The 57671-nt window shown below is 67.1% G+C and carries 35 protein-coding genes (2 of these 35 running past the window's edge); 14 read left to right on the top strand and 21 right to left on the bottom strand.

The genetic code is table 11. The features are described 5' to 3' along the window. From EYF70_RS08725 to EYF70_RS08710, 4 genes are all read left to right on the top strand, one after another. On the top strand, nucleotides 1–1245 hold the 3' portion of the coding sequence (locus EYF70_RS08725) for a hybrid sensor histidine kinase/response regulator family protein (RefSeq protein WP_131145049.1). The gene continues 1944 nt to the left of window position 1, outside the view; 1245 of the gene's 3189 nt are visible here — the last part of the coding sequence; the start codon falls outside the window, past its left edge; the stop codon is at nucleotides 1243–1245. Continuing rightward, entirely contained in the window at nucleotides 1242–2144 is a 903-nt protein-coding gene (locus tag EYF70_RS08720; protein ID WP_131145048.1) for a diguanylate cyclase, read from the top strand. Before EYF70_RS08725 ends, EYF70_RS08720 begins: the two co-directional genes overlap by 4 nt. A 110-nt stretch (nucleotides 2145–2254) precedes the next feature. After that, the gene (locus EYF70_RS08715) at nucleotides 2255–4642 is read left to right on the top strand and encodes a DNA polymerase II (protein ID WP_131148978.1); all 2388 of its coding nucleotides are present in this window, start codon (nucleotides 2255–2257) and stop codon (nucleotides 4640–4642) included. 181 nt (nucleotides 4643–4823) lie between these two features. Further along, nucleotides 4824–5582, top strand: coding sequence for a DUF7847 domain-containing protein (locus EYF70_RS08710; protein ID WP_131145047.1), 759 nt, complete (start codon nucleotides 4824–4826; stop codon nucleotides 5580–5582). A gap of 103 nt (nucleotides 5583–5685) precedes the next feature. On the opposite strand, the gene EYF70_RS08705 is transcribed toward EYF70_RS08710, so the two are convergent. Next, entirely contained in the window at nucleotides 5686–7122 is a 1437-nt protein-coding gene (locus EYF70_RS08705; RefSeq protein ID WP_131145046.1) for a M28 family peptidase, read from the bottom strand. A 199-nt stretch (nucleotides 7123–7321) separates the two neighbouring features. Between EYF70_RS08705 and EYF70_RS08700 the strand changes: the two genes are divergently transcribed. The 4 genes from EYF70_RS08700 to EYF70_RS08685 all read left to right on the top strand — a co-directional run bounded on the left by EYF70_RS08700 (nucleotide 7322) and on the right by EYF70_RS08685 (nucleotide 12197). Continuing rightward, nucleotides 7322–8683, top strand: a complete 1362-nt coding sequence (locus EYF70_RS08700; RefSeq protein WP_131145045.1) for a GGDEF domain-containing protein — start codon at nucleotides 7322–7324, stop codon at nucleotides 8681–8683. Nucleotides 8684–8830: 147 nt separating this feature from the next. Continuing rightward, nucleotides 8831–9631, top strand: coding sequence for an HDOD domain-containing protein (locus EYF70_RS08695; protein WP_131145044.1), 801 nt, complete (start codon nucleotides 8831–8833; stop codon nucleotides 9629–9631). A gap of 269 nt (nucleotides 9632–9900) precedes the next feature. Continuing rightward, nucleotides 9901–10527 carry a LysE family translocator gene (locus tag EYF70_RS08690; protein ID WP_131145043.1) on the top strand — a complete coding sequence of 209 codons (627 nt, stop codon included), beginning with the start codon at nucleotides 9901–9903 and terminating at the stop codon, nucleotides 10525–10527. Between the two features lie 194 nt (nucleotides 10528–10721). After that, the gene (locus EYF70_RS08685) at nucleotides 10722–12197 is read left to right on the top strand and encodes a pyridoxal phosphate-dependent decarboxylase family protein (protein ID WP_229420763.1); all 1476 of its coding nucleotides are present in this window, start codon (nucleotides 10722–10724) and stop codon (nucleotides 12195–12197) included. 91 nt (nucleotides 12198–12288) lie between these two features. On the opposite strand, the gene EYF70_RS31555 is transcribed toward EYF70_RS08685, so the two are convergent. Beyond that, complete coding sequence (locus EYF70_RS31555) at nucleotides 12289–14379, bottom strand: ATP-grasp domain-containing protein (RefSeq protein ID WP_229420762.1); 2091 nt, start codon at nucleotides 14377–14379, stop codon at nucleotides 12289–12291. Between the two features lie 121 nt (nucleotides 14380–14500). Here EYF70_RS31555 and EYF70_RS08675 point away from each other — a divergent pair, with 121 nt between their 5' ends. After that, nucleotides 14501–16249 carry a pectinesterase family protein gene (locus EYF70_RS08675; RefSeq protein WP_218943764.1) on the top strand — a complete coding sequence of 583 codons (1749 nt, stop codon included), beginning with the start codon at nucleotides 14501–14503 and terminating at the stop codon, nucleotides 16247–16249. 222 nt (nucleotides 16250–16471) lie between these two features. Here the strand turns inward: EYF70_RS08675 and EYF70_RS08670 are convergent, their stop codons facing one another. The 7 genes from EYF70_RS08670 to EYF70_RS08640 all read right to left on the bottom strand — a co-directional run bounded on the left by EYF70_RS08670 (nucleotide 16472) and on the right by EYF70_RS08640 (nucleotide 28783). After that, nucleotides 16472–19543, bottom strand: a complete 3072-nt coding sequence (locus EYF70_RS08670) for a TonB-dependent receptor (protein ID WP_131145042.1) — start codon at nucleotides 19541–19543, stop codon at nucleotides 16472–16474. Between the two features lie 643 nt (nucleotides 19544–20186). Next, on the bottom strand, nucleotides 20187–20573 hold the full coding sequence (locus tag EYF70_RS08665) for a cupin domain-containing protein (protein ID WP_131145041.1): 387 nt from the start codon (nucleotides 20571–20573) through the stop codon (nucleotides 20187–20189). Nucleotides 20574–20672: 99 nt separating this feature from the next. Then, nucleotides 20673–21767: a branched-chain amino acid aminotransferase gene (locus EYF70_RS08660; RefSeq protein ID WP_131145040.1), complete on the bottom strand. Its 1095-nt coding sequence runs from the start codon at nucleotides 21765–21767 to the stop codon at nucleotides 20673–20675. A 221-nt stretch (nucleotides 21768–21988) separates the two neighbouring features. Further along, nucleotides 21989–23272: a DUF2264 domain-containing protein gene (locus tag EYF70_RS08655; protein ID WP_131145039.1), complete on the bottom strand. Its 1284-nt coding sequence runs from the start codon at nucleotides 23270–23272 to the stop codon at nucleotides 21989–21991. Next, nucleotides 23272–24480: a glycoside hydrolase family 88/105 protein gene (locus tag EYF70_RS08650; protein ID WP_229420761.1), complete on the bottom strand. Its 1209-nt coding sequence runs from the start codon at nucleotides 24478–24480 to the stop codon at nucleotides 23272–23274. The genes EYF70_RS08655 and EYF70_RS08650 overlap by 1 nt, the downstream gene beginning before the upstream one ends. Beyond that, the gene (locus EYF70_RS08645; protein ID WP_131145038.1) at nucleotides 24477–25829 is read right to left on the bottom strand and encodes a BNR repeat-containing protein; all 1353 of its coding nucleotides are present in this window, start codon (nucleotides 25827–25829) and stop codon (nucleotides 24477–24479) included. The genes EYF70_RS08650 and EYF70_RS08645 overlap by 4 nt, the downstream gene beginning before the upstream one ends. Further along, the gene (locus EYF70_RS08640; RefSeq protein WP_131145037.1) at nucleotides 25829–28783 is read right to left on the bottom strand and encodes a TonB-dependent receptor; all 2955 of its coding nucleotides are present in this window, start codon (nucleotides 28781–28783) and stop codon (nucleotides 25829–25831) included. The genes EYF70_RS08645 and EYF70_RS08640 overlap by 1 nt, the downstream gene beginning before the upstream one ends. A gap of 249 nt (nucleotides 28784–29032) precedes the next feature. On the opposite strand from EYF70_RS08640, the gene EYF70_RS08635 reads away from it, so the two are divergent. The 5 genes from EYF70_RS08635 to EYF70_RS31920 all read left to right on the top strand — a co-directional run bounded on the left by EYF70_RS08635 (nucleotide 29033) and on the right by EYF70_RS31920 (nucleotide 36530). Next, on the top strand, nucleotides 29033–30103 hold the full coding sequence (locus EYF70_RS08635; protein WP_131145036.1) for a LacI family DNA-binding transcriptional regulator: 1071 nt from the start codon (nucleotides 29033–29035) through the stop codon (nucleotides 30101–30103). Nucleotides 30104–30106: 3 nt separating this feature from the next. Next, nucleotides 30107–31645, top strand: coding sequence for an MFS transporter (locus EYF70_RS08630; protein ID WP_131145035.1), 1539 nt, complete (start codon nucleotides 30107–30109; stop codon nucleotides 31643–31645). Beyond that, nucleotides 31642–33999 carry a beta-galactosidase gene (locus EYF70_RS08625; protein ID WP_131145034.1) on the top strand — a complete coding sequence of 786 codons (2358 nt, stop codon included), beginning with the start codon at nucleotides 31642–31644 and terminating at the stop codon, nucleotides 33997–33999. The genes EYF70_RS08630 and EYF70_RS08625 overlap by 4 nt, the downstream gene beginning before the upstream one ends. A 117-nt stretch (nucleotides 34000–34116) precedes the next feature. Continuing rightward, nucleotides 34117–35274, top strand: coding sequence for a zinc metalloprotease (locus EYF70_RS08620; RefSeq protein WP_131145033.1), 1158 nt, complete (start codon nucleotides 34117–34119; stop codon nucleotides 35272–35274). Between the two features lie 176 nt (nucleotides 35275–35450). Further along, nucleotides 35451–36530, top strand: coding sequence for a DUF4214 domain-containing protein (locus tag EYF70_RS31920; RefSeq protein ID WP_131145032.1), 1080 nt, complete (start codon nucleotides 35451–35453; stop codon nucleotides 36528–36530). Between the two features lie 117 nt (nucleotides 36531–36647). On the opposite strand, the gene EYF70_RS08610 is transcribed toward EYF70_RS31920, so the two are convergent. From EYF70_RS08610 to EYF70_RS08555, 12 genes are all read right to left on the bottom strand, one after another. After that, nucleotides 36648–37418 (bottom strand): ThuA domain-containing protein, encoded by a 771-nt coding sequence (locus EYF70_RS08610; RefSeq protein ID WP_131145031.1) that lies wholly within the window; start codon nucleotides 37416–37418, stop codon nucleotides 36648–36650. A gap of 294 nt (nucleotides 37419–37712) precedes the next feature. Further along, nucleotides 37713–39890 (bottom strand): beta-glucosidase, encoded by a 2178-nt coding sequence (locus EYF70_RS08605; RefSeq protein ID WP_131145030.1) that lies wholly within the window; start codon nucleotides 39888–39890, stop codon nucleotides 37713–37715. 8 nt (nucleotides 39891–39898) lie between these two features. Beyond that, nucleotides 39899–42778 (bottom strand): glycoside hydrolase family 31 protein, encoded by a 2880-nt coding sequence (locus EYF70_RS08600; protein WP_131145029.1) that lies wholly within the window; start codon nucleotides 42776–42778, stop codon nucleotides 39899–39901. Then, complete coding sequence (locus EYF70_RS08595) at nucleotides 42775–44424, bottom strand: GH35 family beta-galactosidase (RefSeq protein WP_131145028.1); 1650 nt, start codon at nucleotides 44422–44424, stop codon at nucleotides 42775–42777. Before EYF70_RS08595 ends, EYF70_RS08600 begins: the two co-directional genes overlap by 4 nt. 10 nt (nucleotides 44425–44434) lie before the next feature. Further along, nucleotides 44435–47464, bottom strand: coding sequence for a TonB-dependent receptor (locus tag EYF70_RS08590; RefSeq protein ID WP_165497597.1), 3030 nt, complete (start codon nucleotides 47462–47464; stop codon nucleotides 44435–44437). Nucleotides 47465–47534: 70 nt separating this feature from the next. Next, entirely contained in the window at nucleotides 47535–49883 is a 2349-nt protein-coding gene (locus tag EYF70_RS08585; protein ID WP_229420891.1) for a glycoside hydrolase family 95 protein, read from the bottom strand. Between the two features lie 5 nt (nucleotides 49884–49888). Further along, on the bottom strand, nucleotides 49889–53257 hold the full coding sequence (locus EYF70_RS08580; RefSeq protein ID WP_131145025.1) for a GDSL-type esterase/lipase family protein: 3369 nt from the start codon (nucleotides 53255–53257) through the stop codon (nucleotides 49889–49891). 108 nt (nucleotides 53258–53365) lie between these two features. After that, the gene (locus EYF70_RS08575; RefSeq protein WP_229420760.1) at nucleotides 53366–54412 is read right to left on the bottom strand and encodes an aldose epimerase family protein; all 1047 of its coding nucleotides are present in this window, start codon (nucleotides 54410–54412) and stop codon (nucleotides 53366–53368) included. A 5-nt stretch (nucleotides 54413–54417) separates the two neighbouring features. Continuing rightward, nucleotides 54418–55614: a XylR family transcriptional regulator gene (locus EYF70_RS08570; protein ID WP_131145023.1), complete on the bottom strand. Its 1197-nt coding sequence runs from the start codon at nucleotides 55612–55614 to the stop codon at nucleotides 54418–54420. Between the two features lie 212 nt (nucleotides 55615–55826). After that, nucleotides 55827–56417, bottom strand: a complete 591-nt coding sequence (locus tag EYF70_RS08565) for a PEP-CTERM sorting domain-containing protein (RefSeq protein WP_131145022.1) — start codon at nucleotides 56415–56417, stop codon at nucleotides 55827–55829. A 135-nt stretch (nucleotides 56418–56552) separates the two neighbouring features. Next, nucleotides 56553–57323 (bottom strand): histidinol-phosphatase, encoded by a 771-nt coding sequence (gene hisN, locus EYF70_RS08560; RefSeq protein ID WP_131145021.1) that lies wholly within the window; start codon nucleotides 57321–57323, stop codon nucleotides 56553–56555. Continuing rightward, nucleotides 57320–57671 carry the 3' portion of a LysR family transcriptional regulator gene (locus EYF70_RS08555; protein ID WP_131145020.1) on the bottom strand. It continues 533 nt past the right edge of the window, so the window shows 352 of its 885 coding nt (coding positions 534–885); the start codon falls outside the window, past its right edge — the gene reads right to left on this strand; the stop codon is at nucleotides 57320–57322. The genes hisN and EYF70_RS08555 overlap by 4 nt, the downstream gene beginning before the upstream one ends.

The following is a 57671-nucleotide window of genomic DNA, read 5'->3' as shown; positions in this document are numbered from 1 at the left end:
AGCCGCCCCGGCGTGGGCAGCACCTTCATGTTCACCATCCATGCCGGCGTCGCCGACGCTGGCGCCGCGCTGTTGCGCCCCGATGCGGCGGCCCGCGGCGGCCCCGCGGCCGTACCGTCGCAGGCCGGCCTGGCGCGCCTGGCGGGCGCCCGTGTGCTGCTGGTGGACGACAACGCCAACAACCGCGAAGTAGCGCTGGACTTCATGGCGGCCGCGCCGCTGCGCGTGGACGCGGCCACCAGCGGCCTGGACGCGCTGCGCATGGTGCAGGCGCACGACTACGACCTGGTACTGATGGATATCCAGATGCACGGCATGGATGGCCTGACGGCCGCGCGGCGCATCCGCACCCTGCCCGGCCGCGTCGGCCTGCCCATCGTGGCGATGACGGCGCACGCGCTGGCGGGCGACCTGGAAAAGAGCCTGGCGGCGGGCATGAACGGCCACTTGGTCAAGCCGATCGACCCGGAACTGCTGTTTGCCGCGCTGCTGCGCTGGATCGACCCGGCCCGCCTGGCCGGCCGCGCCGCCCCGCCGCTGCCGGCGGTGGTACCGGCGCCGTGGGAAGCGTCGCAAGCGGGAACCCGCGAAGCCATGCAGCAGCCGACGCAGGAAGCCGCGCAGCTGCCGGTGCTGCCGGGCGTCGACTGGCATGCCGCGCTGGCCGGCGTCGATGGCCAGCGTGCCCGGCTGCAGAAGCGGCTCGATGGCTTCGTGCGCGAGTATGGGGCCGCGCCGGCGGCGCTGCGCGCCGCGCTGGCGGCCGGCGATCGCGACACGGTGGCGACGCTGGCGCACAACCTGAAGTCGAGCGCAGCCTACATCGGCGCCACCGACCTGTCGCGGGTGGCCGGCAGCGTCGAGCATGGGCTGCGCGCCGGACCCGACGCCGGTATCCATGCGAATGATTCCGGCGGCCTCGCCGTGCTGGTGGCCGAACTGGCCGGCGTGCTGCAGGCGCTGCTGGTTGGCCTGGCACCGCTGGCCGCCGCGCCGGCAGTGGCGCGCGCCGGCGGCACCGACGTGCGGGCCCTGCTGCGCGAGCTGGCCGCCTGCCTGCACGCCGACGATGCCCGCGCCGAAGACCTTCTGCGCGAACTGCAGGCGCTGCCCGCCGTGGCCGGCCATGGCGCCCTGCTGGCCGGGATCGGGCGGGCCGTCGCCGATATCGAGTATCATGCGGCAATCCAACCGCTGGGCCGCCTGGCGCATGCGCTGGATACGACCCTCGAAGACCCTGCATGAACGCCTTGCAAAAAGTGCTGGTGGCCGATGACGACGCGATCAACCGCGGCGTGCTCGCCGAGCTGCTGAAACCCGAGTACACCGTGCTGCTTGCCAAGGATGGCACGCAGGCGCTGGAACGTGCCACGCGCCACCTGCCCGACCTGATCCTGCTGGATGTGCTGATGCCGGACATGGATGGCTTCGAAGTGCTGCGCCGGCTGCGCGACGATCCGCGCACGGCGGACATCGCGGTGATCTTCGTTTCCGGCCTGGGCCGGCCCGAGGACGAAGCGCAGGGCCTGAAACTGGGTGCCTCCGACTACATCGCCAAGCCGTTCAACGCCACCGTGGTGATGGCGCGCGTGGCCCTGCACCTGCAGATGGTGCGCCAGCGCCGCATGCTGGAGCGCCTGGCGCACGTGGACGGGCTGACGGAACTGGCCAACCGGCGCCGCTTCGACGAGACATTCGAAGCGGAACATGCGCTGGCGCGCCGGCGCGGCACGCCGCTGTCGCTGGCGCTGCTCGACATCGACGCGTTCAAGCAGTACAACGACCACTACGGCCACCCGGCCGGCGACCGCGCGCTGCGCGCCGTGGCGCGCACGGCCGCCGCCAGCGTGCGCGGCCCCGGCGACCTGGCGGCGCGCTACGGCGGCGAGGAACTCGTGCTGCTGATGCCGGGCGCGGATGCCGCCACGGCCGGCGCGGTGGTGGACCAGCTGCGCGATGCGCTGGGCCGGCTGGCGATCGACCACGTGGCGTCGCCGGTGGGGCCGCTGCTGACAGCCAGTGTCGGCGGCGCCACGCTGCTGCCCGGCGAGGACGCGGCGGCGCTGTTCGCGGCCGCCGATGCGCACCTGTACCATGCCAAGCAGGCCGGCCGCGACCGCGTAGTCTGGCGCGCCGCGCCGTGACCGGCGCGCAGGCGGGCCACGAACCACCGGGCGAAACACAGATGGACGAACCGCAGGCGGATGACGGGCATACCGATGCATCGTCGCCAGATCCGACGTACGCCAATGACATGCAGGCAAACGGCACGCCGGCCGCCGGGCCGCGCTGCGGCTTCCTGCTGACCCGCCACTGGCGCGATACCGACGCCGGCACCGAAGTCGAATTCTGGATCGCCACCGAAGACGGTCCGCGCTGCGTGCGGCTGCCGCCGCAGCCGTCGGTCGCGTTCATCCCGGCCGAGTGGCTGGAGGCGGCGCAGGCGGTGCTCCGCGCGGAGCGCGGCTGCGAACTGCGGCCGCTGGCCTTGCGCGACTTCCGCCACCGCCCCGTCGCCGGCCTGTATTGCCGCCATTACCGGCAACTCCTGAAGCTGGAAAAGCGCCTGCGCGAGCACGGCATCGACGTCTACGAAGCCGACGTGCGGCCTCCCGAACGCTACCTGATGGAACGCTTCATCACGGCATCCGTGTGCTGGGAGGGCAAGGAAGACCAACAAGCTCGAGGCATCGTCGTCGACGCGCGGCTCAAGCCGCACTACGGCTACCGCCCGGCGCTGCGCCTGGCGTCGCTCGATATCGAGACCACCGCGCACGGGGACCTGTACTCGATCGCGGTGGAAGGCTGCGGCGCGCGCGACGTGTACATGCTGGGACCGCCGAACGGCGACCCGGCCGGCATCGACTTCGACCTCACGTATTGCGCCGACCGCCCGGAACTGCTGGCGCGGCTGAACGGCTGGATGGCGCGCCACGATCCGGATGCGGTGATCGGCTGGAACGTCATCCAGTTCGACCTGCGCGTGCTGCAGAAGCATGCGGAACGCTTCGGCGTGCCGCTGCTGCTGGGCCGCGGCGGCACGCCGATGGAATGGCGCGAGCACACCAATGGCCAGCACTTCTTCGCGGCCGCGCCGGGCCGACTGCTGATCGACGGCATCGAGGCGCTGCGCTCGGCCACCTGGAGCTTCGCCTCGTTCAGCCTGGAGAACGTGGCGCAGACCCTGCTGGGCGAAGGCAAGGCGATCGACAATCCGTACGACCGCATGGACGAGATCAACCGCCTGTTCGCCGAGGACAAGCCGGCGCTGGCCCGCTACAACCTGAAGGACTGCGAACTGGTCACGCGCATCTTCGCGCACACGGGCATCCTCGACTTCCTGCTGGAGCGCGCCAGCGTGACGGGCCTGCCGGCCGACCGCAGTGGCGGCTCGGTGGCCGCCTTCGAGCATTCCTACATGCCGCTGATGCACCGCGCCGGCTTCGTGGCGCCGCGGCTGGGCGACGTGGCCAATGCGGACAGCCCGGGCGGCTTCGTGATGGATTCGCGCTCCGGGCTGTACGATTCGGTGCTGGTGCTCGACTACAAGAGCCTGTACCCGTCCATCATCCGCACCTTCCTGATCGATCCGGTCGGCCTGATCGAAGGCCTGCGCGAGCCGGAAAGCGATACCGTGCCCGGGTTCCGGGGCGCGCGCTTCTCGCGCAAGGCGCACTGCCTGCCGGAGATCGTCACGCGGGTCTGGCAGGGCCGCGAGGCGGCCAAGCGCGATGGCAACAAGCCGCTGTCGCAGGCCCTGAAGATCATCATGAATGCCTTCTACGGCGTGCTGGGCTCGTCCGGCTGCCGGTTCTTCGACCCGCGGCTGGCATCGTCGATCACCATGCGCGGCCACGAGATCATGCACCGCACGCGCGAACTGATCGAGGAACGGGGCTACCAGGTGATCTACGGCGATACCGATTCCACCTTCGTGTGGCTGGGCCGCGGCCACGGCACGCGGGAAGCGGACGACATCGGCCGCGCGCTGGTCGCCCACGTCAACGCGTGGTGGCAGGCGCACCTGCGGGACGAGTTCAAGCTGGCAAGCGCGCTGGAACTGCAATACGAAACGCACTACCGCCGCTTCCTGATGCCGACCGTACGCGATTCCGACGAAGGCAGCAAGAAGCGCTACGCCGGCCTGGTGCTGCGCCCCGACGGCAGCGACGACATCGTCTTCAAGGGCCTGGAAACGGTGCGCACCGACTGGACGCCGCTGGCCCAGCAATTCCAGCAGACGCTGTACGGCCTGGTCTTCCGCAACGAACCCTACCGGGACTATGTGCGCGACTATGCCGAACGGATGCTGCGCGGCGAACTCGATGAACTGCTGGTCTACCGCAAGCGGCTGCGCCGCGCGCTGGGCGACTACGACCGCAATGTGCCGCCGCACGTGCGCGCCGCCCGCATCGCCGACGAAGTCAACGCCGCGCAGGGCCGCCCGCTGCAATACCAGAACCGCGGCTGGATCCGCTACCTGATGACCACCGCCGGCCCCGAACCGCTGGAACGGCGCCGCTCGCCGATCGACTATGCGCACTACCTGGACCGGCAGCTGAAGCCCATCGCCGATGCGATCCTGCCGTTTTTGGGGGATAGTTTTACAGGGTTGACGAGCCGGCAGCGGGTGCTGTTCTAGCCAACCCCATGCAAAATCCGGGGTCAGACCCGGCGGGTCTGACCCCAGCCCTTCGCCCTTGGGTTAAATACTGGCGCTAGTGGCATGCCGCTTGCGTGACTATCATGCACCGTCTTGCGGTTGACGCGCGCCCGGCAGGAGGATATGTTCTCGATGTCAAATGTTATCGAAAGATCACGACATGTTCACCATATCCTCGACTCCGCTGGGCTGGATCGACGTCGGGCGTGCCACGCAACGCCTGTTCTTCAAGAGTTTCCTGCGGGTCCTGCCGTATGCGCTGGCGCCGGTGGCGCTCCTGCTTGGTCTGCTCGGCCTGGGGGTCTGGGTCGCCGGCGAGCATGGCGACCGGGAGTGGATCCTTTACCTGTGCGCCCTGCTACTGCTGCTGTGCCCGGCGCTGATGTCGCCGCTGCTCCACCAGGTCCATGCCTGCGCCCACGCGCGCCCTGCGACCGCGCGCGAGTCGCTGGCGCGCGGCCTGCGTTGCCTGCTGCCGTGCCTGGCGGCATCCGCGCTGTTCATGCTGGCGGTGGGCAGCGGCGCGGTTTTGCTGCTGCTGCCCGGCCTTTACCTGTTTGTCGCGCTGTCGTTCTGGTGGCCTGCGCTGGTCATCGACGGTGTGCGACCGGTCGAAGCGCTCAAGGCCAGCCGGCGCCTGGTGCGGGGACACTGGTGGCGCGTGGCGATCGGCTACTGCCTTGTCCTTGGAGTGGCGGTATTGGTCGATCGCTTCGACATCAGCACGGTATCGCTGCCCGATAACCTGGCCGGGGCGATCGTCGCATTGCTGCTTTCGGCCGCCGTCACGGCCCTGGTGCCGATGTTCGTATCAGCGAACATGGTCGTGCTTTACAACGATCTTGTACTGCGCGACCTGGTACTGCGCGACCTGGCACTGAGCCGCAGCCAGGCTCCGTCGGATCGCCTGCCCGCTTGACGCCGGCCCCTGCCACCGCACGTTAAAACCGATGTCAGACACTATTTTCCTGCGAAAATAATGTCTGACACCAGGCGCCAAGCTCCTGCGACCTGATCACCCCCTACTGCCCCATCAGCTTCCTTCCCGCCTCCAGGTACGGCGCGGCTTTCGGCGCATTGGTCCACGCCGGCCGCTTCGCATCGTTGGCGATGTCCTGCAGCCCCAGCGCGACCATGCGCGTGACGCGCGCCATGTTGTCGTAGTCCAGCTTTGACCAGTCGTCGTCCTTGCCGTGGTAGTCGGGGAAGCCGAAGGCCACGGCCAGCGTGTGCGCGGGTACGCCCACGTCGGCCAGCGCCTGGTTGTCGCTGCGGGCGAAGTAGCGGTCGCTGTTGGCCTCGTGCTTCCACAGGCGCACGCCGGAGCGCTCGCCGGCCTTCTTCAGGTACTCGGTCACGGTGGAATAATCGAAGCCGGTCAGCGTGGCGGTGCCCACCTGGGCGCCTTCGCTGTCGTCGGTGCGGCCGATCTGTTCCAGGTTCAGGTGCGCCACCGTGTCCTTCAGCGGGAAGACCGGATGGCGGCCGTAGTAGCGCGAGCCGAGCAGGCCGAGTTCCTCGCCGAACAGCGCCATGAACACGATGCTGCGGCGCGGGCGGGTCTTCTCGGCGGCCAGCGCGGCGGCGATGTCGATCACCGCTACCGTGCCGCTGCCGTCGTCGTTGGCGCCGTTATGGATCACGCCGTCGCGGATGCCCAGGTGGTCGTAGTGCGCCGTCAGCATCGCATAGGTATTCTTCAGCGCCGGATCGGTGCCGCGCAACACGCCGATGACGTTGCGCAGCTTCACCGCGCGCAACTGGGGCACGGCGATCGTGGCGGCCACGGTGGCGCCGGCCTCCTGCAGCGCCGTGGCGGCCGCCGCGTCGTGCAGCACGACGACCGGAGCAGCGCCGGCGGGCGCCACCTGCTCCGGATCGATCAGCCAGCCGTCGCCCCGGTTGCGCTGGTAGCCCTTGGTATCGGCCAGCACCACCAGGGCCGGGCGCGACTTCAGGCCGGCGCGCAGCACCCCGGCGGCGTCGGGCACCGCCGCGGCGGGCACCACGAGCACCTTGCCGTCGACTTCCGATCCCGCCGCCAGCGCTTCCTGCCATGTCATGCGCACCACGCCCGTGGCCGCCAGCGCCACCGGCTGCACGAAATTGGCGGTGGCCGCCGAGTGCGGCACGGCGAAAGTCTTGCCGCCCGCCTGCACGGTGAACGTGAAGTCCCGCGCATCGCGCTGCGCCTGCTGCCAGTGGGCCGTCTGGAAATAGCCGTCGTCGCCCACCGCTTCCAGGCCGGCGCGGCGGAATTGCGCGGCGATGTACTCGGCCGCCAGGTCCAGTCCGCGCGACGGCGTGCCCCGCCCTTCCAGCAGGTCCGAGGAGAGGAACGACAGGTGGCCGCGCAGCGAATCGGCCGAGATGCGGTCGGCCACGGTGCCGGAAGGCGCCTGCGCGCTGGCGCCGGCGGCGGCGAGCGCGAGGGAAAGTGCGGTGAGGAGATGACGCATGCAATCGCTTTCTTAACAGGAAGAACATTCAATATTGCATGGGAGTTGCCGGTCAGTCAATGCTGCGCGGCCGAGCGCGGGATTACGGCAGAATGTGCCATCCCGCCGTGCGCCACGCACAACACTTATAGCAATATAAGTTGATGATAGGCAATATCAAGAGTATCGTCGCGGGGTTCGTCCCGAAATCGATTTCAAAGTGACTTCTTCCCCAGCCAACCGCCGCATGCACCGCCTGATGCACCGCGTCATCGCCGCCCTGGCGATGATCACGGCCGGCTTGCTGGTGTGGCACCACTACGGCATGGAACGGGTGATCGACCTGACCACGCGGCCCGACGTGCGGCGCGACGTCATGGACGACCGGTGGATGGGCGGCACCAGCCGCGTATCGCTCGAACGCCACGGCAATGCGCTGACGATGCGCTGCCAGCTGGCGCGCACGATCGACTGGCCGGCCTGCAAGTACCAGTTCGCCATTTCCGATACGGAGTCCGGCATCGACCTGTCGGAGTTCGACAGCGTGTCCTTCGATGTGACCTACCGTGGCCCCGGGCGCCGCTCGCTGCGCCTGATGGTGCTGAACTTCGAAGCGGGCATCTCGAAGCTGGACAACCCGATGTCGCAGAAGGTCAACGAAGTCGAATTCGAGGTGGGCGCGCCCGGCGTCATCCGCGTGCCGCTGAACGTGCTCCATACCGCGACGTGGTGGATCGACTACATGAAGGTGCCGCTCGACGACACCGACATGCGCATCGATAACGTGACGCGGATCGAACTGCTGACCGGTGCCACCAGCACCGCCGGCGAGCACGTGATCGAACTGCGCTCGCTGCGCCTGCATGGCAAGTGGCTCACCGCGGACGAGCTGTACATGGGCCTGATGGCGGCGTGGATCCTGTGCGCGGTCAGCTGGCCCGCCCTGGCCGCGCTGCAGCTGCGCCGCGAACTGGGCGACAGCGGCCGGCGCCTCGCCCTGCTGGGCGAAATCAACGCCGCCCTGCAGCTGGAGGCGCGCGAACTGGTCGAGCAGGCCAACACCGATCCGCTGACGGGGGCGCTGAACCGGCAGGGGCTGCGGGCGGCGCTGATGAGCACCTCATCGCTGCTGGCGCCGCCGATGGCGGTGGTGTTCGCCGACATCGACCACTTCAAGCGCGTCAACGACCGGCACGGCCACGATACCGGCGATGCCGTGCTGCGCGACTTCGCCGCGACGATCCATTCGGAAATCCGCGCCAACGACAAGCTGGTGCGCTGGGGCGGCGAGGAATTCCTGATCGTCTGCCCCGCCACCGGTGCCGAACAGGCGCGCCAGCTGGCCGAGAAGCTGCGCGCCGCGCTGCATGCGGCGGCCTGGCCGGCCGGCCTGCGGGTCACGGCGTCGTTCGGCATCGCCTCGCGCGCGCAGGACGAGGACATCGGCGCCGTGATCAAGCGCGCCGACGCCGCCCTGTATGCGGCGAAAGCCGGAGGCCGCGATTGCGTCGTGCTGGCCGGGCCGCCGGTGTTGCCGGGCGTGGAATCGCCCCGGCAGCCGCTGGGCGCGCAGTACGACTGACGGGTCCTGCCTGGCGGACACTTGCGTATCCGCAACAGTCGGCATTGATCATAAGCAATCTTTTAGCGATTCCGGCACTTTCCCGGCTTACACTGGCCCCAGCGGCATCCGGACAGCGGCGCCGCACCGATCAACCGAGAGACACCGATGCCCACGCTTACCCAGTTCTTTGCCGACGTTAAACTGCCCGTCATCCCCGAGGTGGCGCATGCCCTGATCGCCACGCTCGACGACGAGGATGCCTCGTCGAAGAGCGTGGCCGCGATCATCGCCCGCGACCCCGCCCTGACGGCCAAGCTGATGCGCCTGGCGAACAGCGCCCGCTTCGGCTTCTCGCGCGGCGTGAGCTCGCTGGACGACGCGGTGGCGCTGGCCGGCCTGTCGCACATCCGCACGCTGGCGCTGGCCGCCTGCTTCGCCGAATCGTTCCCGCAACTGCCGGGCCTCGACTCGGACGAATTCTGGAAGAGCAGCATGGCCTGCGCCGGCTATTCGAAATGGCTGGCCACGGGCCTGGGCTGCGACGGCGGCGAAGCCTGGCTGGCCGGCATGATGCTGCGGCTGGGCGAACTGCTGATCTACCAGGTCTCCCCCGCCCAGTTCGCGGAAATCGAGCAGCAGCCGCACCTGCCCGGCGGCCGCTGGGAACGCGAACAGCGCCTGCTGGGCTTTTCCGAAGGCCAGATCACGGCCGAGCTGGGCCGCCGCTGGAACTTCCCCGCCCGGATCGTGCATGCGCTGGAAAGCTCGTCCGACCCGATGGCCGCCCGCCCGTTCTGCCAGCTGGCCGGCGTGATCCACCTGGCCAGCCTGCTGGCAGACACGCCCAGCGACGACCCGGAAACCATCGGCACCCTGCCGGCCGACGTGGTCGACGCGCTGCAGCTGCGGCGCGAGTGGATGATGGCCAGGTTCCCGTCGCACGAGTCGTTTTCGGCTGCGCCTTGAGGTAGTCGGCGCGTCCATCGGTAGCCGGCGGCAGGCGAGCACCGGTGTCACACACTGATGCCAATACGTTAAGCGTTAGTCGACACATTGAAAACGCATGAATTCACCCCAACAGCGAAGGGCTGGGGTCAGACCCGCCGGGTCTGATCCCGGAATTTGCACTTGGGGTGGCTTATGTATGCGAAATAAGCGTCTCACACCGGTTCTCCCACGCCACCAGCAACCTCCGCCGGTACCGTATACTCGCGCTTTTCCCCCGCGAGTCCCCGATGCTGACACCCGACCAATTCTTCCCCTTCCTGCTGGCCGCGATGGTGCTGACGGTCTCGCCCGGCCCCGACAACCTGATGGTGCTCGGCATGGGGATGGCGAAGGGGCGCAGGCAGGGGATCGCGTTCGGGCTGGGCTGCGCGTTCGGGTGCCTCAGCCATACGGTGCTGGCGGTGGTGGGCGTCAGCGCGCTGATCGCGGCATCGCCGACGGCGTTCACGGTGCTGAAGGTGGCGGGCGGCCTGTACCTGATCAAGCTGGGCTGGGGTGCCTGGCGCCATGCCGGCGCCGTCAACCTCGCGGCGGCGGGAGTGCCGGCCGAGTCCCCTGCCCGGCTGTTCTGGAAAGGCTGCCTGGCCAATGCCATCAATCCCAAGGTGGTCCTGTTCTTCCTGTCGTTCCTGCCCCAGTTCGTGGTGGCGTCGCGCGGCGACGCGCCCTGGCAGCTGGCCGCGCTGGGGGTCACGTTCACGCTGCAGGCGGCCGTGCTGTTCGGCCTCCTGGGCTGGTTCGCCGGCGCCATCGGCGGATGGCTGAGCCGCAAGCCGCGGGCCGGCGTGGTGCTCGACCGCATGGCCGGCGCCGTGTTCATCGCGCTGGGGCTGAAGCTGATCGTGAGCCGCTAAGCGCTGGCAAGCGGGCGTCGGCAAACAAGCGTCGGCAAACAAGCATCAGCAAATCACCTGCAAGCAAGCGCCTGCAAGTAAGCGTATGCAAGTAAGCGTTTGCAAGTAAGCGTGAGCGGATAAGCCCGGCGTCCCCTGCGCCTGCCGGACGCGTCCGTGAAGTATAGTGCCGCCATCCGCAACAAGGAGCTGCCATGGCCGAGCACAAGACTTCCCTCGATCCCGACGACTGGTCGGCGCTGCGCGAGCAGGGCCACCGCATGCTCGACGATATGTTCGACTACCTGGAACACCTGCGCGAGCGGCCCGTGTGGCAGCCGGCGCCCGCCGAGGTGCGCGCGACATTCCAGGCGCCGCTGCCGCGCGCCGGCAGCGACCTCGCCGGCCTCCATCGCACCTTCATGGACGACGTGCTGCCCTACGCGGTCGGCAATGCGCACCCCGGCTTCTTCGGCTGGGTGCACGGCGGCGGCACGCCGGTCGGCATGCTGGCCGAGATGCTGGCGGCGGGGCTGAACGCGAACGTCGGCGGTCGCGACCAGGTTCCCGTCGAAGTCGAGCGCCAGGTGGCGCGCTGGATGGCGGAGCTGTTCCGCTTCCCGGCCGGTGCCAGCGGCATTTTCGTCACCGGCACATCGATGGCCAACATGATCGCCGTCCTGGTGGCGCGCCGCCGCATGCTGGGGCTAGAAGTCCGCGACGCCGGCCTTGCCAGCATGGGACAGGGCCTGGTCGCCTACACGTCGGCGGCGGCGCACGACTGCATCGCCCAGGCGATGGACCTGACCGGCATCGGCCGCGCCGCGCTGCGCCTGGTGCCGCTCGACGACGCCTACCGCATGGACACCGCGGCGCTGGAACAGGCCATCGCCGCCGACGTGCGGGCCGGCCTGCGGCCCTTCTTCGTGGCGGCCACCGCCGGCACCGTGGACACCGCCGCGATCGACCCGCTGGCGCGCGTGGCGGCGATCGCCCGCGCCAACGGCCTGTGGTTCCATGTCGACGGCGCCTTCGGCGCGATGGCGATGCTGTCGGCGGAACTGGCCCCACTGCTCGACGGCATCGAGCAGGCCGACTCGATCGCCTTCGATTTCCACAAGTGGGCGCAGGTGCCGTACGACGCGGGCTTCGTGCTGGTGCGCGACGGCGAGCTGCACCGCGACACCTTCTCCGCGGCGCCCCGCTACCTGAAACGCGAACCGCGCGGCATGGCCGGCGGGTCGCCGTGGCCGTGCGATTTCGGGCCGGACCTGTCCCGCTCCTTCCGCGCGCTGAAGACCTGGTTCACGCTGCAGGCCCATGGCGCCGACCGGATGGGCGCGGCGATCGCCGGCACCTGCGCGCTGGCCCGTTACCTGGCCGGCGAGGTGCGCCAGCGCCCCGCCTTCGAGCTGCTGGCGCCGGTGTCGCTGAACATCGTGTGCTTCCGCTATAAGGTGACCGGCATGGTGACCGGCATGGCGGACGGCCTGGATGCCGACGATTTCAATGCCGCGCTGGTGGCCGACTTGCAGGAAGCGGGCATCGCCGCGCCGTCGCTGACGACGCTGCGGGGCAAGGTGGCGATCCGCGTGGCGATCGTCAACCATCGCAGCGAGCGGCGCGATATCGATGCGATGCTGAAGGGGCTCGAGGAGCTGGCGGTGCAGCGGCTTGAGGCGGCGCGGTAGAACGTGGCGTGCCGGGATCGGCGGCCTGGTGTCGGACATTTTTTCCGGGCGCTTCATCCGGAAAATGTGTCGGACACCGGTGGTACATGCGTCAGCGGCGGGTACGGGCATTCTCCAGCATCCGCCGGAACGCGATAAAGATCTTGCGCATGGCGGGCTTCTTGTACGGGTACATGGCTTCGTCATCCATCGCGTGCACGATCATGGCGTTGTCGACTTCGAACACGAGCAGCTTGCCGTCCGGCGTCTCGGCGCAATCCATGCCCACGTAGGGCAGGCCGATGCGGCGGTCGATCTCGGCCAGCGCGGCGCGGTGGCGCGCCGCGAAGGTGGCATCGAAGTGTTCCATCGCTTCCGCCTCCAGCGCGCGCTTGGCCGCGCTTTCCCCCATGCCGGCGTTCAGATAGTGCACCATCCAGTGCTCGGAACTGGCGAAGTGCGCCAGGTACGGCACGCCCTCGACCAGCACCACGCGGTACTTGCCGAACAGGCCGTTCGCGCCGCGATAATCGACGAAGCGCGACAGGTAGAACGCTTCGGCCGGCACGCGTTCCAGGTAAGCCGCCAGGTCGGCCGGCGTATCGATCTTGTCGAGGTCATGGCCCGCGTGCGATCCCAGCGGGCGCACGATGAGGGGGAACACGCCGTCCGGAAGTATCTCGCGCAAGGTGTCCGGCGCGGCCGCGAGGGCGGCCAGCTGCGCGCGCGGCAGCCGCACGGTTTGCGGCATCTCCACGCCATCGATGCCGGCCAGCGCGTTGCAGACACCGTCGCGCGACAGCACGGCGATCCGCTCCGGGCCGTTGAGTACGGGGCGCGGCCAGCCCGCGATCCACTCGGACAGCCTGGCCAGCAGCGGCTGGTTGGTATCGTTCTCGCCCATGCACACCATCATCACGTCGTGCTCGGGCACCACCTCCGGCCAGGGCGCATCGGCGGTCACGTACAGCATTTCCAGCGTGACGTCGGCGTCTTCCAGCAGGAATTCGATCGGCGTGTTCGCCATCAGGTCACCCAGCCCCATGATCACCAGCAGGCGCAGCATCTCGCCCTGCCGCGCCGGCAGCGTGTAGTGCGGGCGGATGCGCACCGCCTCGGCCTGCACGTCCAGCGCCACGTCGCGGTCGCCCGTCAGTTGCAGCGTGATGGCGAAATCCAGGTACGCGTTGGCGTCCAGCTGGTCGGCTTCGGCGCGCGCCAGCAGGGCCTGCGCCACCGGTGCCATGTCGATCTTGTTGAAGGCGCGGCGCATCAGCGGCGCCGTGCCCACCAGCGGCGCGAACGGCAGCGCGGCGGCGGCCACCTGCGGATCGGGTTCATGCGCCACGTCCGGCACGAATCGCTTGAGCAGGGCCAGCTTGCCGGCCAGGCGCGGCGCATCCCAGCGCGGCACGTAGTCGTACGGCGTGGCGCCGTCGAACACCCGCACGCTGTAGGGACGGCCGGACAGCACGATGTGCGCGTACAGCGCGAACGCTTCGGCGAAGTCGTCGAGCGGGCTTTGCGCGCTGGCCGGCGTCAGCCACGCGGTGCTGTCCAGCGCGCGGTATGCGGCGGCGGCATCGGGGCCGGCGTGCCGCAGCGCGTCATCGGCCGGCACCACATGGCCTGCGTCGTCCACCTGCCACGACAGCGGCAGGAACGAGTACTCGCCCGCCACGCCCTCGGCCCACCAGTCGGGAATGAAGCGCCGGCCGGCCGCCAGCGCCTTGCCCGCCTCGCGCAGCAACAGCAGGCGCAGCGCATTGGCGCGGGTATCGGCGGCATCCTCCTCGACGCGCACCTCGACCAGCGACGGAGACGACGGGAACACCGCGCTGGCACGCGTCGTGGCCCAGCCGTTCGCGCTCGCATCGGCAAGCTTGCCGGCATCGAGCAGCGTTACGATGCCGAGGAAGTCGCCATCCGGCGTGACCACCAGGTCCGTCAGCGCCTCGCGCTCCAGCCCGTCGACGGCCCAGGCGCCCAGCCAGTTGGGATGCAGCCGCGCCAGCACGGCCGGCGGCAGGCTGCCCAGCGCCTGGGCCAGGTCGGCCTCGAAACCGGGCACGCTGGCGGCCGCAAGCCCCGCATGGGAAGTACGCAGTGCCGCGAGCAGGTGCTCCGGCGCGGGGCCGTGGCGCCGTTCCGTCGGTGGCTGGATGGCGTCGTTCCAGAAGTCGATTTCCGGGCTGATGATCATGGATGCGCTGGCTTGAAGTGTCGGGAGCCCAGTATACGACGGAAGAATGAAGATGAGCGGAAGCTTGAGCGCAACCGGCCGGGATCCCGCTCTACAATGGAAAAACACTCCAGGGAGACCCATGAAACCCGCCACCACCGCCCTTTCGCTTGCCATTGCCCTCGCCTGCGCCATGCCGGCGGCCGGCGCCCTTGCCGTCGAACTGCTGCCGCGCGCCGGCGCCACCGGCGTCAATCCGGACACGCCGCTGCGGCTCGTGTTCGACAGCCCGCCGGTGCCGGGCACGCGCGGCCAGGTCCGCATCTACGATGCCGCCGACGACCGGCTGGTGGACACGCTGGACCTGTCGATCCCGGCCGGCCCGGCGACGGGGCGCACCGCCCCGCGCGCGCCTTACCTGCCGCACCCGTACCCCTATGGCGGCCCGCGCCGCACCAACGCCGACACGAAGCCCGGCACGCCGACGCCCGGCGTCGATCCGGCCCCGGTGGCCGCGCCGGGCGAGTACCAGCTGACGATCATCGGCGGCTTCACCGAGGGCTTCCACTTCCATCCGGTGATCGTGCGCGGCACCACGGCGCTGGTCACGCCGCACCACAACCTGCTCGCCTACGGCAAAACATACTACGTGCAGGTCGATCCGGGCGTGCTGGCGGGCGACGGCTTCCAGGGCATCGCGGGCAAGGACTGGCGCTTCACGACGAAGCGCGAGGGCCCGGCCAGGGATGCGGCGCTGGTCACCGTGAGCGCCGCGGGCGACGGCGACTTCTCCACCGTGCAGGGTGCGCTCGATCACGTGCCGGACCAGCCGGCGCAGCCGGGAAAGCGCACGACGATCTTCGTGAAGAACGGCGACTACGAGGAAATCGTCTATTTCCGCAACAAGCGCAACCTGACGATCGTCGGCGAGGACCGCGGCAAGGTGCGCATCCACTACGCGAACAACGAGGTGTTCAACCCGCATCCGCTGAACGTGGCCACCAACGAGCGGCCCGGCACGTTCCCGTCGCGCCGCGCCGCCTTCATGGCGGACAACGTGCAGGACATCGCCCTCGTCAACCTGACGATCGAGACCACCGCGAAGGGCCAGGCCGAGGGCCTGCTGCTGAACGGCGAACGCAACATCGTCACGCATGTGACGGTGCGCGGCTCGGGCGATGCGCTGCAGACCAATGGCAGCGCCTACTACAGCCACTTCTCGCTGGTGGGCGACGGCGACACGATCCTCGGCCGCGGGCCCGCCTGGTTCCGCGATTGCGACATCGCCTCGAAGGGTGCCTTCATGTGGATCCGCAATACCGGGGCGAACCACGGCAACGTGTTCGTCGGCTGCCGCTTCACCGCACTCGGCGGACCGGGGGAGATCGCGCGCCTGCCGGACAACAAGGGCAGGAATTATCCGCATGCGGAAGCGGTGCTGATCGATGCCACGCTGGACGGCATCAGCCCGGCCGGCTGGGCGGACGTGGGCGCCGGCGCCACGCATGCGAAGTTCTGGGAATTCAACTCGCGCGGCCCCGATGGCAAGCCGGTCGACACCAGCGCGCGCCATCCCCGTTCGCGCCAGCTCGACGCCACGCGGGACGCCGCCGTGATCGCGCAGTACCGCGACCCGGCGTGGGTGCTGGGCGGCTGGCAGCCGGCGCTCGCGCCGGTCATCCTGGCGCAGCCAGTCGTCGGGCAGGACGGGACTCTGACCGTGCGGGCAGCCGGGGTTCCCGAGCCTTCTTACCGGTGGTACCGGGATGGCAAGGCGGTAGCGGGCGCCTCGGCCGCGACGCTATCGGTGCGCGCACCGGGCCGCTATTCCGTCGAGGTGTCGAACGGCAGCGGACGGGCCGTCAGCGCGCCCGTGGCGGTGGGCCTGTAGGCATGGCTGGCGGCGGGCCATGCCCGCCGCGTGCCCGGTAGCGCCACATGATCGCATTCGGTTAGTTGCATTTTCCAGAGGCAATGCGCAGGCAGTGCCTGTTGTGCCGCATGGGCGCGATCATGAAAGCGGGAGATCAATGGCAACGCGGCGCCCATCCCGCAAGGAATGGCCGCCGCGGCAGGCACGACGGTCCCCGGATGAGGAACCGTCACGCGTGCATCAGAACTTCATGCGCAGGCCCAGGGCGAAGGTGCGGCCCGGATCGTACTGCGACATCGTGGCGTTGGCGAACTGGAAGTAGCCGCTGCGCTTGGCCTTGTTGATGTTGACGACGTCGAACGTCAGCATCGGCAGGCCTTCGCGGTCGAAGATCTGGTCCAGCTCGAAGCTCGACGAGAAGTCCGCCTGCTTGTAGTCGCGGCCGAACAGGGCGGCCTGCGTGATGCCGCTCTGGTTCGCGTTGGCCACCTGGCTGCCCTGCGAGTACGTGTGCGACAGGCGCAGCATGTAGCCGTAGTTCTCGTAGTAGATGCTGAAGTTGTTGGTCTTCTTCGGCACGCCCAGCGCGATGAAGCCCTGCGAACCCTCGCCGCTGGCCTTCTGGTTGATCAGCGTGAGCGTTTCGTTGATGCCGAAACCGCGCCACGGCAGGATCTTGTCGAGCGGCTGCACCCAGCCGATTTCCAGGCCGCGGATGCGCAGGATGCCGTCGGCGTTGCTCGGCCGCGTCATCACCACGGTGGCGTTGTTCGGGCCGCCGCGCGAATCGATCGCCACCTGCTGCGCCGGGATCAGCGTGTTGTAGTTGATCCCGTACTGGGCCAGCGCGGAGAACGGCATCGAGATGTTCTCGTTCACGGTGAAGCCGTTCAGGCGCTTCTGGAACGCGGTCACCGACAGGTAGCCTTCGCGGCCCGTGAACCAGTCGATGCCCAGGTCGATGTTATCCGACAGGTACGGGTTCAGGCCCGGGTTGCCGATCGTGCCCACGTCCGCCGAGACGCCGGAGAAGTTGATGCCCGGGCGCAGGTCGTTCGGATTCACGCGCGTCATGCTGCGCGAGGCGGCGGCGCGCAGCACCACGTCCTTGGTCAGGTCCAGCGCCACGGTACCGGATGGCAGCGTGTTGCTGTACTCGGTATCCTGGTACACCCACTGGCTGATGTTCGGGTACTTGCTGCCGTTCAGCGTGAGGCTGGCGTTGCGCGGATCGGAGACCGAGTTCAGCGAGCCAACCTGCTGCTCGGTGCGCACGTAGCGCACGCCGGCATTCCAGCGCAGGTTGTAGCCGGCCGGCTTCAGTTCGCCGTTCGCTTCCACGTAGATCGCCTTCGACTTCTCGCGGATGAAGCCGGCGCTGGCGCCGGTCGACGAGGCGCCCGAATCCGGCGCGTTGTCGTTGAAGAAATCGAAATTGGAATCCTGGCGGAAGCGGTCCCAGTCCAGCGCCAGGCGGCCGTACGGGCCGGGCACCAGGTAGTTCTGCAGCGCGGCGTTCGGGATCAGCGAGCCACCGTAGGTCAGCGGCGCGCTCTGGCCCGCGGTAAAGCCCGTGCCATAGCCCGGATACAGCGCGGCGGCCGAAGCGCCCGGCGTGCTGGCGCCGTCGCATGGCGGCGCGCCGTTCGGGCCCTGCAGGAATACGCTCGGGTTGTTGCCGCACACGGCGGCCTGCCACGCGGCGGAGTTGTCCTGCGCGCGGATGCGGCGGTTGATGTCGTCCCAGGCGAAGCCGCCACGGATCGTCAGCTTCTTGTCGCCCCACGCCAGGTTGGTGTGGAAGCCCTTGGTTTTCGTTTCGCGCAGCTCGTTCTGGATGTTGACGCGGCCGCCGACCCACTGGTAGCTGGCCGGGTTGTTCAAGTCCAGGTTGGAGACGATCGACGGCACGCCGCCATTGTTCTCGTACGTGATCGTGTTGCCGCTGTTCGGCGCCGTGATCGGCATGATGGTCGGCGCTTCGTGCGTGAAGCGGCTGCGGTTCCAGTTGCCGGCGGCGTCGAACGTCAGCTTCGGCGTGATCTTCCATTCCACGCCAGGATTGATGCCCAGCAGGTCGACCTTGTCGCGGCGCGGGCCGAACTCGATGAAGTTCAGCGCGTTGGCGAAGGTGCCCTTGGTGACCACGCAGCCGGCCGCGCAATCGCTGCGGTCCACGGCCATGTCCAGCGGGATCGACGCATTGTTACGCACCGCCCACGTGTAGGCGTTGCGCTGCATGTCGTCGTCCTTCTTGCTGTACATGGTGTCCAGGTAGAAGTGCAGGTTTTCGGTCGGGCGGTATTCGCCGGCCAGCACGGCCGAGATCTTGTCGCGGGTGCCGTAGTACTCCATCGTGCGGCCCAGGCGCGGCACGATCGCGTTGTCGATCTGGTCGATCGTCAGGCCGGGATTGCGCGACAGCAGGAACGCCTGGTCGATGGCGGTGCCGGCCACCAGGCCGTTGCCGGCGTTGGCGGGCACGGTGGCGGGAATCGTCCAGTTGCCGCCGCCGGTGGCGTTGCGGGTCGGCGAATTGCTCTGCGCGGCGGTCAGGTTCGGGTTGGTCCAGCCCACGGTCTCGAAGCCGCTGGTGCGGTTTTGCTGGCGCGAGAACGAGATGCCGCCCAGCAGGCCGAACTTGCCGTCCCACGTATTGGAAGCGATCACGTTGCCGCGGAAGCCGGCCTTGTCGGCGATCTGCTGCTTGGTGCCCGTCAGGCCCATCGACAGCTGGCGGCCTTCCTTGTCGAACGGGCGCGCGCTGCGCAGGTTCACCACGCCGGCGGCGCCACCCTCGATCTGGCCGGCGGTCGGGCTCTTGCTGACGGTGAGCTTGGTGAACAGGTCGGTCGGCAGCAGGTCCAGGTCGACTTCGCGGTTCGTGTTGGCACCGTCGATGGGGCCGGACGACGCCACCGCGATCGGCGAGTTGTTCAGCAGGATCTTGGTGAACGAGGAACCCAGGCCACGGATCTGGATCGTCATGCCCTCGCCCGTCACGTCGCGCGCCACCTGCACGCCCGGTACGCGGCTCAGCGATTCGGCGATGTTCTTGTCCGGGAATTTACCCAGGTCTTCGGCGTTGATGGAATCCTGGAAGCCCACGGATTCCTTCTTGTCGCGCGCGGAGGAAAGCAGGCTGTTACGGTAGCCCGTGACCTGCACGGTCTGCATCGGCGCTTCGGCCGCGGCGGGAGTATTGGTGGCGGTAGCGGTGGTGGCGTCCTGGGCGTATGCCTGGGCGATCAGGCTTGCCATCGCGGTCAAGCCGAGCGCGACGCGCCGGCCGGCGGTCGTTCGATGATTCATGGTCTGTCTCCTGTTTTTATCAGCACTGCCGTGCTATCTGTTGCCTTTTGGTAGCACAGCGAAGTCGAGTTTAGGAGCCGCACGAAACAATGTCAACATTTTTTAACATCGTTTGTTAAGCGCTACCATTTGCGCAACAACGAGGGTCGCATGCTCAATTTCCCCTATGGCGGGGCGGGTTTCAAGTGGTCAGGCCATGATGATATGCGCAACCATTTGGTAGCGCATATCAATTGCAAGAACGATATGTCTTGTTACCTGATATTACCGAGCTCCCGCTAGAGAGGCGTTGGCTTAAGAGATAGTGGACGGACGCCGCTTAGTTAAGCGTTACCCGACACATCGATCGCATGTATTCACCCCAACAGCGAAAGGCTGGGGTCAGGGAGGAGTGCTGTCATGCATGCCAGCACCGTTGCGCAGGCGCGAAGCATGCTTCGCGAAACCCCTGCTTCACCCCGCCGGGGCGTAGTCGGGGTTTCAAGGAGCATCGCTCCTTGCCGACGAAGCGATACTGGCCTGCAAGCCAGTATTCCTCCCTGACCCCGGAATTTGCACTTGGGGTGGGCTAATCGCACAAAAAAAAAAGCGACACCTCGACGGTATCGCTTTTTTCCATGCAGGGCGCCTCGCGGCGCCGCCATCAATGGTGGCCGTGCTCGGCCTCGTAGGCGTCCGCCTCGGCCTTGTCCTTGTGGATCGTGCCGTCAGGGTGCTCGGGCGGCGTGTACAGCGTGTACAGCTTCAGCGGCTCGCTGCCCGTGTTGATCACGTTGTGATGCGTGCCGGCCGGGATCACGACGCCCACGCCGTCTTCCAGCGCATGTTCCTCGCCGTCGAGGATCGCCTTGCCCTGCCCTGCTTCGACACGGATGAACTGGTCGGTGTCGTCATGCTGTTCGGCGCCGATTTCCTCGCCGGCCTGCAGGGTCATCACGACCAGCTGGCTTTGCGGCGTGGTGAACAGCACTTCGCGGAAGTTTTCGTTGGACAGGGTTTTTTCTTCGAGGTTGATGCTAAAGCCGGGCATGATTGCTCCTTCTGGGTTACTGGTCCTGCTTTGTACCATATCGGCAAGGAATGCGTCGGCAGCGGCGCCGCCGCCGCTGCCCGGACATCGCCTCGCGGGTCAGCCCAGCGCGACCTGGTGCAGCCAGCCGTGCGTATCGGCCGCGGTGCCGCGCTGGATACCCAGCAGCGCATCGCGCAGGGCCAGCGCGACCGGGCCGTTTTCATTGTTGTTGACGGTGACCTCGAAGCCGCGGCCCTTGATCAGGCCGACCGGCGTGATGACGGCGGCGGTGCCGCAGGCGAACACTTCGGAGATCTCGCCGGAAGCGATCGCCTCGCGCACTTGCGTCAGCGACAGGCGGCGTTCCTCGGCTTCGTAGCCTTCGTCGGCGGCCAGTTGCAGCAGGGTCGAGCGCGTGATGCCCGGCAGCAGCGTGCCGGTCAACTGCGGCGTGACGATGACCGGCTTGCCCTCTTTCCGGTACACGAAGAACAGGTTCATGCCGCCCATTTCCTCGATGTACTCGCGCTCGATGGCGTCCAGCCAGATCACCTGGTCGCAACCGTGCTGCGTCGCCTCGGCCTGCGCCAGCAGGCTGGCCGCATAGTTGCCGGCGCACTTGGCTTCACCGGTGCCGCCCGGCGCGGCGCGCACGTATTCCTTGCTGGCCCACACACTGACCGGCTTCAGGCCCTGCGGGAAGTACTCGCCGGCCGGCGAGGCGATCAGCAGGAACAGGTATTCATTCGATGGCCGCACGCCCAGGAACGGGTCGGTGGCGATCATGAATGGCCGCAGGTACAGGCTCTCGCCCGAACCGCCCGGCACCCATGCCTGGTCGAGTTTGACCAGCGCATCGGCCGCGCCGATGAACAGCTCCTTCGGGATCGCCGGCATCGCCAGGCGGTGCGCGCTGCGGTTGAAGCGCTCGGCGTTCTGCTCGGGGCGGAACAGGCTGATGGAATTGTCCGGCTGGCGGTAAGCCTTGAAGCCCTCGAAGATCGCCTGGCCGTAGTGCAGCACGGAAGCCGAAGGATCGAGCGACAGCGGGCCGTAGGGCTTTACTTCCGGATCGTGCCAGGTACCGTTGCTGTACTTGACGACAGCCATGTGGTCGGTGAACACGCGGCCGAACTGGATGGCCTGCAGCTTCTGTTCGCGGTCGGCGGTGGACGCCGGGGTGGTCGAGGGGGTGATCTTGAACGTGGTCATGAGGAACTGCGGGAAACGGAGTTGATCGTCGGGGGAGTTTAACATGCGGCATCATGCCGGCGCAGGTGCCGCATGCGGACCAACCGCGTCCGATTTCACCCCAACAGCGAAGGGCTGGGGTCAGGGAGGAGTGCTCGCCGGCAAGGAGCGATGCTCCTCGAAACCCCGGCTACGCCCCGGCGGTATCTGACCCCTGATGTTGCACCTGCGGTGGAACACGATCAGTAGTTGACCGGATAATCCTTCGGGAACTTGGCCCCCGAATACGCCTTCTTCTGCGTCCAGTCCTGCGCCGGGGAGGTCCAGTAGCTGTCCGTGGCCGGCAGCCCGAGCGACAGGAAGCCGGCGGAGGCGATGTACATGCTGCCGTTGTTGGAGTACCAGTCGCCCAGTTCCGGCTGGTGGCCCATGAAGCCGATGGTGAGGTAGCCATCCGGCGTGAAGTTCGATGGCGTGGTCCAGATCGCCCGGTGGGCGGCGTCCAGCGCGGCGCGCACCTGGCCTTCCGGCAGCGACTTCGGCAGCTTCTTGCGCCATGCCAGCAGCGCCAGCGGCTGGAACACGGCGGTGCGGTAGGTCAGCGAGCGGCCCACCGGCGGCCAGGTGCCCTGCGGCGAGATGAAGCGCTCCAGGTGCTCGCCATAGCGCTGCATGCGCTGGTAGGCCTGGGCCAGCAGCTCATCCGGCTTGCCGTTCCAGAACGGCCCCTTGTGCCTGGCCAGCACTTCGAGGATTTCCACCAGCATCGGATACATCACGTAGGAGCTGTAGTAATCGAAGTGGAACGCTTCGCCATCCTTGATCCAGCCATCGCCGATATACCACTCGTTGATCTTGCGGATCGCCACGTTCATCCGCATCGGATCGTGCTCTTCGCCGATCGACAGCAGGAACGCCTCGTTCATCGCGGCGAACAGCAGCCAGTTGATGTACGGCGGCTCGATGCGGCGCAGGCTCTTGATCTCGGCGACGATGCGGCGCTTCGTCGTCGCATCCAGCGGCTCCCACAGGGCCTTCGGCGCGCGCATCAGCGCGTTGGTGAAGTACGCGGAATCGACCAGCGTCTGCCCCGGCCCTTTCCACAGCAGGTAGTCGGGGCTCTTCGGGTCGACCGAGTGGATGTAGCTCTGCACCGCCAGCTCGCGCAGCCGCTTGCGGGATTTCCCCTCGGCCGTGCCATCGTCGGGCAGCTCCAGCCACGGCGCCACGCCGGCGATCAGCCGGCCGAAGCATTCCAGGTACGTGACGCCCTTGTCGCGGCCATCCCAGGTGGGGCTGACTTCCAGCTGGAAGGTCTTCTTCAGCTGGCCCTTGGCCATGTTCGCCAGCACCGGCTCGGCCATCCGCTGCATCAGGCCGAGCTGGAAGGCGCGCGCATCGGCGGGCGAGGACGGCGCCGATCCGGGCTGGCCGGCGGCCAGTGCATCGCCGCCACCGGCCAACAAGGCGGTGGTACCAAGCGCCGGTGCCGCGGCCAGGCCGCGCATGAAGTTACGACGTTCCATCAATTGGCTCCTTTCGCCGTTGCGCCATCGATCAGGCGCACCATTTCCGCGCCGGCCAGCAGGAACGCGCCCACCCCGAAGTGCGCGGTCGAGTTCCGGTCCACCACCTGCCCGGGAATCGCCCGGTCGCCGATGGGCTGCACGTAACCCAGGCGGCCGTCTTCCTGCACCGCGGTCGTGGTGAGGTATGCCCAGCCCTTCTGCGCGGTCGGCAGGTAGTCGGCCTTGTCGAGCAGGCCATTGTTGATGCCCCACAGGTAGCCATACGTGAAGAACGCCGTGCCGCTGGTCTCCGGGCCCGGCGCGTGGGCCGGGTCGAGCAGGCTGCGCGTCCAGTAACCGTCGGCCTGCTGCGCCTTCTTCAGCGAAGCCGCCATGTCGCGGAACACCTGTTCATATTCGGCGCGGTGCGGATCGTCCTTCGGCAGGTCGTCCAGCACGCGCGGCAGCGCCGCGAATACCCAGCCCACGCCGCGCGACCAGAAATCCTTGCTGCCATTGACGCTCTTGTGCTTCGGGTAGACGTAGCGCGCGTCGCGGTAGAACAGCTTCGCGTCCTCGTCGTACATGATCTTGCGCGAGTGGGTAAAGTACTCGTGCATCTTGGCCAGGTACTGCTTGTTGCCGGTGATGCTGTACATGCGCGTCATCACGGGCATGGCCATGTACAGGCCGTCCGACCACCACCAGTAATCGTCGTTCGGGGTGCTCATCTGGTATTCCATCACTTCGCGGGCACGGGCGATCTTCACCGGGTCGGGCTGCATCCTGTACAGGTCCGCGTAGACCTGGAAGCAGGTCTGCCAGTCGCCGAACAGCACGTGGTCGTCCGTTTCGCCGTAGGTGTACTTCCATTTCGACCTGTCGGTGGACTTAGCGCCCATCCACTTGTTGTGCTCCGCCCAGTCCTGGGTATAGCGCAGGTAAGCGGCGTTCTTCGTGATCTTGTAGGCTTCCAGGTTGCCGGTGTGGTAGGCGGCCACGTTCCAGAACGGCCATTCGGTCGCCGGCGTGGTCTTCTGCCAGTAGCCATTGACCTTGTCCATCGCGGCGACCACCGCCGCCCTGTCGTGCGCTCCGGCAGGCTGCTGCGAGGATTGTTGCGCGGATTGCTGCGCCGCGCAGCCGGCCAGCACGAATGCCGCGGCCAGCAGCGCGCCCTTCATCGCGTACCCGTTCCTGCATTGATACCCAAGCTGATGCTTCATCGATTCCACTCCTTCGGTTTGAACGCCAGCACGCGCACCATCGTCGGTGCCCCGCGTGCCAGTCCTTCGCCATCCGCCTGCCGCACGTCCTGCACGAACAGGTTCAGTTCCCCGCTGCGGCGCCAGCGCTCCGGGTCCAGGTTCGGTTCCCAGGCGCCCACCGGCGCCTCGGCCAGGTCGCGCACCGTCCAGCTGCCGCGCGCGATATCGACCAGCGCGGCCGACACGCGGTTGCCGCGTTCCTCGTCCCGGAACAGCAGCAGCGCATTGGCGCCCCGTTCATCGACCACCAGCTGCGGCCGCGAGACGGGAATCGCCTTGGTGCCCATGCCGGACAGCGAGAACGGTGTGCGCCGGAACGGCAGGTCCAGCGTGTGCCAGCCCCCCTCGCCCAGGTGCACGATGCGGTACTGCGGCACCGTCTCGCCGGCCTTGCGCCAGTAGGTGGCGATGTAGGGCCGGCCGGCGCCGTCGGCATACATCGAGGTCTGGTTGATCAGCTCACTTTTCTGCGGCACGCGGGCCGCCACTTCGGCCCCGGCCTCCGTGATCGGCAGCGCCATCCTGCGCCCGCCGCTGTCTTCCCACGTGACACCGCCGTCGCGCGAGCGCGCATAGGCGATATCGTGGTTGCTGGCCACGTCCGGCGATTCGCGCCACGTCCACGACACGTGCACCGTACCCTGCCCGTCGACGGCGGCCTGCCAGTAGGCATTGCGCCTGCCTTCGCCGGAAATCAGGTTGTCGTGCAGCCGCGACCATCGCCTCGCGGCCGGATCGTAGCGGTTCACCACCAGGTTGCCCCGGCCGGAACCGCCGTCGCGGTACAGGAACAGCATCGCCCCGCCCGCCAGCGAATGGAACTCCGGGTAGGTGACGGAGCGCTCGTCGCGGCCCGTCATCGGTTCCTCGGCACCCAGCGTCAGCGCGTGCGGCGCCGTGCCGCGGGCATAGCGCAGCGGCCCGTTGTGGTGGTCGAACGCCACGTGCAGCACGCCGGCGGCATCCAGGCCGATGCTGATGCTGTTGTGGGCATCGCGCACATTGCCCTGGTACTGCGTGGGTGACAGCTCCCAGCTGGTCCCGGCAAGCTTGCGCCGGCCCAGTACCACGCGCCCTTCGGCGTCGTAGAAGGCGATGAACTGCCACTCGCGGTCGCTGACCAGCGCGTGGCGCCGGAAGATGACGGCGTTGACGGAGTTGTCCGCCCAGCCGGGCGCCACGTCGATGAGCCGCACATCGGCGTGGCCACCCGGCTGGCCGCCGCCGGCGCAGCCGGCCAGCAGTGGAACCAGCAGTGGAACCAGCAGCGCGGCGGCCAGCGCGGTACCCTGGATCGGGCGCCGCATTACAGCGAACCGCGGATGCCGATCTTGATCGTGCGGCCGTCGTACTTGGCGTAGTCCATCCGGGTCTTCTTGCCGCTGCCGTACACGCCGTTGGCATCCTCGAAGTAATCGTAGGCCAGCGTGTTGGACAGGTTCAGCGCATCGATCCGCAATTCCAGCTTGTCGCTGATCTTGTAGCTGATATTGCCGTCCAGGTAGCCACGCGCGGCACGCCAGCGGATCAGGTCATCGCCATTGTTGCGCGGATTGTCGCCATGCAGCGAGCGGCCCTTGTAGTTCCACGACAGGCGCACCGCCAGCGGGCCCCGCTCGTAGTACCCGGTGGTGCTGTAGGCGAACTTCGGCACCGAGTTCACCTCGATCTCGCGGCCCGAATTGGTGATCCAGCGCTGGCTGTTGAAGGGATCGATGTGCGTGAAGCTGGCCAGCGCGCCGAAGCCCTTGAACGGATCGGGCAGGAAGTCGAAGGCCTGCTGGTAAGCCAGCTCGTAGCCCTTCAGTACCTGCTTGCCGGCGTTCGAGTAGGTGCGCAGGGTCATCGGCAGGTTCGGGTCGACGCGGCCGTTGGCATCCTGGAAGATCGGGCCCAGCGACGTGTCGGGCAGGCCCAGCGAACCGAAGTTCACGATCTGCGTGGTCGACACCGTGGCATCCGTCAGCACCTTGCGGAAATAGCCGGCGGACAGCAGGCTGCCCGGCTTGAAGTACCACTCCAGGCTGGTGTCGAAGTTCTTCGACTGCTGCGGCTTCAGGTTCGGATTGCCGGCGGTGGCCGTGTTGTCGAACTGGTTCGGGATCACGGTCTGCGCGGCGATGATGCCCAGCGATGCGCGCGAGATCGTCTTGCCCCACGAGGCGCGCCACATCAGCGTGTCGGTCACGTCGAAGGCGGCGCTGACGGCCGGCAGCACGTTGCTGTACTTGCCCTCTTCCTCGTTCGGCACATAGGCGTTGTTGGCGCCGGCCTGCTGGAAGTTGTCGATGTAGGTCTTGGTTTCCGAGTAGCGCACGCCGGCGTTGAAGCGCAGTTCGCGGCCGAACACCTCGCCGCGGAAGTCGGACTGCACGAACGCCGTGCTGACCTTTTCCTGCGCGGTGAAGCTTTGCGCCGGGGTGAACGTGGAGTTCGGGTTGTATTCCAGCGGGTTGAAGGTGGAATACGTGTAGCCGCGGTCGAAGGTGCCCCACGCGCCTGGCCAGCCGCCGCCCATGTCGAGGTTCGAGATCGGCAGGTTCGACGTCATGCCGGAACGCAGGCCGGCGGTGCCCAGCTGGTTCAGCCGGGCCGTGGCCAGCGCGGTGCCGTTGCGCTTGTCGATGCCCTTGGTGGTTTCCACGAAGGAGAAGCCGCTCTTCATCTTGCCGGTCCAGCCGCCTGGCAGCTCGTACGAGTACTCGGCCGCGGCCCGCGCCTGGCGGCCCTTGTCGGTTTCCTTGGTCCAGCCGGTGCCGATCTGGAAGCCCTGGAAGTTGTTCGGGTCCGTGTAGCTGGTCGGCGACGACAGCGACGGGTACACGTGGTCGTCGCCGTAGTCGATGGTCGACGTGATGCCGAAGATCTGGCCGGACAGCGTGCTCTGGTACGACAGCGCGCTGCTGTTGTTGGCGCTGGCCTGGGCCGTGAAGGTCAGCTTGTCGCTGGCCTTGTAGGTCAGGTTGAGCGCCCCGTAGCCGAATTCGGTCTCGTCGTTGGCGTAGGTGACGCCGCTGCTGTACGAGGTGTTGCCGAAGGTTCCTTCCAGCAGGTTCGACGACGGGTCGATGGAGACGTCGAGCGGGATGAAGCCGTTGTTGCCGTTCTGGCCAGCCGGCGCGTTGCGGTTGGTGGTGCGGCTGTTGCGCACCAGGATGCCGAAGTACATTTCATCGCGCTCGTTCTTCAGCTTCGAGTACAGCGTGTCGAAGCTGATGTTCAGGCCACCGTTCTTGTACTGCAGCGACGAGACCAGGCCATCGCGGGTCCGGTCGTTCTGCGACCCGTAGAAGCGGTAGATGCGCGGCAGCAGCGCGCGGTCGACCTGGTCGCGGGTGTAGCCGCCCAGGTTGGCCAGCGGCGAATCGTAGTCCAGCGCCACGGCGAAATTGCCCTTCACGGGGCTCTGGCTGCCGTTGAACGAGCTGTTGTAGCCGCCGGTGGCCTCGAAGCCGGAGCGGTTGTTCATGCTGCCGGAGTGCGAACCGCCGACCAGGAAGCCCCAGTTGCCCCAGGTGTTCGAGTACAGCGCGAAGCCGGCCGGGTTGAAGCGCTCGGACATCGTGTTGTAGCCGGCCGTGATGCCGTAGCGTACCTGGCGCTTCGGATTGTCGAACGGGCGCGGCGTCTGCAGGTCGACGATGCCGCCCAGGCCTCCCTCGGTCAGTTCGGCCAGCGGCGACTTGTAGAAGTCGATGCGGCCGAACAGTTCGGACGCGAACACGTCGTAGTTGAAGCCGCGCGCGGCGCTGCCGATGGTGCTGGTCGACGTGGTGTTCACGGGCGCGCCATTGAGCGTGGTGACGGAGTATTCGGTGGGCAGGCCGCGGATCGAGATGCGCTGGCCTTCGCCGGAGCTTTCGTCGCGGTTCAGGATCACGCCCGGCACGCGCTGCAGCGACTCGGCCACGTTCGCCTCGGGGAACTTGCCGATGTCCTCGGCCACGATCGAGTCGCGCACGCCGATGGCCTGCTGTTTCAGGTTCAGTGCCTTCTGCAGGCTGGAACGGAAGCCCGTGACGACGACAGTGCTCACCGGTTCCTGGCTGGCGGCAGGGCCAGCGCCGGTCGTGCCGGCCGGGGTCGATTGTCCCGAGGCGTCCGCCCCTGGTTGTGCGGTCGGCAGCCGCGCGCCGGCATCCGCCGTGCTGGCTCCCTGTGTGCTCGCTGCCTGCGCGCCGGCTTCCTGGGCACTGGCATGGGTGCCGTAGGCCGCGGCCAGCGCCAGCGGCAGCAGGGTGGCGAGAAGCTTCTTGTTCATCTCCGTCTCCGATCTATATGGTTATCTCGATGCCACGAGTTATGGTCACGTTACCACACAGTCTTTTCATCGAACTGCTCACAAAATTGAGCGGTTTCACGCAGCGAACGTAAACCATTGACTCCATTGAATAAAGTTCGGAGGGAAATTTTGCTCGATGTGGTAACGTGACCACATTCCCGCCAGAATCATGCGTGCTCTGGTACAGTCGGGCCTCCCGAACAGCACATTCGCCACCGTACAGCCCCCATGCGCAAGACCAGCAAGCTCAGTGAAGTGGCAAAAATCGCCGGCGTCTCGCCGATCACCGCATCGCGGGCCATCCGCGGCGTCGGCTACGTGTCGGAATCGGCACGCGCCCGCATCATGGAAGCGGCCGCCCAGCTGAACTACACGCCGGACATGCTGGCGCGCCGCATGCGCGGCGACAAGAGCAACCTGATCGGCGTGTTCGTCAACAACTACGGCTCGCTGGTGCTGCACGAAGTCACGCGCGAGATCAGCGCCGAAGCGCGGGCACGCGGCTACGACATCCTGCTGTTCAACGCCGAGCGCTTCGACAGCCCGGCCCGCGCCGGCACGGTCGACATGTTGAGCAAGCTGTGCGACGGCCTGCTGCTGGTGATGCCGAACGGCGCGGACGGCTACCTGGACGTGCTGGAGCAGCACCGTATGCCGTGCGTGCTGGTGCACTACGACGCGCGCGCCGTGCGCCTGCCCGTCGTGGCGCTGGAGAACCGCAACGGCGCGCGGATGGCGGTGGAACACCTGCTCGCGCTGGGCCACCGCCGCATCGCCTTCATCGCCGGCACGGCGGGCACCGGCCAGAGCGCCGAACGCGAAAAAGGCTACAAGGACGCGCTGCGCGCGGCCGGCATCCGCGTCGATCCGGCGCTGGTCGTTGGCGGCGCCTTCAACCAGGCTGCCGGGAACGCCGCCGCACAGCAGCTGCTGGCGCTGAAGCGCCCGCCGACGGCGATCTTCGCCGCCAACGACGAGATGGCCTATGGCGCGATCGACGCGATCCACAGCCGCGGCCTGAAGGTGCCGGCGGATATTTCCGTGATCGGCTTCGACGACATCCCCCTGTCCAGCCACGTGTTCCCGCCGCTGACGACGATGCGCCAGCCGCTGGCCGAGCTGGCGGCGCGCGCCGTGGGTGACGTGGTCACGCTGGCCCAGGGTGGCACGGTGCCGCCGGACAGGACCGCGTTCCCGATGGAGCTGGTGATCCGCCAGTCCACCGGCCCCGTCGCGGCGGGCAACGCCGCTTCGGTGGCCGATTCCTCCAACGATTCGGCTGCGGATTCCGCCGCATAACGGATGATGCGCCAGGCCGCCGGCACCGCCCTGCCCCGCCACCCCGTCGAGGGGACGGTCGCGGTTGCGGGCGTGCCGATGCCGGCTGGCGCAGGCACTAAAAGCAGCAAGGCCGGCGCAGGCAGCAAAAACAGCGCAGCCGGCGCTAGCATAAAAAGCAGCGCGGCCGGCGAAGGAGTTAGAAGCAGCGCGGTCGGCGCAGGAGTAAAAAGCAGCGCGGTCGGCGCTGCCGCACTGGCCGGGATGCTGGGCTGGCTGTTGCTCGGCGACCTGGGCATCGCCATGCGCGACCGCGCAGCGCTGCCGTCGGCCCTGGAACTGCTGCGCGTGGCCGGTGCTTCCGATACCGCCACGTCGCTGCTGCTGTCGACCGTGCCGGCGCTGCTGTCGATGTTCATCGTGCCGATCGTTGGCTGGCGTTCGGACCGGCACCGTGGCCGCCTGGGGCGCCGCCGGCCCTTCCTGCTGGTGGCGGCACCGGCCGGCTGCCTGGCCCTGCTCGGGCTGGCCTTTTCCCCGGCGCTGGGCGCGGCGTTCGACGCGGCACTGGGCGACTGGTCTCCCGGCGCGCGGTTCTGCCGGCTGGCGGCGTTCGGCCTGTTCTGGACCCTGTTCGACTGCGCCGCGCTGTGCGCGCTGTCCCTGTTCACGGGACTGGTCAACGACGTGGTGCCGTTCGGCTGGCTGGGGCGCTTCTACGCGCTGTTCCGGATCGTCGGCCTGGGGGCCGGCATCGCCTTCCACACATGGGTGTTCGCGCTGACCGACCATCACCTGTCCGCCATCCTCGCCTGCACCGGCCTGGTCTTCGGCGGCTGCCTGGTGGCGATGTGCGTGGCCGTGCGCGAACCGCCGGCGCCCGCCGTCGCGGTCGATGTCGCCGATGTCGCCGATGCCGCCGATGGCGCCGGCAGCGCCGGCTCCCCCGAACCGGCCGCGCGTGGCCCCGGCTTGCCCAGGGGGTTCATGACCCCGCCGATCCTGTGGGCGGTCGCGATGTTCGTCTGCGCCGCCATCACGTTCAATCCGTTCAACACGTTCTACCAGTTCTTCGCCCATGCCAGCGCGGTACCGAAGGCCACGCTGGGCATGCTGACCGCGGTCGGCTACGCGGTGTCGATCGGCTCCGCATTCGCCATCGGCTGGCTGGTCGACCGCTGCGGCGCCATGCGCATCTCGGCGCTCGTGATGACCCTGTACTGCGCGCTCGCTTCACTGGGCGCGCTGGTGGTCGACGATGCCGCCAGCTTCCAGGCCATCTACCTGTGCCACGTGATCGTTTCGGGCGCCTGGTGGACCGCCGCCGCGTCGATGCCGATGGCGCTGTTCCCGCGCGAGCGCTTCGTGCAGTTCAACGCCAGCAAGGATTTCGTGGTGGTCTCGGCCAGCATCCTGCTGGGCATCGTGCAGGGTCCGCTGCTGGACCTGTCCGGCCACGATTACCGTCTTACCCTGGGTTGCGGCGCCGTTTTCTCGGCGCTGTGCCTGGTTTGCCTGGCGCGCCTGCGCGCCCTTCATCCACCTGGAACCAGAAACACATGACCAACCAGCCTTCCCGCCGGCGCGTATTGCTCGGCACCGCCGCTGCCGTCGGCAGCACCCTGCTTCCCTCGGTCGGCGCCGCCGCTCCCGCGCACCGTTTCGCCGTCGGCGACAACGACTTCCTGTTGGACGGCAAGCCCGTGCAGATCCGCTGCGGCGAGGTGCACTTCGCCCGCGTGCCGCGGGAATACTGGGGACACCGGCTGAAGGCGATCAAGGCGATGGGCCTGAATGCCGTCTGCGCCTACCTGTTCTGGAACTACCACGAGTGGCGCGAGGGCCGCTATGACTGGAGCGGCCAGCGCGACGCCGCCGAATTCTGCCGGCTGGCCCAGGCCGAGGGCCTGTGGGTGATCCTGCGCCCCGGCCCCTATGCGTGCGCGGAATGGGAAATGGGCGGCCTGCCATGGTGGCTGCTGAAGAGCCCGGGGGACGCATTCCTCCGCACCCGCGACGACAACTTCGTGCAACCGGTGCGCCGCTGGATGCGCGAAGTGGGCCGCGTGCTGGGCCCGCAGCAGGTCACGCAGGGCGGCCCGATCCTGATGGTGCAGGTGGAAAACGAATACGGCTTCTTCGGCGAAGACCTGGAATACATGCGCGTGATGCGCAAGGCGCTGCTCGACGGCGGCTTCGACGTGCCGCTGTTCCAGTGCAACCCGACCAACGCGGTGGCCAAGACGCATATCCCGGAACTGTTCTCGGTGGCGAACTTCGGCAGCGATCCCCAGCGCGGCTTCGCCGAACTGGCCAAGGTGCAGAAAGGCCCGCTGATGTGCGGCGAGTATTACTCCGGCTGGTTCGATACCTGGGGCGCGCCGCACCGCACCGGCAGCGCCGCCAAGGCGGTGGCCGACATCGAGGCGATGCTGGCGGCGAACGGCTCGTTCAGCCTCTACATGGCGCACGGCGGCACATCGTTCGGGCTGTGGGGCGGCTGCGACCGGCCGTTCCGGCCCGATACCACCAGCTACGACTACGATGCGCCGATCAGCGAGGCCGGCTGGGTGGGCGAGAAGTTCGACGCCTACCGCGCCGGCATCGGCAAGCACCTGGCGCCGGGCGAAACGCTGCCGCGGCCGCCGGCGCACATGCCGGTCATGACCATCCCGGCATTCACGCTGGCCGAAACGGCGCCGGTGTTCGCCAACCTGCCGGCGCGCGTCATCCGCGATGCCACGCCGAAGCCGATCGAGCAATACGACATCAGCCGCGGCGTGATCGCCTACCGCGTCACCCTGCCGGCCGGGCCGGCCGCCACGCTGGAGGCGGCCAAGGTGCGCGACCTGGCGTGGGTGTACATCGACGGCAAGGAAGTAGGCACGCTGGACACGCGCTACCGCCGCTTCCGCGTCAACCTGCCGGCGCGCAGCAAGACCACCACGCTGGAAATCCTGCTGTACACGATCGCGCGCGTGAACTTCGGCGTGGAAATCCACGACCGCAAGGGCTTGCACGGCCCCGTCACGCTGCGGGAGAAAGGAAAAGAAGCGGTCGCGCTGGAAAACTGGGAGATCCGCGCGATCGACTTCGATGCGGACGGCGTGCTGCCGCCGCTGCAATGGAAGGCCGGGAAAACGAAAGGGCCGGCCTTCTGGCGCGGCAGCTTCGACGCCGCCAGCGCCGCCGACACCTTCCTCGACATGACGACGTGGGGCCAGGGCATCGTGTGGATCAACGGCCGCTGCCTGGGCCGCTACTGGAGCATCGGCCCGACCCAGACGATGTACCTGCCCGGCCCGTGGATCAAGGCGGGCCGCAACGAGGTCGTGGTACTGGACCTGACCGGCCCGCAGGACAACCGCATCGCCGGCGTGGCGAAACCCGTGCTCGACCGGTTGCGCCCGGAGCGCGACCTGGCACGCCCGCCCAGCACCGCACGCCTGGCGCTGCAGGGCGTGCAACCGGTGCACGAGGGGCGCTTCCAGCCGGGCGGCGCGACGCAGGACGTGCCGTTCGCGCAAGCCGCCAGCGGCCGCCAGCTGTGCATCGAGGCGCTCGATGCGTTCGACGGCAAGCCGTTCGCGGCGATCGCCGAACTGGCGCTGCTGGGCAAGGATGGCAAGACGCTGAACCAGACGCTGTGGACGATCGCCTTCGCCAGCAGCGAGGAAGCGTCGAAGGAAGACGGCACCGCGCTGAACGCGATCAATGGCCAGAACACCGACTTCTGGCATTCGGGCTACAGCAAGTCGGTGGCGCAGCCGCCGCACCGGCTGGTGCTCGACCTGGGTGCCACGTTCGAGGTGGCCGGCCTGCGCTACACGCCGCGGCAGGGACCGGACGGGGTGACCGGCCGCATCCGCCGCTACCGCGTGTACGTGGGCGACAAGCTGGTGACCGAACAGGCATGACAGAGCGGCCACTGACACTCTGACCAGGAGTGCACACTCACCGCGCGCACGGTTGACCGGGCCGTGCGCGCCGCGAATACTGGGGCTCTTCCATTGTTTCAAGGGCTCCCGGCATCCATGGCAACCGTTGCACAAGCTACCAGCACCACCCTCTCCGGCTACAACCATATCGACGCACTGCTCGGCAACCTGCCGAACTGGAACTACGTCACTCCCGGCACCAATACCCTCTACTATTCGTTCTCCGTGGCCAGCAACCTGGAGGCGGGCAATACCATGCTGCTGAGCGCCCCGAAGGCGTTCACGACGGCCCAGGCGGCGGCCACGCGGGGCGCCATGTCTTACGTGACCAAGCTCACCGGCATCAACTTCGTGGAAACGGCCGACGCCAACCTGGCGCAGGTGCACTTCGCGAACGCCAACCTGGCCGGCTCCGGTACCACGGGCCTGGACAGCAACCGCATCGGCTACTCCTACAACAGCAGCGGCGTCGTCACGAAGTTCAGCGCCGCTTCGTATGTCTATCTCGACAACGCCGAATGGGGCGGCATGAACGCCAACCTGGCGCGGGGCACGCAGGGTTATGAAACGCTGCTCCACGAACTGGGGCACATGCTCGGCCTGAAGCATCCGTTCGAGGGCACGACCAGGCTGCCGTCCGCGTCGGACGACACGTCGCACACGCTGATGTCGTACACGCACACCGGCGGCATTCACTCGACGTTCAGCGAGTACGACATCGCCGCGCTGAAGTGGCTGTACGGCGGCGACGGCCTGGCCGGCAGCATCGGTGTCAATTCGGCCACCGGTGCGCGCTGGCTCGCGGGCACGGGCACGGCCAACTCGCTGACCGGCGGCGCCGCCAACGATATCCTGGAAGGCGCCGGCGGCAACGACGCGCTCAATGGCGGCGCCGGCACCGATACCGCGTTCTACAACGGCTTGCGCAACGCCTACACGGTCGTGCGCACCGGCACCGGCGCGTGGACCGTGGCCGGCGCGGAAGGCAGCGACACACTGTCGAACATCGAACTGCTGCGCTTCGCGGACACGACGCTCACGCTGTCCACCGGCGCCCTCGCGCTGGCCGCACCGGTGTCGTCGAAGGTCATGCCGGAGGCACCGGTGCTGGATACCGATGTGCTGGCGCTGCAGTTCGAGACCTCGAAAGATGTTGCGCTGTTCCGCGAGGCACCGGCGCCGGAAGCCGCCGCCGCCGAGGTGCCGCTGGTCGGCCAGCAGGAGCAGTTCCTGGGGTATTACGACCTGTCGTGATGGACTGCGGGGCGGGCCGGCATGCAGCGCCGCCGCTTCAATCCATCGCCTGGATCCTCTCCTTGAATCGCTGGCTTCATAACGGTTCTCCTTGCCATTGCAACAAAGTGTAATCCCGCCGCCCGCCCCGCGCGCGGCGGGATTATGCTGTCGCAAACCCACTTGCGAGGCAACCGATGGCATCGTTCCCCTACCTGCAGCTGTCCAATGCCGACATGGCGACAGCCGACCACCTGACCTTCAGCCCGCGCACGGCCGATGATGGCTACGACAACAGCGCGTATTTCGTCGATACCGCGCCGGACGCGGCCGATTTTCCCATTTTCAGTTTCACGGCCGTGGCGGGTGCGCTGTATACGGTCACGTCGGAAAGCTGGTTCGACCCGTACAACCTGGTGCTGTACGACGATGACGGTTTCGCGCTGGCCGAAGATGACGGCTGGGGCCCCATCGGCCAGGATGGCCTGAGCTTCATCGCGCCCTACTCCGGCACGTACTACGTGGATGCGTCATGGGACCAGGCCGACCCGCCGCGCAGCACCGTCGACCTGGAAATCCTCGAAGACCTCGACACCGTGCCGCTGGCGATCGGCCACGGCACCGCCAATGACGACGACATCACCGGCACGGATGCCAACGATGCGCTGTACGGCCACGCCGGCTGGGATCTGCTGGAGGGCAAGGGCGGCAGCGACCTGCTCGACGGCGGCAGCGGCATCGATACCGTGTGGTACGAGGGCGACCTGGACGAATACGACGTGGCCGTGTCCGGGCACCGGCTGTTCGTCAACGATACCGTGGGGCTGGACGGCAGCGACACGCTGGTCAACGTCGAACGGCTGGACTTCTTCGACGTGGCGCTGGCCTTCGACGTCGATGGCCCCGCCGGCGAAGCCTACCGGCTGTACCAGACCGCGTTCGACCGCACGCCGGACCAGACCGGGCTGGGGTTCTGGATCGCCGCCCTCGATGGCGGCGCCAGCCTGCGCAGCGTGGCCGACGCATTCGTCGCGTCGGACGAGTTTCACCGGCTCTACGGCGACAATCCAGGCAACGCTGCGATACTGACGGGCTTCTACGCCAATGTGCTGAACCGCGCACCGGATGCCGAAGGCTTCGCTTTCTGGCTCGACGTGCTGGACAAGGGCCATGACACCGCCGCGGGCGTGCTGATGGGCTTCAGCGAAAGCGCGGAAAACTACAGCCAGCTGGTCGGGGTGATGCAGGAAGGGATGGCGTACCAGGCCTGGGGCTGATGCCGGTCACGCGAGGGGGCGGTGCGCCGTCCTCCTATCGATGCATTCCGATTTCCAGCCTCCTGCCCGGCCACCGCACGAAGCCAAGGTGCTTGGCTCCTGCGGGAACGTTCGCCGTCAGTTCGGCGGCTTGGCGGCCGCTGGCGCGGTTTGGAACCCGCGGCCCGTCGCGGCCCAGTAGATGCCGCCGTACAGGTGGTGGCGGAATACCGGGTCGCCGTAGGTCGCCGGCAGGTGGCCCAGCGCAGTGTAGAACGCGCGGCCGCCATCGTACTGCTGATACCAGCTGATGGGGTGGAACGCGCCCATCCCCTTGCCCTTGGCGGTCTCCGGGCGGTACGTGGCCTCGTCGACCGACAGCAGGTAGCGCAATCCCGTCGATTGTGCTGCGCCGTACTCGTACCATTCCTCGGTCACCAGCGTGCGCGGCGCGAAGCGCTCCATGCCGGGGAAGTTCGCATCCTCCACCTTCAGCACGGCGGACTGCACCGCCGGATGGGTCACGAACATGTGGCCGACCAGCTGGCGGTACCACGGCCAGCCATGCTCCGTATCGGCCGCCGCGTGCACCCCGACATAGCCGCCGCCGGCGCGGACATAGCGCTGGAACGCGCGCTGCTGCTCGTCGTCGAGCACGTCGCCCGTGGTCGACAGGAAGACCACCGCCTGGTACTTCGCCAGTTCCTTGTCGTTGAAGACGCGCTTCGCATCCTCGGTCCAGAACACGTTGAAGTCATGCAGCCGCCCCAGCTCGCGCAGCGCCGTCACGCCCTCGTGGATCGACTCGTGATGCCACCCCGCCGTGCGCGAAAACACCAGCACATCGAACTGCGCCGCGAACAGTGGTGCCGATGACAAGGCAAGTAATGCCGTTACCGCAAGTTTCATGTCCCCTCCAAAATATTCCCGCAAACCGGGGTCAGACCCCAATTCCAGGAAACTTTTATTATTTCCCAAAACCGGGGTCAGACCCCGGTTTTAGGAAAGTTTGTCAGATTCCTACGGCCGAAATCCCGTGCTGTTAACAAAATTGCCCAAAACCAGGGTCAGACCCCGGTTCTGGGCAACTAATTTCCGAAAACTGGGGTCGGACCCCGGTTTCAGGAGAGTCTAAGCCAAGCATGTGTTGTCAAAACGCTGGGGACTGTCCCCCTGGGAGGGACTGTCCCTGTTGTTAGAACGCTACTTCGGCAAGGCCAGCGTGGTGCGGGCGGTGATGGCGTCGGAGGCGCCGCCGAGGTGGAACTCGTAGGTGCCAGGGCGGCGCTGCCAGTCGCGGGTCTTCGCTTCCCAGACGGCGAGGATGCGCGGGTCGACGGTCACGCTGACGGACTTGCTCTCGCCCGGCTGCAGTGCCACCTTGTCCCAGCCGGCCAGACGGCGCGGGGCTTCCCAGCCGGCGGCCTTGACGGTGCCTGCGGCGGGGCCCACGTACACCTGCGGCACGGCCTGCCCGGCGCGCTGGCCGGTGTTGGCGACGGTGAACGACACCACCACCTTGCCGCCATCGTTGCGGGCCTTCAGGTCGCGGTATTCGTACGTGGTGTACGACAGGCCGTGCCCGAACGCGAACAGCGGCTTCTTGCCGGTCTTCTCGAACCACTTGTAGCCGACGGCCGCGCCTTCGATGTTGTAGTCGGTGGTGAAGCGGCCATCGCGGCTGGCCGGGTCGCCGTCGATCTTCGGCCGCGGCAGCTGGGCTTCCGCGGCGGGGAACGTGGCGGCCAGGCGGCCGGAGGGATTGACTTCGCCCGTCAGCAGCCGCGCGATCGCCTCGCCACCCGCCGAGCCGGGGAACCACGCGGCCAGCACGGCGCCCACCTTGTTTAGCCACGGCATGGTGACGGGATTGCCCGTTTCCAGCACGACGACGGTGCGCTGGTTCGCGCCAGCGACGGCCGAGATCAGCGCATCCTGGTTGTCCGGCAGCGCCATCGACGGCGCATCCAGGCTCTCGGCGGCCCACTGCGTGGCGAACACGATGGCGATATCGGCCGAAGCGGCGGCTTTCGCGGCGGCGGCGGTATCCTTGCCGTCGACATACGTGACACGCGCCTTGGTGCGCGCCTGGAGCGCCTTCATCGGCGACGACGGCAGCCAGATGATCGGCCCCGGGAAGCCCTTCGGCCCCTCGCCTTTCACCGCGCTGCCACCGTGCGGATGCACCTGCGCCGCGCCGCCGCCGGAGATCACCGCCTTGTCGGCATGCCCGCCGATGATGACGATCGACTTGACCGCATTGGCACCATCGACCGCCAGCGGCAACAGGTTGCCGGCGTTCTTGAGCAGCACGCTGCCCTCTTCCGCCACCTGCCGCGTCACCTTGGCATGCGCCGCGAAGTCGATCTTCTCCGGTTCCACCTTCGGCTGCGGCGCATCCATCAGCCCATTCGCATACATGGCGCGCAGGATGCGTTTCGCCATGTCGTCCAGCCGCGCCGCCGGCACGTGGCCGTTGTCGACCGCTTCCTTCAGCGCGGGGCCGAAGTACATCGACTTGTCGAACGGCCAGCCGGACTGCTGATCGAGCCCGCCATTGGCGGCCTGCGTGGTCGAGTGCGTGGCGCCCCAGTCGGACATCACGAAGCCCTTGTAGCCCCAGTCCTTCTTCAGCACCTGGTTGAGCAGCCAGTCGCTTTCGCACGCGTACACCCCGTTGACCAGGTTGTACGCGCACATCACCGAACCGGGATCGCCGCGCTCGATCGCGATGCGCATCGCCAGCAGGTCGGACATCTGCCCGGCCGGCTCGTCGATCTTCACGTCGATCGTGTTACGGTTGGTTTCCTGGTCGTTGAACGCGAAGTGCTTGATCGTGCCGACGAGGTTGTTCGACTGGTTACCGCGGATCTGCTCGCCGGTGATGACGCCGGCCAGCAGCGGGTCCTCGCCGGCATACTCGAAGTTGCGGCCGTTGCGGGGATCGCGCTGCAGGTTCACGGCGCCGCCCAGGATCACGTTGTGGCCGGACAGGCGCGCCTCGCGGCCGATCATGGCCCCCGCTTCGTACGCCAGCTTGGTGTTCCAGCTCGACGCCGTCGCCATGCCGGACGGCAGCGCGGTCCGTTCGCGCGGCGCCGGCGACGGCTGCGTGGCCACGCCCAGGCCGGCGTCGGTCTGCCACTGCGGCGGGATGTTCAGCCGCGGAATGCCCGGCACATAGCCCGCCGTGTATGGAATCGCATCCTTGGGCGGCTTCACGCCGGCGAATTCGGCACCGAAGTAGCCGAACACCAGCAGCAGCTTTTCCGCCTGCGTCATCTGCGCCACGGTGTCCCGGGCACGCTTGTCGGGATCGGGCGCAGAGTAAGCGGAGGCCGAGAACACCGCGGCCACGGCCAGTACGATTGCTTTCTTCATCACCACCATTACAGTTTCACCGTCACTGGTTTGCCTTCATACGTCACTTCCTTGTCCGCCGTGTCGAACGTGTCCGAGCTCGATACGCCCGGCTTCACGAAATGCACGCGGAACGTGCGCTTCGCCACCATGCCCTGGTAGCCGTCGCCGGCGCGCTGGCCGATCGTCAGCGTGCCGCTCTTCTCGTCCCACGACAGCGGGATACGCGAGTACTTGCCGCGCTGGTAGTCCTCGCTCACGCCATCGTCCTCGTAGAAGCTGAACTGGCCGTTGGCGCCCGTGTACACCTTCAGCGTGATGGGCGCATCCGGCTTTTCGTCCACGTACTGCGTGACTGGGCCCATCGGCACGATCGAGCCGGCCTTGACGAACAGCGGCATGCGCGTTTCCGGCGCGGCGGCGGTCACCGTGCGGCCACCCTGCTGGCGTTCGCCGGTGTAATAGTCGTACCACTGCGCGCCCTTCGGCAGGTACACCTTGCGCTCGCGGGCACCGTACTCGGATACCGGCGCGACCAGGAAGGCATGGCCGAACAGGAATTCGTCCTTGACGTCCTTCGAGCCCGGGTCGGTCGGGAAGTCCATCACCAGGCCGCGCATGATCGAGCCTTCGTTGAAGTACGTGCTCGATGCCGTCGCGTAGATGTACGGCATCAGGCGGTAGCGCAGCTTCAGGTACCACACCATCGAGTCGCGCATCGGCGAACCTTCCGGCGCGATATTGTGGATCTCGCGCTTGACCACTTCGCCGTGCGAGCGGAACAGCGGCGTGAACGCGCCGAACTGCCACCAGCGCAGGTTCAGCTCGCGCCATTCCTTCAGGTCTTCCGGCTTGACTTCCACGCCGCCGATACCACGGTTTTCCTGCGCCGAACCCAGCTCGCCGCTCTGGAAACGGGTTTCCTGCGCATAGCCGCCGATATCGTGCGTCCAGTTCGGCACGCCGGACATCGACGAGCTCACGCCGGCCGAGATCTGGTCGTACAGGTTATTCCAGCGGCCCACCGTGTCGCCGCTCCACGTGGCCACGTAGTTGCGCTGCACGCCGGCAAAGCCGGAACGCGACAGGATGAACTGGCGCTTGTTCGGCTGGTCGCGTTTCAGGCCGTCATACAGCGCCTGCGTCTGCACCAGGCTGTACGAGTTGAAGGTGATCTCGCCGGGGCCGTAGACCGTCGGGCCGATCAGCTTCTTGAAGTCTTCCAGGCGCGTGTTCGACAGCACGTCCGGCTCGGTGTTGTCGAGCCACCAGGCGTCGAAGCCCAGGTCGACCAGCTTGGTCTTCATCTGGCGATAATAGATGTCGCGGGCTTCCTGCGTGTACGGCGAGTAATGGCTGTTCTTGTAGCCCGGGCCGACCCAGTCCAGCGCGCCATCCTCGACGTTCTTGGTCCACATGTGGCCCTTGGCCTTCAGTTCCTGGTAGTTGTCGGTGTTCTCGTAGAACTTGCCCCACACGGACAGCATGATGCGCGCATTCATCTTGTGCACTTCATCGACCATGCCCTTCGGGTTCGGGAAGCGCTTCGGATCCCAGTCGTGCGAACCCCAGCCGTTTTCCGGCCAGTAGAACCAGTCCTGCACGATGTTGTCGAGCGGCCAGCCGTTCTGGCGGTAGGTCTTCACGGTGTCGAGCAGCTGCTCCTGGGTCTCGTAGCGCTGGCGCGACTGCCAGAAGCCGTAGGCCCACTTCGGCATCAGCGGCTGGGTGCCGGTCAGCACGCGGTAGCCGCCGATCACGTTGTCGATGCTGGTGCCGCGGATCACGTAGTAGTTCAGGCCCTCGGCGATCTCGGACGAGAACTGCAGCGAGTGGCGCTCCGCCTTCGGCAGCGGGTTGTTGTGCGCCACGTAGATCATGCCGCCTTCCGGCTTCCATTCCAGCTTGAAGTCCACCGGCTTGTTGGCGCCGAAGTTGACTTCGAAGTTGTGGTACCACGGGTTCCAGCCCTGGCGCCACACGTCCATCACCTGCTTGCCATCCACGGTCAGCGTGGCATAGTCGGACGAGTACAGCTTCATCTTGTGCACGCCCGGCTTGTCGCTCGCGAGCTTGCCTTCCCAGACGACCTTGACGTCCTTCAGTTCCTTCAGCGGCTTGAGTTCCTTCGGCCAGAACTCGGCGACATCCTTCAGGTACTGGTAGTTGATGTTGTCTTCGCGGCGCTCCAGCGCCAGCTTGCCGCCGATGTAGTAACGGGCGGTCAGCGCGCCTTCCTTGCCGGCGGCATCCGTCAGCTTCAGGTCGCGGCCGATCGGGCCGTAGGGACGGGCATCGCCGAAGCGGGTGATGCCATTGTTGTCCCACAGGATGCCGTAGTTCTTGTCCGAGACGACCAGCGGGATGGCGATGTCCATGTTGTGCTGCAGGAGATCGACGTCTTCACCGTTCAGGTTCATCTGGTTGTTCTGGTGCTGCCCGGTGCCGTAGAACGCGTCCTTGGTGCCGTAGTTGAAGCCCTGCTTCACGGCCAGGTAGGGTTTTCCACCCACGGAGACCGGCTGCATGTCCTCGGCATCCTGCTTCAGGAACACGGCGCCGCCCTTGTCGGCGAACTGCACGCGGCCATCCTTCAGCGACACGGTGGCCACCAGCTTCTTCGTCGTCAGCGTCACGGCATCGCCGCTCTTCTTCACGTCGAAGGTGCAGGCGCAGGGCTTGGCGATCGTCATCAGCGACGGCGTCAGCTCCTTGCCGGCCTGGTCGACCTTGACGACATGGACGATGTTATCGGCCATCACCTGCAGGCGGATTTCTTTTGCTGCGCCGGCGTCCGGCGCGATCGTCACGCCGCTGGAAGTTTGCTGGAACGTGCCGGCCCATGCCGGGGCGCCCGTTGCCACCATCAGGCATGCCAGGCTGACTGCCTTGATATTCGATTTGATCATTGATAAGTCCCCAGTTTGATTTTGAGTACGAAAGGCCTGGCGCCGAAGTTGAGACCGTAGTCGGTCTGGTCGCCGTTCCACACGCGTTCCATCACCCACTTGCCGTCGGCGTACTGCCCTTCTTCCACGCGCGCGTACATCGAAGGTTTCCCGGCATTGCGGCCGGCCGGATCGAACTTGATGCGCGCGTTCTGCGCCACGACGATGAATTCGTTGTCCGCAACCTGCGCGATGGCCAGGCCGCCGTTCGGCTTTTCCGTGCCTTCGAGCGGATCGTTCTTTTCCATCGAATCGCCGAACTGGCGCTGGCGGAAGCTGACAGTGGCTTTCCAGCCGTCGAGGGCGATGCTTTGCGGCTTGCGGTCGTCATGTTCGAACACGCCGCGGGTGCGCCCTTCGAAGCCCCACTTCGCCCATTCGCGCATCATCGGCCGGAACGCCCCGTACACCTTGCCGAACGGCTCGGTCATCGTCTTGTCGGTGGCCTTGGAACCCAGCGGGTAGTTGGAGAACGCAAAGTAATCGATGCCGAACGGCGCGAAGCCGATGCCGCCCTGGCCGAACACGGCATACGCCACGCGCGCAAAATCTTCCGAGTTGCCGATCTCCGGCACGAACAGCGGATTGTCCTTCGTGTGGAACTGCTCGAGCGTCTTCGCCACCTTGTCGGACTCGTGCAGGTAGATGTCCGGACCGGCCACGTCGATGTGCGGCGCGGCCGCCTCGTAGATGCCCAGCACGTCGTAGGTCGGGCCGCCACTGGCGAAGTTGCCCTTCCACGGCGCCATGGGTTCCACGGGATCGCGCAGCGCGTTGTTCACGAACATCGGCAGGTCGTAGACGGCACGGCCGGCTTTCGCGATCTCCTCGATGTAGTTGGCCACCGCCCACGTGTGGAAGTACTGGTCGGCGTAGGCGCCGTAGACTTCCTTCCACGTCCCGCTGGCTTTCCCTTTGACGGGAGATTTCTGCTTCGCCAGCACGGCGGCCGGCACGGGACCGTTGAACGCCTTCTGCGCGGCCGGGCTGTGATCCCTCACCAGGCCGTAGGTGCCGACTTCGTTCTGCACCTGCACCATGATCACGGTTTGCCTGTCGCCGTCGATCGCCTTCAGGTGCTTCATGAATTCGACGAAGGCGCGCTTGTCGAGCTTCAGCGTCTCTGTGCCGAACGGCGAATGGCTGTAGCTGCTCTTGCCCTTCTCGTCGACCATGCGCGGGAAGCGCTTGTTGTCGAACTTGACCCACTCCGGCAGGTAGGCCGGCGCGGTGTTCTTCCAGGTGCCGAACCACAGCAGCACCAGGCGCACATCCTTCTCGCGGGCTTCCTTGACGAGCGTGTCGACGAAGCTGAAGTCGAACTTGCCTTCGACCGGCTCGACCTGTTCCCAGGCGATCGGAATCTCCAGCGTGTTGGCCTGCGCGTCGGCGACGGCGGCCCATACCTGCGGCAGCGCCTTCGGGTAATTGCTGGAATTGTGCGCCTGCGCGCCCAGGATCAGGTACGGCGCGCCATCGACCATCAGGGCGTGGCGCCCGTCCTTCGATACGACGCGCGGCAGCTCGGCGGCCATGGCCGCCGAAACCACCATCGCGCACGCACCGGCCAGCAAGCTCTTCGTGAAAATCTGCTTGGCGGTTTTCATCGGCTCCCTATTAGAACGAGTAGTTCAGTTTCGCGGAATAGCGCGGGCCCGAGACGAACCATGCGCGGCCCATCATGCCGATCCCCTGCTGCATCAGCTGCTTGTACTTCGAGTCCGTCAGGTTCGAGCCGTCGACGACGATCTGCATGCGCTCGTTGAACTGGTACGACACGGAAGCGTCCAGCTGGCCGTAGTCGTCCGCCCACGTCGGCAGTGCCCAGCCGATGTTGGTGGCGCCCGGGGTGGCGCTGTTCGGATTGGTATCCGTGCCGTCGCCGCCGCGCGTGCCGTTCACGTTCACGCCCTGCAGGTTCTTCGAGCGCCAGCTCCACGCCGCGCGGGCCGACCACTTGCCGTAGTCGTACAGCAGCGCCAGGTTGTAGGCGTTCTTCGACAGGTATTGCAGCGGCAGGTCGCCGAAGGACTGGCCGTTGGTGTCGCAGCCGTTCTGGTTCAGGTTCACGTTCGCCACGTTGTTGCCGCCGGTGCAGTAGGCGGTGAACGTGCTGGTCGACAGTTTCGTGTTGCTGTCCACGTAGGTGTAGTTGGCCTGCACGCCGAGGCCGGCCCAGGCGCCCGGCAGCTTGTCGAAGTACTGCTGGTAGGCCACCTCGAAGCCGGTGGCGCGGCCGCTCGCGCCGTTCACGGGAGCGGTCACGTTGAAGTTGTACATGCGGCCGTTCACGTCCGGGATCGCATACTGGTACGTCTGGTTGACGATGATGTCCTTCAGGCGCTTGTGGAACATGGCCAGCGTGATCGAGCTGGATTTGCCGAAGTACCATTCGCCCGTCAGGTCCAGCTGGTCGGACTTGATCGGCTTGAGCATCGGGTTGCCCTTGCCTTCCCCCGTCTGCGACACGCTGTTCACGTTCGTGTTGGACGGACGGTCCGGGAAGACGGTCGTCGTGGTGTCCGTCGACTGCGACAGCGTGGTGTAGCCCTGCAGCTGCGAGAAGTCCGGCCGCGAGATGGCACGGGCCAGCGCGAAGCGGAATTGCAGGTCGTCGCGCGCCTTCAGGCGCAGGTTCAGGCTCGGCAGCACATTGCTGTATGAATTCTCGTAGTTCTGCCCGGCCGAGTAAGCGGGGATATTCGGGATCGGCACGCCGCTGAGCGTCTGCGGCGGATTGACCACGGCGCTGGTGTTGTTGAACACCGTGTAGCCGTTGGCATTCATGTCGGTCTTCACGTAGCGCACGCCGATATTGCCGTCGATCGGCATCTTCAGGTCATCCCAGCCGAAGCGCAGCTGCGTGTAGAACGCCTTGGTCTTTTCTTCCTGCTCGTTGATGCCGGACGGGTTGCCGCCGAAGGCCGCCGGCGTCCATGGCGCGCAGTTCGGCGTGGTACCCGCGTTGGCGGCCGCTTCGCGGCACAGGATCTGGTAGTACTCGTGCAGCGCGGCGTAGCTCTGCGGGAAGCCGGTGGCCACCGACACGTTCGGGAACACCACGGACGGCACGTTCGCCTTGCCGTTGAAGAAGTTGTCGAAGGTGCCCAGGTAGGTATTGCCGGCGAAGCGCGGATCCGACAGGTAGGCCAGCTTGCTGATCGAGGAACCCATCCATGGCGCCGTGACGGCTGCCCAGTGGTAGTCCGGGTTCGACAGTTCGGTGGTCGCGTCGCGCTTGGTGAAGCGCACGCCGAAGCGCACGTCGCGCAGCACCGGGTTTTCAAAGGTGTACTTGGCGTCCAGCTTCAGCGCCTTCGACTCGGACTCGCTCTGGTCCAGGTGTTCCTGCGTGAAGTTCCAGTAGTAATTGCCCGGATTGGCCAGGTGGGCGCGCTGGGCGTCGTTGAAGATCAGGTTCGGGCGGTCGCCGGTCAGGTCCAGCGTCTGCGTCGGCATCTTGACCGCGGTGGCCACGGTGGAATCGAAGCCGTTGCTCTTGGCCTTGATGCGCTGCAGGTCGGAGGTGAAGGTCCAGCTGTCGCCCACGCGCCATTCGACGTTCCAGGAAATGTCGGTGGTGTCGGATTTGCGGCTGGCCACGCGCGTATCGGCGCCGTAGTCGATGCCGCCGTCCTGCGGCGATGAGAAGGTGCCGGTCAGGAACTGGCCGTTGGCACCCCACGTCGCACCGGGCGCGACCTGGAAGTTATACGGGTTCGACGCGGCGAAGATCGCGTTCTCGTCCCACTGCATGTCGTACTTCGACTTGAAGAAGGTGACGTGCGAACGCAGGTTGGCATCCTTCTTCCACTGCAGCGCGCCGTACAGGCCCTGGCGTTCGCGGTTGAAGTTCAGCGTGCGCCACTGCGCGCCCTTCGGGATCCAGACAGTGCGGCCGTCGACGATATTGCTGCGCGGGTAGTACGGCTCGACCTGGAAGCCGTCGGTACGGGTGCCGCTCTCGGAGTGCGCGAAGTCGACCAGCACGCCCACTTCGCCGATGCCGGTTTTCCAGCGGTCCGACAGCAGGATCGACGCGGACGGCGACCATTTGCCGCCCTTCAGTTCCGAATACGTGGTGGACGCCGACAGCGCGACCTTGCGGCCCTTGAAGTCGAACGGCAGCGCGGTGCGCAGGTTGACCAGGCCGCCGATGCCGCCTTCGATCTGCTCGGCGGACGGGTTCTTGTAGATATCCACGCCGGCCATCAGCTCGGGCGGCACGTCCTCGAAGTTCAGCGAGCGGCCGCCATTGGCCGAGAACGAGTCGCGGCCGTTCAGTTCCGAACGCACCCACGACAGGCCGCGGATCGACACGCCGGAACCTTCGACCGAATAGTGCTCGGGATCGGAACGCGACATGGTGCGGTCGATCGTCACGCCGACCACGCGCTGCAGCACCTCGGTCACCGACTTGTCGGGCAGCTTGCCGATATCGGCGGCGACGATCGAATCGACGATCTCGTCCGAGTTCTGCTTGATCTTCTGGGCGTTTTCCAGCGACGCGCGCTGGCCCGTCACGACGACGGTCGCGGTGGTGGCATTGCCCGCATCGGCGGTTTGCGCGTGGGCCGCACCGGCCATGAACGCGATCTGCGCGGCGGCAAGAGCCATCGCATTGAGCTTGAATTGTTTCACCTGCATCTCCTCAAAAATAATTTTCCGGGCCCTGGTGTCCAGGGCTTCCACCGCACGCCTGGCGGCGGACTCGGCGCTACAGCGTGCCGAGCTCCCTTGCTTCACCCTGCTTCACTTTCAGAATCACGGTCTTCGCACCCGTGCGCACGCGCACGGTGCCGGTCCCGTTGCCCGGTTTCGCCTTGACGGTCGCCGACGTCAACCGCCCGTCGCGCCACGTCATGTCCACTTCATAGCCGCCCCGCCCGCGCAGGCCGGTCACCGAGCCGCTGCGCCACGCCGCGGGCAATGCCGGCAGCAGGTGCAGTTCGCCGTCGTGCGATTGCAGCAGCATTTCGCAGATGGCCGCGGTGACGCCGAAGTTGCCGTCGATCTGGAACGGCGGGTGCGCGTCCAGCAGGTTCGGATACATGCCGCCCGCCGTGTTTTCCTCGGTGCCCGGTTTGTGTTCCTGGGCGCGCGCACCCGGCGTGGCGATCACGCCGCGCAGCATGGCGTGGGCCTTGTCGCCATCGCCCAGGCGGGCCCAGAATGCGGTCTTCCAGGCCATCGACCAGCCGGTGCCTGCATCGCCCCGCGCCGCCAGCGACACGCGGGCCGCCTCGGCCAGCTTCGGCGTGCGGGCCGGGGTGATCTGCCTGCCGGGGAACACGCCGAACAGGTGCGACACGTGGCGGTGGTTGTCGTTCGGCGTATCGAGCACCGGGTCTTTTTTCTCTTCCATCCATTCCAGCAGCTGGCCCCAGCTGCCGATCTTCGGCGCGGCCAGCCGGTCGCGAGCGGCGGCCACCTGGCGGGCGAACGCGGCGTCGGTCTTCAGTTCGCCGGCCGCTTCCACCGTGTTCTGGAACAGGTCCCAGACGATCTGCTGGTCATAGGCCACGCCGTCTTCCACGGGGCCGTGTTCGGGCGACCAGCCGTTGGGGGCGACCAGCGTGCCATCCGGCAGCCGCTTCAGATAGTCCAGCCAGAACTGGCTGACTTCCTTCAGCAGCGGATACGCCACCTCTTGCAGGAACGTTCTATTGCGGGTGAACGCGTAGTGTTCCCAGAAGTGCTGCGCATACCAGGCGTTGGCCGTCTTGTTCCACTTCCACTGCATGTAGCCGAACGGGTTGGTTTCCGTACGCACGGTCCAGCCGCGCACCGGCTTGCCATCCTTGCGCAGGAAGGTCTCGACCACTTGCCCATCCTCGGCATCGCGCGACGGATTGGCCGCGCTTTCCGCTACCAGCCGGCGGTACGACGGCACCATCGATTCAACGAAGCCGAACAGCGGCTGCGCCAGTTCGGACAGGTTGGCCGTTTCCGCCGGCCAGTAGTTCATCTGGATGTTGATGTTGGTGTGGTAATCGGCATTCCACGGCGGCGTGAGGCTGTTGTTCCACAGGCCCTGCAGGTTGGCCGGCAGCGGGCCGCGCGAGCTGCCGATCAGCAGGTAGCGGCCATACTGGAACACCTGGGTTTCCAGTTCGGGATCGTTGCCGTTCTTCGTGTAGGCAGCCAGGCGGCGGTCGGTCGTCAGCGCACGGCGCTCTTCGGCGACTTTCGGCTCCCAGGCCGCGTCCACGTCGAGGCTCAAACGGCCGAACAGGTTCTTGAAATCGTTTTCCTGTTCAGCCTGCAAAACGGACCATGGGCGTGCCGCGGCGCGGTCCACTTGCGTGGTGACGCGCGCCAGCGGATGCGCGCCCTGGAAATTCACGCTGCCATCGCGGACATAGCTGGTGCCGGCGCCCAGCACCAGCGTCAGCGCGTCGACGTTTTCAAAACGTACCGTGTCGCCTTCCATGGTCACCTTGCCGCCTTCGTGCACCACCTGCACCTGCGCGGCGTAGTCCATCTGGTTGCCGGTCAGCGGCTGCTGCGCCGGCGTCCACTGGTTGCCCCGTTCGCGCGGCACCACGAAGCCGGCCAGCGAACCGGTGGCGCGGATGCGGTTGCCGAAGGCGTTGACGTGCGCGCCATGCTGGTCGGTCAGGCGCACCACGCCGGTATGGGCGCCCGGCTTGTCGGCGGTCAGGCGCAGCACGATCACGTCCGCCGGATGGCTGGCGATGGTTTCGCGCTGGTAGCGCACGCCGTTCACGGTGTAGCGCACCGTGTGCAGGCCGCGGGCCAGGTCCAGCGTGCGCGAGTAAGCGGTGGCGGCGGCGTGGGCCGGCAGGTCGACGAAGACATCGCCGAACGGCTGGAACGCGCCCATCGATTTCGCGTCGCCCGTCCACAGCGTGATGTCATTGAACTGCAGGTGTTCGCGGGCCGGCTGGCCGAACACCATCGCGCCGATGCGGCCATTGCCGACCGGCAGCGCCTCGCGCTCCCAGCCCTCGGCACTGTCGGTGGCCGGGCGGTCGTAGCGCAGCACCAGGTCGGGCGCCGCCTGCACGGCGGCCGCCACGAACAACATCGCGGTCAACAACATCCGCCTCATTTTGCAATCTCCCCCATCACGATGCCCCGGCCGGCGCTGCTCATGTACACGCGCCCGAATGTATTCATGTCCCCGACGATGAAACCGCCATCGCCCGGACCGCCGTACTGGTGCGCGTCGTCGTTGATGCGCACCCAGTCGGCGCCCTCGTTCGTGGAACGCCAGAGGCCGCGCTGGCCGTCCACCGTGCCCCACAGGTAGATGGCCGGGTAAGCGCCATCGCGTCCGGCCTTGCCGAAACCGATCGCGCCGGCATACGTCACGCCGTCGAGCAGCGCGAACGCGCCGCCGCCATCGACCGAGCGGGCCAGGCCGCCATTCTTCAGTGGCACCCAGACGTCGCCGGCGCGGCCCGGCGCGGCGCGCACCAGGTCCGAGCCGCCCTTCGGCAGCTGCGCCCTGGCGGCGAAGGTGCGACCGGCATCGGTACTGACGAGGAACGCACCGTCCTGGTAGGCGTAGAAACGCTGCGCGTCGACCGGATCGGCCACCGGGCGGGCGCCGGCGATGCCTTGCGCGGGTGCCCAGCTGTCGCCATCGTCTAGCGATCGGAAAGTCACGCGCGACCTTTCAGGAGAATGCAGCAGTACCTTGCCGTCGGCCGACAGCGCCAGCTGGCCCTTGATGCCGTTGATGCCATTGGCGCCGCGCCCCAGCCGCCACGTGGCGCCGCCATCGCGCGTCACGTAGACCGACTTGCCCACGCGCGCCAGCACCTGCGGCTGCAGCGCCGCGTAGGCCAGGCCGAAGGTGGTGCCCATCTGTGGTTCGTGGATGCGGCCGTACTGTTTCAGGTCCGGGTGGATGAAGCCGTCGTAGTCGCCGATGGTCGACACCAGCGGCGCGCCCGGGCGGCTGACGAGGCCCAGCGGCACCGTTTCTTCCAGTCCCTTCACGTCGAAGCGCCAGGTGACGGTCGCGGCGTCCAGGTCCGATGTCTTGAATACGCCATTGCCCGAGGTGACCCAGGCGGCCTTCGGATCGAATGGATCGAAGACGATCGAACTGGCCCAGTGGATCGCGTGGCCCTTCACCCATGGCACGCCGGCGCGGTCCATTGCGAAGCCGCGTGCGACCAGGTCGGTCCACGTGGTGCCGCCGTCCGTCGACAGGTACAGGCGGTCGCCCTTGGCATCGCCCTTTTCCCGGCCTTGCGGCGCATACAGCGAGATGGTCGAGGCCAGCAGGCGGCGCGGATCGCTGCGGTCCACGCTGATGCCGGAGTAGGAGGCTGGTTGTCCCTTCGGTGTCACGTCCTGGCCGGAGCGGGCGGCGATGCCGTACTTGCGGATCGCGCCGCGGTCCATCTTCTCGTCGCCGCGCGGGTGCGGGCCGGCGCCGTTGGCGAACGTCACGTACAGGTGGCCGGCACCGTCGAGCGCGGCGCGCTGCGGCATCAGGCCGTCCGGCGTGGCATCCATCGGCACGAAGGTGGCGCCGCCATCGTCGCTGCGGAACAAATTCGTGCCGCCACGCGATACGCCGACGAACAGGCGCTGCGCCGTGCCGCCGGCCTTCACGCTGGCCGGATCGGGGATGACGAAGGCGATGCCGGCGCCGTTAGGCGTGGTGGTCACGTCCAGGCCCGGCAGGCGTTGCCAGGTCGCGCCGAAATCGTCGCTGCGGAACAGGCCGTTGGCGCGCGTGCCCACGTACAGCACATTGCCCGCGCCGGGGTCGACGGCCAGGCGTTCGCCGTTGTTGCGGCCCGCGCCATTACCGTGGGTCTTGAACTGCGCGGTCACGTCGGTGACGGCGAAGGTCTTGCCGTAATCGCGCGAACGCAGGATCGCCGTGCGGCCGCCGTTGTGGTACGCGATGCCGGCCAGCAGGTAGACTTTCGAGGCATCGCGCGGGTCGGCGGCCAGCGAATCCACGCCGAGCAGGCCGGTCTGCTCTTCCGACAGCCAGTCCAGCAGCGGCACCCACCGGTCGCTGGTCCAGCGATAGGCGCCGCCGACGTCGGTGCGCGCATACACGACGCCCCGCTCCGTGGTCGGAATCACCGCCGGCACGAAACCGCCGCCGCCGATCGGCACGCTGTCCCACCGGTAGCCGGTCAGCAGCGGCTGCAGGATCGGGTCCATCGCCTTGCCCCAGATTGCATAGCCGCGCGCGTTCGGGTGCAGCAGGTCCGGCATGATGTCCTTCGACAGCGTGCCCGCCTCGTCGAGGAAGGCGCTGCCGATGTCGGCGAAGAACACGCGGCGGTTGTCGGCGAATGCCGCGATGCGCTGGTTGATGGCGTTGTTGATGCGGCGCGACTGGCTGTCCACCGCGTCGCGCGGGAACACGCCCAGCAGCAGGATCTTCGCGTTCGGCAGGCGTTGCTGGAGCTCGTCGATGACGCGGCGCAGGCCGGCCGCCGTCGTTGCCGGATCTTCCTGCCGGCTACCGGTGTTGTTGGTGCCGGCCATCAGCACCACCACCTTCGGGTCGATGCCATCGACTTCGCCATGCTGCAGGCGCCACAGGATGTTTTCCGTGCGGTCGCCGCCGAAGCCCAGGTTGACGGGGTGGTAGCGGGCGTAGCGCCGCGCGAATTCTTCCTTGCCTTCCTTGGCCCAGCCTTCGGTGATCGAATCGCCGATGAACACCAGCTGCGGCGGCGTGCCGGCGGCGCGCAGCTGCGCATTTTCCTTCACCCGCTGCTCGTGGCGCGGCATCCACCAGTCGATGGCCCACGATTCGTTCAGCGGTTCGGCGGTCACGGAGCGCGTGCGGTAGTCGGGGCAGGCGGTATTCGGCGTGCCCGTCTTCAGGATGCGCAGGTTGGCGATGGCCACTTCGCCCTGCCCCGTCGCTTCCACTGAAAACGGTTTCATGACCGTTTCAAAAGTATCGCCGTCGCGCTGGAAGCAGCTCAGCGCGAACGACACGCTCTTCCAGCCCTGGCCGGACGCGGCGCGGCCCGGCAGCACGTACGGCACCTTGCGTTCGCAATCCTTGCCGCAGTCGAGCTTGAAGTCGATGCCGCCGTTCTTCATCTCGCGCACGTCCAGGTCGAAGGCGACGATGCCCTTGGCGAGGTAGGGGCGCAGGTCCAGGGGGGCGTGTTCGAAGCGCAGGCTGGCATACCAGGTCTTTTGCCATGCCAGCGTGAGGGCATCGCGGCCGGCCACCTTGCCGGCGGTGGCGCGCACGACAGCTTCCGGTTGTTTGATCGACTTGGGAACGACGGCGGACTTGGAGACGACGGCACCTGCCCCGGCCAGCGGCACGCTGTTTTCCGGGTCCGCGACCGTCACTTTCCAGCCGGCGGCAGGGCGGTTCTTGAACAGCGTCAGTGGATCAGGCGTATCCGCTCCGGCGGCCGCCGCATGTGCGGCAGCAACCGCCAGCAGCAGCGCAAGGGAATGGCGCATGGCGTCTCGTCGTTATGGTTTTGGCACCTTACGTGGTGCTGACAGCATTCTGGCGGTGGACGGTTGCACGCATCAATTACGAAATTGACCAGTTGCCCGAACGATATTTCAGCTTTGCAGTGAGGATTGGAGCGAGACACGGTAGACGGTGGTCTGCCGGTACACCTGGCCAGGCCGCAGAATCACGGCCGCGGCGCCCTTGCCGTTGAGCTGGTCGGGATAGGCGCCCGCTTCCAGGCAAAATCCGTCGTGTCGCGAATATGTGACACCGTGGCGCCCGCGCACGCCCGTCAGGCCATTCCCACTGTAGAACTGCAGCCCCGCCTCGGTGGTGGCCACGTCCAGCTGGCGCCCCGAGCCGGGATCGATGACGCGCGCCACGTTGCGCAGCCGGCCCGGCTCGCGCGGGTCGGACGGCAGGCAATAGCAGTGATCGAAGCCGCCGGCCACGCGGATCTGCGGGTCGGGCCAGCGCATGCGCGGCCCGATCGCGGCCGGCTGCCGGAAATCGAACGGCGTGCCGGCCACCTCGGCGCGGCCCAGCGGAATGCCCAGTTCATCGATGGCCAGGTAATGGTCGGCATCGATGCGCAGCATGTGGTCGCCCACGTCGGCGCTGCCGCCATTCAGGTTGAAGCACGGGTGCGAGCTGAGGTTGACCGGTGTCGGCGCATCGCAGGTGGCCTGGTATTCGATCGACAGGCTGCCGTCGTCGTCGAGCTGGTAGAACACCTGCACGGCCAGCGTGCCGGGAAAACCGCCCTGCCCGTCCGGCGACACGTACGACAGCGCCAGCCCGCCGTGCGCCAGTTCGCCATCCCAGTGCGCCGAATGGAAGCCCGCGTCGCCGCCATGCAGGTGGTTGCCGCGGTCGTTGACGTCGGCTTGCACCACGCGGCCATCGAGCTTGAAGCGGCCGCGCGCGATGCGGTTGGCCCAGCGGCCGATGATCGCGCCGAACCACGCATGGCGATGGTGGCGCAGGTATTCGTTCTCGGGATAGCTGAGCAGGATGTCGGCCATGCGGCCGTAGCGGTCCGGCGCCAGCCACGAGACCAGTGCCGCGCCGCGCTCGCTGATCGTCACGCGCATGCCCCAGGCGTTCGTCAGCGTGAATTGCTGGGCCGTGGCGGCGGAGGCGGCGATGGGCGGCATGATGTTCATCCGGGGACGTCGCCGGTGGTTTCGGCGCCGCGCTGGCGTTCCTGCCAGGCGCGCGGCGTGCAGCCCAGTTCGCGCTTGAACACCGAGTGCATGTACTGGCTGGAGGTGAAGCCGCAGCGCACCGCCACGTCGGCCAGGTTGCAGCCGCCGCGGGCCAGGAAGCCGGTGGCCGCCTCCAGGCGCAGGCGCAGGATCTCGTCGTGCACGCTGCGGCCCAGCTCCGCGCGGAAATGCGCTTCCAGCGACGAGCGCGAGATGCCGACATACTCGGCCACCTGGTCGGTCTTGATGCCCTGGCAGGCATACTGCCGGATGAAGTGGCGCGCGCGCATCACGTGTGGGTGCTTGCCCGCCTCGTGCTTGCTGGAGGCCAGCACGTTGATGCCGGCCGGCGGCACCAGGATGCGCGTGTCGGGCAGGCGCACGCCGTGCAGCATCTGGTCCAGCAGGTGGGCGGCGGTGCGGCCCATTTCCTGGGCGCCCTGGATCACCGAACTCATGGGAATGCGCGTCAGCATGCGCGCCAGCGGATCGTTGTCGATGCCGATCACGGCCACCTGCTCGGGCACCTCGATGCCGGCCAGCGCGCAAGCCTGCATCAGCTGGCGTGCGCGCGCATCCGTCACCGCGATGATGCCGACCGGCTTGGGCAGGCTGTGCAGCCAGGCGATCTGCTGCTCGACGGCCTCGCTCCAGTGCTGCGCGCTGGTGGCGTGGCCGCGGTACACCTCGGGCTGCAGCTTGTCGCGCAACAGCAGCTTGCAATAGGCTTTCTCGCGCTCCTGGGCCCAGCGGTTTTCCTGCGCCGCCGGCAGGCTGAAACAGGCGATGTTGCGCAGGCCCGCCTCGATCAGGTGATCGTAGGCCAGCTTGACCAGCTTGAAGTTGTCGGTGGCCACGTAGGGCACGCCGGCCGGATAGTCGGCGGCATTCTCGTACGACCCGCCGACGGCAACCAGCGGCACACGCGTGGAGGCCAGCGCGCTGGCCACCAGCGGATCGTCGAAGTCGGCGATGATGCCGTCGCCCTGCCAGCCGTCGATGCCGGCCAGGCGCAGCCGGAAGTCCTCTTCCAGGAACAGGTCCCACGCGGTGCGGGTACTGGCCAGGTAACCGGCGATGCCGGTGATGACTTCACGGTCGAAAATCTTGTTGGCGTTGAAAAGCAGCGCGATGCGGTGCGTTCTCAGCATCTGGTTTGTCTCCCCATGCTCCGTTCGGTGGGCGCCATTGTAATAGTCGAGAGGGCGCAACGGGCGATCGTGTGGCAATTCTGCTCACGGGGGAAGCGGCGGGCAATTATGAAATTCACCGGCGGGCGTTGCGATTCTTGACAACGATTTCAAGCTCGCGCGGAATTGGACCGGTTGCACGCTGCGCGCGCGAGCAGCGTGCAGGAAAACGATCAGCGGCGGCGACGGCGGGCCAGCATCAGCGTGCCCAGGCCAAGGCCCAGCATGGCGATGGATGCCGGCTCGGGAACAGGGCTCGTGCTGGTGACGAACTTGGTCTCCGGCGTCCAGGTCCAACTTGTAATATGGCCTGAATCGTATCCATGCCATGTGTACTTGTAGAATTCGCCGGTTTTTACCGAGTTATAATGAGCGTTGTATTCGACACTGACGTTACGGTATGCATCGATCGTCAAGCCTTCGCTGGCGGAATACGAAAAGGCTTTGACGCAGTAGGAGATGAAATAACCGTCCGAATAACTTTCGCAAACGTTCTCGAGGTTGAGCCTGCCGATTTTCAATGACACCAGCTCGTTCTTCGAGTAGGCGCCATCATTGTTCAGATCGTTGGCAACGAAATGCCCTGTCAGGCTCTCATTGGGCTTCAGGACGCCATGGTAGGCGTCATAAAATCCCTTGTAGGCGAAGTACAAGGTGTCGGCTGACGCACTTGCGGATACCAGCGCACCGAGAATGCCAGCAAGGATGACTTTCTTCATTTTTGGCCCCGTTTGTGCCAATAGCAATTTATTCTTCACGGCCATTACCCCTTTCTCGCGTCGAGTAAAAGCCCAAAGTCTGGCACGGCTCAAAAAATCTGTTAAGTTAAATTCAATACTGTTGTACGTTGTTCATTTCATATGGCAAGCCATCGGAGCATTGGCATGGAGACAGGCCGGTCACGCCGCATGCCGCAGCCGCTCCACCAGTTGCGCGTGCAGCGCCCGGTCGCCGCAGGCCAGCACGGTGCCGCCCTGCTGGGCATCGCCGCCGTCCCAGGAAGTGACGATGCCGCCGGCGCCCTCGATGATGGGCATCAGCGCCTGGATATCGAACGGTTTCAGCCCCGCCTCGACAACGGCGTCGATGTGCCCGGCGGCCAGCATGCAGTAGGCATAGCAGTCGGCGCCGAAGCGCACCAGCTGGGCGTCGGCGGCCAGCGCATCCCAGGCGGCGCGCTGGGCGGGCACGCGCAGGATTTCCGGCGCCGTCGTCATCACGCGGGCGGACGCCAGGCTGGCGCAGGGCCGCGTGCGCAGTGGCTCGCCGTTCAGCCAGGCGCCATCCGGCGCGCCGGCAAAGAACTCGCGCGTAAACGGCTGGTACATCGCGCCCACCACGGGCCGGGTGCCGTCGTTCAGCGCGATCAGCGTGCCCCACAGCGGCAGGCCGCAGATGAACGAACGCGTGCCGTCGACCGGGTCGAGCACCCAGTGGTACGGGCTGCTGCCCCGGTGCACGCCTTCTTCTTCGCCGACGATGCCGTGCTCCGGATAGCGCGCGCGAATCAGCTCGCGCATGGCCCGCTCGGCCGCCCGGTCGGCGATGGTGACGGGATCGTAGGCGCCCTGCTCCTTGTTTTCCACGTCCAGGCGGGTGCGGAAATGCGGCATGGCCGCGGCGGCGGCGGCATCGGCCAGCTGGCGGGCGAACTCCAGGTACTCGGTCATCGGATGGTCCTCTCTGAAAGTTGCTGGTACAGGTAATCGGCCACGCGGCGGGCGCGTGCCGGCAGCGGCCATTCGGCACGGTGGATCAGCCACAGCGTATCGACCACGGGCGCGGCCATGTCGATGACGCGGATCGCTTCCTGCCGCGCGAATGCCCGGCGTGCATGGGTGGGAATGACGGTGAAGCCCAGGCCCCGCGCGACGGGTTCGAGCAGCAGGCCGACCTGGTTGGAAAAGCCGCGCGCCGGCACGGTGGCGATGCCCGGATTGCCGGGGAAGGCGCGGCTCAGCAGGCGCGTCGCCATCGCGTGGCCTTCCGGGTGGTCGATGAAGCCCAGCGCCTGCAGG

The organism is Pseudoduganella albidiflava, assembly GCF_004322755.1.
Classification (GTDB): Bacteria; Pseudomonadota; Gammaproteobacteria; order Burkholderiales; family Burkholderiaceae_D; genus Rugamonas; species Rugamonas albidiflava.
The sequence above is the reverse complement of the archived record's forward strand: the minus strand, read 5'-3'. Positions and strand labels throughout refer to the sequence as shown.

What these genes read in the sequence shown, in the direction of transcription:
- EYF70_RS08720 (WP_131145048.1), top strand. Translation starts at nt 1,242, where the DNA reads ATGAACGCCTTGCAAAAAGTGCTGGTGGCCGATGACGACGCGATCAAC.
- EYF70_RS08715 (WP_131148978.1), top strand. Translation starts at nt 2,255, where the DNA reads ATGCAGGCAAACGGCACGCCGGCCGCCGGGCCGCGCTGCGGCTTCCTG.
- EYF70_RS08710 (WP_131145047.1), top strand. Translation starts at nt 4,824, where the DNA reads ATGTTCACCATATCCTCGACTCCGCTGGGCTGGATCGACGTCGGGCGT.
- EYF70_RS08705 (WP_131145046.1), bottom strand. Translation starts at nt 7,122, where the DNA reads ATGCGTCATCTCCTCACCGCACTTTCCCTCGCGCTCGCCGCCGCCGGC.
- EYF70_RS08695 (WP_131145044.1), top strand. Translation starts at nt 8,831, where the DNA reads ATGCCCACGCTTACCCAGTTCTTTGCCGACGTTAAACTGCCCGTCATC.
- EYF70_RS08690 (WP_131145043.1), top strand. Translation starts at nt 9,901, where the DNA reads ATGCTGACACCCGACCAATTCTTCCCCTTCCTGCTGGCCGCGATGGTG.
- EYF70_RS08685 (WP_229420763.1), top strand. Translation starts at nt 10,722, where the DNA reads ATGGCCGAGCACAAGACTTCCCTCGATCCCGACGACTGGTCGGCGCTG.
- EYF70_RS31555 (WP_229420762.1), bottom strand. Translation starts at nt 14,379, where the DNA reads ATGATCATCAGCCCGGAAATCGACTTCTGGAACGACGCCATCCAGCCA.
- EYF70_RS08675 (WP_218943764.1), top strand. Translation starts at nt 14,501, where the DNA reads ATGAAACCCGCCACCACCGCCCTTTCGCTTGCCATTGCCCTCGCCTGC.
- EYF70_RS08670 (WP_131145042.1), bottom strand. Translation starts at nt 19,543, where the DNA reads ATGAATCATCGAACGACCGCCGGCCGGCGCGTCGCGCTCGGCTTGACC.
- EYF70_RS08665 (WP_131145041.1), bottom strand. Translation starts at nt 20,573, where the DNA reads ATGCCCGGCTTTAGCATCAACCTCGAAGAAAAAACCCTGTCCAACGAA.
- EYF70_RS08660 (WP_131145040.1), bottom strand. Translation starts at nt 21,767, where the DNA reads ATGACCACGTTCAAGATCACCCCCTCGACCACCCCGGCGTCCACCGCC.
- EYF70_RS08655 (WP_131145039.1), bottom strand. Translation starts at nt 23,272, where the DNA reads ATGGAACGTCGTAACTTCATGCGCGGCCTGGCCGCGGCACCGGCGCTT.
- EYF70_RS08650 (WP_229420761.1), bottom strand. Translation starts at nt 24,480, where the DNA reads ATGAAGCATCAGCTTGGGTATCAATGCAGGAACGGGTACGCGATGAAG.
- EYF70_RS08645 (WP_131145038.1), bottom strand. Translation starts at nt 25,829, where the DNA reads ATGCGGCGCCCGATCCAGGGTACCGCGCTGGCCGCCGCGCTGCTGGTT.
- EYF70_RS08640 (WP_131145037.1), bottom strand. Translation starts at nt 28,783, where the DNA reads ATGAACAAGAAGCTTCTCGCCACCCTGCTGCCGCTGGCGCTGGCCGCG.
- EYF70_RS08635 (WP_131145036.1), top strand. Translation starts at nt 29,033, where the DNA reads ATGCGCAAGACCAGCAAGCTCAGTGAAGTGGCAAAAATCGCCGGCGTC.
- EYF70_RS08630 (WP_131145035.1), top strand. Translation starts at nt 30,107, where the DNA reads ATGATGCGCCAGGCCGCCGGCACCGCCCTGCCCCGCCACCCCGTCGAG.
- EYF70_RS08625 (WP_131145034.1), top strand. Translation starts at nt 31,642, where the DNA reads ATGACCAACCAGCCTTCCCGCCGGCGCGTATTGCTCGGCACCGCCGCT.
- EYF70_RS08620 (WP_131145033.1), top strand. Translation starts at nt 34,117, where the DNA reads ATGGCAACCGTTGCACAAGCTACCAGCACCACCCTCTCCGGCTACAAC.
- EYF70_RS31920 (WP_131145032.1), top strand. Translation starts at nt 35,451, where the DNA reads ATGGCATCGTTCCCCTACCTGCAGCTGTCCAATGCCGACATGGCGACA.
- EYF70_RS08610 (WP_131145031.1), bottom strand. Translation starts at nt 37,418, where the DNA reads ATGAAACTTGCGGTAACGGCATTACTTGCCTTGTCATCGGCACCACTG.
- EYF70_RS08605 (WP_131145030.1), bottom strand. Translation starts at nt 39,890, where the DNA reads ATGAAGAAAGCAATCGTACTGGCCGTGGCCGCGGTGTTCTCGGCCTCC.
- EYF70_RS08600 (WP_131145029.1), bottom strand. Translation starts at nt 42,778, where the DNA reads ATGATCAAATCGAATATCAAGGCAGTCAGCCTGGCATGCCTGATGGTG.
- EYF70_RS08595 (WP_131145028.1), bottom strand. Translation starts at nt 44,424, where the DNA reads ATGAAAACCGCCAAGCAGATTTTCACGAAGAGCTTGCTGGCCGGTGCG.
- EYF70_RS08590 (WP_165497597.1), bottom strand. Translation starts at nt 47,464, where the DNA reads ATGCAGGTGAAACAATTCAAGCTCAATGCGATGGCTCTTGCCGCCGCG.
- EYF70_RS08585 (WP_229420891.1), bottom strand. Translation starts at nt 49,883, where the DNA reads ATGTTGTTGACCGCGATGTTGTTCGTGGCGGCCGCCGTGCAGGCGGCG.
- EYF70_RS08580 (WP_131145025.1), bottom strand. Translation starts at nt 53,257, where the DNA reads ATGCGCCATTCCCTTGCGCTGCTGCTGGCGGTTGCTGCCGCACATGCG.
- EYF70_RS08575 (WP_229420760.1), bottom strand. Translation starts at nt 54,412, where the DNA reads ATGCCGCCCATCGCCGCCTCCGCCGCCACGGCCCAGCAATTCACGCTG.
- EYF70_RS08570 (WP_131145023.1), bottom strand. Translation starts at nt 55,614, where the DNA reads ATGCTGAGAACGCACCGCATCGCGCTGCTTTTCAACGCCAACAAGATT.
- EYF70_RS08565 (WP_131145022.1), bottom strand. Translation starts at nt 56,417, where the DNA reads ATGGCCGTGAAGAATAAATTGCTATTGGCACAAACGGGGCCAAAAATG.
- hisN (WP_131145021.1), bottom strand. Translation starts at nt 57,323, where the DNA reads ATGACCGAGTACCTGGAGTTCGCCCGCCAGCTGGCCGATGCCGCCGCC.